Source organism: Arthrobacter sp. NPDC056886 (assembly GCF_042788715.1).
Taxonomy (GTDB): domain Bacteria; phylum Actinomycetota; class Actinomycetes; order Actinomycetales; family Micrococcaceae; genus Arthrobacter.
Genome location: NZ_JBHUBT010000013.1, coordinates 115,343 through 158,632, shown reverse-complemented (window position 1 = coordinate 158,632; position 43,290 = coordinate 115,343). Strand labels below are relative to the sequence as shown.

The 43,290-nt window shown below is 67.0% G+C and carries 41 protein-coding genes and 1 tRNA gene (1 of these 42 running past the window's edge); 18 read left to right on the top strand and 24 right to left on the bottom strand.

Features of this window, described 5'->3' with window-relative positions; translation table 11 throughout:
- Positions 1 to 61 precede the first annotated feature (61 nt).
- From ACFRJ8_RS20620 to ACFRJ8_RS20605, 4 genes are read right to left on the bottom strand one after another with little or no spacing between them, the layout of a single operon-like run.
- Complete coding sequence (locus ACFRJ8_RS20620) at positions 62 to 1,201, bottom strand: bifunctional 2-methylcitrate synthase/citrate synthase (RefSeq protein WP_377988223.1); 1,140 nt, start codon at positions 1,199 to 1,201, stop codon at positions 62 to 64.
- A gap of 59 nt (positions 1,202 to 1,260) precedes the next feature.
- The gene (prpB, locus tag ACFRJ8_RS20615) at positions 1,261 to 2,163 is read right to left on the bottom strand and encodes a methylisocitrate lyase (protein ID WP_377988222.1); all 903 of its coding nucleotides are present in this window, start codon (positions 2,161 to 2,163) and stop codon (positions 1,261 to 1,263) included.
- Positions 2,163 to 3,683 (bottom strand): MmgE/PrpD family protein, encoded by a 1,521-nt coding sequence (locus ACFRJ8_RS20610; RefSeq protein ID WP_377988221.1) that lies wholly within the window; start codon positions 3,681 to 3,683, stop codon positions 2,163 to 2,165. Before ACFRJ8_RS20610 ends, prpB begins: the two co-directional genes overlap by 1 nt.
- Positions 3,676 to 4,332, bottom strand: coding sequence for a GntR family transcriptional regulator (locus ACFRJ8_RS20605; RefSeq protein ID WP_377988220.1), 657 nt, complete (start codon positions 4,330 to 4,332; stop codon positions 3,676 to 3,678). The genes ACFRJ8_RS20610 and ACFRJ8_RS20605 overlap by 8 nt, the downstream gene beginning before the upstream one ends.
- A gap of 198 nt (positions 4,333 to 4,530) precedes the next feature.
- On the opposite strand from ACFRJ8_RS20605, the gene ACFRJ8_RS20600 reads away from it, so the two are divergent.
- The gene (locus tag ACFRJ8_RS20600) at positions 4,531 to 6,441 is read left to right on the top strand and encodes an AMP-binding protein (protein ID WP_377988219.1); all 1,911 of its coding nucleotides are present in this window, start codon (positions 4,531 to 4,533) and stop codon (positions 6,439 to 6,441) included.
- Positions 6,442 to 6,630: 189 nt separating this feature from the next.
- Here ACFRJ8_RS20600 and ACFRJ8_RS20595 read toward each other — a convergent pair whose 3' ends face one another.
- On the bottom strand, positions 6,631 to 7,356 hold the full coding sequence (locus tag ACFRJ8_RS20595; protein ID WP_377988218.1) for a response regulator: 726 nt from the start codon (positions 7,354 to 7,356) through the stop codon (positions 6,631 to 6,633).
- Positions 7,353 to 9,092: an ATP-binding protein gene (locus ACFRJ8_RS20590; RefSeq protein WP_377988217.1), complete on the bottom strand. Its 1,740-nt coding sequence runs from the start codon at positions 9,090 to 9,092 to the stop codon at positions 7,353 to 7,355. The genes ACFRJ8_RS20595 and ACFRJ8_RS20590 overlap by 4 nt, the downstream gene beginning before the upstream one ends.
- A 139-nt stretch (positions 9,093 to 9,231) precedes the next feature.
- On the opposite strand from ACFRJ8_RS20590, the gene ACFRJ8_RS20585 reads away from it, so the two are divergent.
- Positions 9,232 to 10,590 (top strand): cation:dicarboxylate symporter family transporter, encoded by a 1,359-nt coding sequence (locus ACFRJ8_RS20585; RefSeq protein ID WP_377988216.1) that lies wholly within the window; start codon positions 9,232 to 9,234, stop codon positions 10,588 to 10,590.
- A gap of 114 nt (positions 10,591 to 10,704) precedes the next feature.
- Here ACFRJ8_RS20585 and ACFRJ8_RS20580 read toward each other — a convergent pair whose 3' ends face one another.
- The 3 genes from ACFRJ8_RS20580 to ACFRJ8_RS20570 are packed head-to-tail and all read right to left on the bottom strand — an operon-like array spanning position 10,705 to position 13,679.
- A complete protein-coding gene (locus tag ACFRJ8_RS20580) occupies positions 10,705 to 11,454 on the bottom strand; it encodes an ABC transporter ATP-binding protein (RefSeq protein ID WP_377988215.1) in 750 nt (249 codons plus the stop codon).
- Positions 11,447 to 12,523, bottom strand: a complete 1,077-nt coding sequence (locus ACFRJ8_RS20575; protein WP_377988214.1) for a FecCD family ABC transporter permease — start codon at positions 12,521 to 12,523, stop codon at positions 11,447 to 11,449. Before ACFRJ8_RS20575 ends, ACFRJ8_RS20580 begins: the two co-directional genes overlap by 8 nt.
- A complete protein-coding gene (locus ACFRJ8_RS20570) occupies positions 12,513 to 13,679 on the bottom strand; it encodes an ABC transporter substrate-binding protein (protein WP_377988213.1) in 1,167 nt (388 codons plus the stop codon). The genes ACFRJ8_RS20575 and ACFRJ8_RS20570 overlap by 11 nt, the downstream gene beginning before the upstream one ends.
- A 195-nt stretch (positions 13,680 to 13,874) precedes the next feature.
- On the opposite strand from ACFRJ8_RS20570, the gene ACFRJ8_RS20565 reads away from it, so the two are divergent.
- Positions 13,875 to 14,645 carry a DUF6390 family protein gene (locus ACFRJ8_RS20565; protein WP_377988212.1) on the top strand — a complete coding sequence of 257 codons (771 nt, stop codon included), beginning with the start codon at positions 13,875 to 13,877 and terminating at the stop codon, positions 14,643 to 14,645.
- 99 nt (positions 14,646 to 14,744) lie between these two features.
- Here the strand turns inward: ACFRJ8_RS20565 and ACFRJ8_RS20560 are convergent, their stop codons facing one another.
- The 11 genes from ACFRJ8_RS20560 to ACFRJ8_RS20510 all read right to left on the bottom strand — a co-directional run bounded on the left by ACFRJ8_RS20560 (position 14,745) and on the right by ACFRJ8_RS20510 (position 23,768).
- Positions 14,745 to 15,005 (bottom strand): HypC/HybG/HupF family hydrogenase formation chaperone, encoded by a 261-nt coding sequence (locus ACFRJ8_RS20560; protein ID WP_377988211.1) that lies wholly within the window; start codon positions 15,003 to 15,005, stop codon positions 14,745 to 14,747.
- 27 nt (positions 15,006 to 15,032) lie between these two features.
- Positions 15,033 to 15,605, bottom strand: coding sequence for a hydrogenase maturation protease (locus tag ACFRJ8_RS20555; protein WP_377988210.1), 573 nt, complete (start codon positions 15,603 to 15,605; stop codon positions 15,033 to 15,035).
- Between the two features lie 8 nt (positions 15,606 to 15,613).
- Complete coding sequence (locus tag ACFRJ8_RS20550) at positions 15,614 to 15,733, bottom strand: DUF6893 family small protein (protein ID WP_377988209.1); 120 nt, start codon at positions 15,731 to 15,733, stop codon at positions 15,614 to 15,616.
- On the bottom strand, positions 15,730 to 17,301 hold the full coding sequence (locus ACFRJ8_RS20545; RefSeq protein ID WP_377988208.1) for a hypothetical protein: 1,572 nt from the start codon (positions 17,299 to 17,301) through the stop codon (positions 15,730 to 15,732). The genes ACFRJ8_RS20550 and ACFRJ8_RS20545 overlap by 4 nt, the downstream gene beginning before the upstream one ends.
- Complete coding sequence (locus tag ACFRJ8_RS20540) at positions 17,298 to 17,939, bottom strand: DUF6084 family protein (RefSeq protein ID WP_377988207.1); 642 nt, start codon at positions 17,937 to 17,939, stop codon at positions 17,298 to 17,300. Before ACFRJ8_RS20540 ends, ACFRJ8_RS20545 begins: the two co-directional genes overlap by 4 nt.
- On the bottom strand, positions 17,932 to 18,648 hold the full coding sequence (locus ACFRJ8_RS20535) for a DUF5947 family protein (protein WP_377988206.1): 717 nt from the start codon (positions 18,646 to 18,648) through the stop codon (positions 17,932 to 17,934). Before ACFRJ8_RS20535 ends, ACFRJ8_RS20540 begins: the two co-directional genes overlap by 8 nt.
- Entirely contained in the window at positions 18,645 to 19,616 is a 972-nt protein-coding gene (locus tag ACFRJ8_RS20530) for a NifU family protein (RefSeq protein ID WP_377988205.1), read from the bottom strand. Before ACFRJ8_RS20530 ends, ACFRJ8_RS20535 begins: the two co-directional genes overlap by 4 nt.
- 6 nt (positions 19,617 to 19,622) lie before the next feature.
- On the bottom strand, positions 19,623 to 21,416 hold the full coding sequence (locus ACFRJ8_RS20525; protein WP_377988204.1) for a nickel-dependent hydrogenase large subunit: 1,794 nt from the start codon (positions 21,414 to 21,416) through the stop codon (positions 19,623 to 19,625).
- 25 nt (positions 21,417 to 21,441) lie between these two features.
- Positions 21,442 to 22,500 (bottom strand): hydrogenase expression protein HypE, encoded by a 1,059-nt coding sequence (locus ACFRJ8_RS20520; RefSeq protein WP_377988203.1) that lies wholly within the window; start codon positions 22,498 to 22,500, stop codon positions 21,442 to 21,444.
- Between the two features lie 57 nt (positions 22,501 to 22,557).
- On the bottom strand, positions 22,558 to 23,241 hold the full coding sequence (hypB, locus tag ACFRJ8_RS20515) for a hydrogenase nickel incorporation protein HypB (RefSeq protein ID WP_377988202.1): 684 nt from the start codon (positions 23,239 to 23,241) through the stop codon (positions 22,558 to 22,560).
- 197 nt (positions 23,242 to 23,438) lie between these two features.
- Complete coding sequence (locus tag ACFRJ8_RS20510; RefSeq protein WP_277526857.1) at positions 23,439 to 23,768, bottom strand: hydrogenase maturation nickel metallochaperone HypA; 330 nt, start codon at positions 23,766 to 23,768, stop codon at positions 23,439 to 23,441.
- Between the two features lie 345 nt (positions 23,769 to 24,113).
- Between ACFRJ8_RS20510 and ACFRJ8_RS20505 the strand changes: the two genes are divergently transcribed.
- From ACFRJ8_RS20505 to ACFRJ8_RS20465, 9 genes are all read left to right on the top strand, one after another.
- Positions 24,114 to 25,013 (top strand): ParA family protein, encoded by a 900-nt coding sequence (locus tag ACFRJ8_RS20505; RefSeq protein WP_377988201.1) that lies wholly within the window; start codon positions 24,114 to 24,116, stop codon positions 25,011 to 25,013.
- A 59-nt stretch (positions 25,014 to 25,072) separates the two neighbouring features.
- Positions 25,073 to 26,080 carry a segregation/condensation protein A gene (locus ACFRJ8_RS20500; protein ID WP_377988231.1) on the top strand — a complete coding sequence of 336 codons (1,008 nt, stop codon included), beginning with the start codon at positions 25,073 to 25,075 and terminating at the stop codon, positions 26,078 to 26,080.
- A 101-nt stretch (positions 26,081 to 26,181) separates the two neighbouring features.
- Complete coding sequence (locus ACFRJ8_RS20495; protein WP_377988230.1) at positions 26,182 to 26,763, top strand: SMC-Scp complex subunit ScpB; 582 nt, start codon at positions 26,182 to 26,184, stop codon at positions 26,761 to 26,763.
- Positions 26,764 to 26,873: 110 nt separating this feature from the next.
- A complete protein-coding gene (locus ACFRJ8_RS20490; RefSeq protein WP_377988200.1) occupies positions 26,874 to 28,178 on the top strand; it encodes a pseudouridine synthase in 1,305 nt (434 codons plus the stop codon).
- Between the two features lie 2 nt (positions 28,179 to 28,180).
- A complete protein-coding gene (locus ACFRJ8_RS20485; protein ID WP_377988199.1) occupies positions 28,181 to 29,305 on the top strand; it encodes a prephenate dehydrogenase in 1,125 nt (374 codons plus the stop codon).
- On the top strand, positions 29,305 to 30,048 hold the full coding sequence (gene cmk / locus ACFRJ8_RS20480) for a (d)CMP kinase (RefSeq protein ID WP_377988198.1): 744 nt from the start codon (positions 29,305 to 29,307) through the stop codon (positions 30,046 to 30,048). The genes ACFRJ8_RS20485 and cmk overlap by 1 nt, the downstream gene beginning before the upstream one ends.
- Before the next feature lie 73 nt (positions 30,049 to 30,121).
- Positions 30,122 to 30,802, top strand: coding sequence for a lysophospholipid acyltransferase family protein (locus tag ACFRJ8_RS20475; RefSeq protein WP_377988229.1), 681 nt, complete (start codon positions 30,122 to 30,124; stop codon positions 30,800 to 30,802).
- On the top strand, positions 30,799 to 32,349 hold the full coding sequence (der, locus tag ACFRJ8_RS20470; RefSeq protein WP_377988197.1) for a ribosome biogenesis GTPase Der: 1,551 nt from the start codon (positions 30,799 to 30,801) through the stop codon (positions 32,347 to 32,349). The genes ACFRJ8_RS20475 and der overlap by 4 nt, the downstream gene beginning before the upstream one ends.
- Positions 32,350 to 32,498: 149 nt before the next feature.
- Positions 32,499 to 32,575: transfer RNA gene (locus ACFRJ8_RS20465), tRNA-Pro, on the top strand.
- Between the two features lie 52 nt (positions 32,576 to 32,627).
- Here the strand turns inward: ACFRJ8_RS20465 and ACFRJ8_RS20460 are convergent.
- On the bottom strand, positions 32,628 to 33,203 hold the full coding sequence (locus tag ACFRJ8_RS20460; protein WP_377988228.1) for an adenylate kinase: 576 nt from the start codon (positions 33,201 to 33,203) through the stop codon (positions 32,628 to 32,630).
- 145 nt (positions 33,204 to 33,348) lie between these two features.
- On the bottom strand, positions 33,349 to 34,218 hold the full coding sequence (locus tag ACFRJ8_RS20455; RefSeq protein WP_377988196.1) for an Fpg/Nei family DNA glycosylase: 870 nt from the start codon (positions 34,216 to 34,218) through the stop codon (positions 33,349 to 33,351).
- A 211-nt stretch (positions 34,219 to 34,429) separates the two neighbouring features.
- Here ACFRJ8_RS20455 and gcvH point away from each other — a divergent pair, with 211 nt between their 5' ends.
- The 5 genes from gcvH (at position 34,430) to ACFRJ8_RS20430 (ending at position 37,656) form a co-directional block, all read left to right on the top strand.
- Positions 34,430 to 34,816 (top strand): glycine cleavage system protein GcvH, encoded by a 387-nt coding sequence (gcvH, locus tag ACFRJ8_RS20450; RefSeq protein ID WP_377988195.1) that lies wholly within the window; start codon positions 34,430 to 34,432, stop codon positions 34,814 to 34,816.
- Between the two features lie 159 nt (positions 34,817 to 34,975).
- The gene (locus ACFRJ8_RS20445) at positions 34,976 to 35,452 is read left to right on the top strand and encodes an FHA domain-containing protein (RefSeq protein ID WP_377988194.1); all 477 of its coding nucleotides are present in this window, start codon (positions 34,976 to 34,978) and stop codon (positions 35,450 to 35,452) included.
- A 104-nt stretch (positions 35,453 to 35,556) separates the two neighbouring features.
- A complete protein-coding gene (locus ACFRJ8_RS20440) occupies positions 35,557 to 36,192 on the top strand; it encodes a MerR family transcriptional regulator (protein WP_377988193.1) in 636 nt (211 codons plus the stop codon).
- Positions 36,192 to 36,695 (top strand): bifunctional nuclease family protein, encoded by a 504-nt coding sequence (locus ACFRJ8_RS20435; RefSeq protein ID WP_091255089.1) that lies wholly within the window; start codon positions 36,192 to 36,194, stop codon positions 36,693 to 36,695. Before ACFRJ8_RS20440 ends, ACFRJ8_RS20435 begins: the two co-directional genes overlap by 1 nt.
- Positions 36,696 to 37,059: 364 nt before the next feature.
- Positions 37,060 to 37,656 (top strand): MerR family transcriptional regulator, encoded by a 597-nt coding sequence (locus ACFRJ8_RS20430; protein WP_277526868.1) that lies wholly within the window; start codon positions 37,060 to 37,062, stop codon positions 37,654 to 37,656.
- Positions 37,657 to 37,764: 108 nt separating this feature from the next.
- Here the strand turns inward: ACFRJ8_RS20430 and ACFRJ8_RS20425 are convergent, their stop codons facing one another.
- The gene (locus ACFRJ8_RS20425; RefSeq protein WP_377988192.1) at positions 37,765 to 38,640 is read right to left on the bottom strand and encodes a ParA family protein; all 876 of its coding nucleotides are present in this window, start codon (positions 38,638 to 38,640) and stop codon (positions 37,765 to 37,767) included.
- A 318-nt stretch (positions 38,641 to 38,958) separates the two neighbouring features.
- Here ACFRJ8_RS20425 and ACFRJ8_RS20420 point away from each other — a divergent pair, with 318 nt between their 5' ends.
- Positions 38,959 to 42,354 carry a pyruvate carboxylase gene (locus ACFRJ8_RS20420; protein ID WP_377988191.1) on the top strand — a complete coding sequence of 1,132 codons (3,396 nt, stop codon included), beginning with the start codon at positions 38,959 to 38,961 and terminating at the stop codon, positions 42,352 to 42,354.
- Positions 42,355 to 42,504: 150 nt separating this feature from the next.
- Here the strand turns inward: ACFRJ8_RS20420 and ACFRJ8_RS20415 are convergent, their stop codons facing one another.
- On the bottom strand, positions 42,505 to 43,290 hold the final stretch of the coding sequence (locus tag ACFRJ8_RS20415) for an AMP-dependent synthetase/ligase (protein WP_377988190.1). Its footprint extends 1,038 nt past the window's final position; only the last 786 of its 1,824 coding nucleotides appear in the window; its start codon lies beyond the right edge, outside the window — the gene reads right to left on this strand; it ends in the stop codon at positions 42,505 to 42,507.

Genomic DNA, 43,290 nt, shown 5'->3' with positions numbered 1-43,290 from the left:
CCTTTCAAAGGTGGCCGGCCCGCGCTTTTGCTTGCTGGCGTATCTGCCGCAGAGGTCGGTCTTAGGCCAGGTGCCGTTCCTCGACGCCGTTGTACTCGCTCAACGGACGGATCAGGGAGTTCGAATCCAGCTGCTCCATGATGTGCGCCGTCCAGCCGGTGATGCGGCTGGCGACGAACAGGGGAGTGAACGTCGCGGTGTCGAAGCCCATGAGGTGGTAGGTGGGTCCGGTCGGATAGTCGAGGTTCGGTTTGATCCCCTTCGCCTCGTCCATCGCCGTCTCGAGCCCGTTGTAGAGGCCCAGCAGCTCGGGCCGGCCGTAGTGCGCGATCATCTTGTCCAGGGCCGACTTCATAGTGGGGACGCGGGAATCGCCGTGCTTGTAGACGCGGTGGCCGAAGCCCATGACCTTCTTCTTGTGGGCCAGGGCGTTTTCCATCCAGGCCTTGGCCCGGACGTGAGCGTCCTCCAGTGACTCTTCCGGCCTGATGCCGATCTCGTCAAAGGTGTGCATGACGGCCTCGTTCGCGCCGCCGTGGAGCGGGCCTTTGAGGGCGCCGATGGCGCCGGTCACGGCCGAGTGCAGGTCCGAGAGCGTGGAGGTGATCACCCGGGCCGTAAAGGTGGAGGCATTGAAGGAGTGCTCGGCGTACAAAATCATGGAGACGTTGAACGCGTCCACCACTTCGGGGACGGCCTCCTCACCGAAGGTCATCCAGAGGAAGTTGGCGTCGTAGCCCAGATCCTCGCGGGGCTCCACCACATCCTGGCCGTGGCGGCGGCGCTGGTCGTAGGCCACGACGGCGGGCATCGCGGCGAACAGGTCAACGGCCTTGGCCAGGTTGGCTTCGCGCGAGGAATCCTCCGCCAAGGGGTGCCGGGCACCCATGACCGAGGTGGCGGTGCGGCAGACATCCATGGGGTGCGCGGTGATGGGCAGCGCGTCGATCACCTGTTTGACCACGGGATCCAGGGCGCGGCCGGCACGTTCCCGGGCCGTGAACTCCGCTAACTGGTCCGTGGTGGGCAGCTCGCCGTTCCAGAGCAGGTAGGCGACCTCCTCGAAGCTGCACTTGGCGGCCAGTTCCTGCACAGGGTACCCGCGATACAGCAGCGAGTTGGTGTCCGGGTTGACCTTGGAGACCGCGGTGTAGTCAACCACGACGCCGGCGAGGCCCTTTTTGATGTCCTGTTCAGCCATGCTGAAACTCCTTTGTCTCTGACGCCTGTACCGGCACGAGCCGGTGGTTCTGTGTGGGCTTACTTACCGGGAATTTGGAAATTAAACACCCCGGTGTCGAAACGGTTGTAAGCCTCATAGTCAACAAGATCGTACAAACGCGCACGGGTCAGCATGCTCCCAACCTGTGCCTCCTGGGTTCCGTCGGCCTTAATCGATTCCAGAGTACGCTCCGCAGCGCCCATGGCACTACGGAGCAGCGTCACCGGATAGATCACCATATTGACGCCGACGCCGGCCAGTTCCTCCACGGTGAACAGGGCACTTTGGCCGAATTCGGTCATGTTGGCCAGGATCGGGACGTCGACGGCGTCGCGGATGGCCTGGAACTCGCTCAGGTCCTTCATTGCCTCGGGGAAGATCGCGTCCGCACCGGCCTCGACCAGGGCCCGGGCACGCTCCTGGGTGGCCTGCAGGCCGTCTGTGGCGCGGATGTCGGTGCGGGCCATGATCAGGAAGTTCGGGTCGCGCCTGGCATCGGCCGCGGCCCGGATCCGCTTGGTGGCCGTGTCCAGGTCCACCACGTTCTTGCCGTCGAGGTGGCCGCAGCGCTTGGGGTTGAACTGGTCCTCGATGTGGCAGCCGGCCAGGCCGGCGTTCTCGAGCTCCTGGACCGAACGGGCCACGTTCATGGGCTCGCCGAAGCCGGTGTCGGCGTCGACGATTGCCGGGAGGTCCGTCATCCGGGCGATCTGCCCGGCGCGGGTGGCCACCTCGGTGAGGGTGGTCAGGCCTATGTCCGGCAGGCCGAGGTCGTTGGCGAGGACGGCGCCGGAAATGTACACCCCGGCGAAGCCCTTCTCCTCGATCAGCCGCGCCGAGAGCGGGTTGAACGCGCCGGGGAACTGGGCGATGGTGCCGGAGGCGAGGATTTCGCGGAACCGGATCCGCTTCTGCTCCGGCGTGACCTTCGAATACAACATTAGAAGAGTCCCTTCGGGGCGGCGGCGAGGTCGATCACGCCGTCGGCCGCCTGGATGTTCAGCTGGTCCAGCTCGCCGGCGGCGAGCTTGGGGAGCCGGGCGGCAGCGGCGAGGAAGCGCTCGATCTCCTCGTCGGCCACGAGGCCGGCGGCGAGGGTGCGGAACTTGTTGACGTACTGCTCCCGCGCGAACGGGCGGGCGCCCAGCGGGTGGGCATCGGCCACCGCGATGTCGTCGGTGATCACGGTGCCGTCCTTGAGCGTGATCTCCACAGTGCCGCCGAAGGCCTTCTCGGCGATGTCCAGGGAGTGGTAGCGCCGGGTCCATTCCGGGTCCTCGACCGTGCTGACCTTGTGCCAGAGTTCCACAGTGTCGGGGCGGGCGGCGCGTTCCGGGGCGTAGGAGTCCACGTGGTGCCAGCGGCCGTCCTGCAGGGCGACGGTGAAGATATACGGGATCGAGTGGTCCAGCGTCTCGCGGCTGGCCGTGGGATCGTACTTCTGCGGGTCGTTGGCGCCGGAGCCGATCACGTAGTGGGTGTGGTGGCTGGTCTTGATCAGCACGGAATCGACGTTGGCCGGATCCGTGACCTCGGGGTGTTCGCCGTTGAGCTTGCGGGCGAGGTCGATCCACGCCTGGGCCTGGTATTCGGCCGAGTGCTCCTTGGTGTACGTGTCCATGATGGCCCGCTTAGCCTCGCCAGCTTCGGGCAGCGGCACGGTGTAGGAGGCGTCCGGACCGTCCAGCATCCAGGCGATCACGCCGTCTTCGCCTTCGTAGATCGGCACCGGGGAGGTCTGGCCGCGCATCGCACGGTCCGCTGATTCGACGGCCATCTTGCCGGCGAACGCGGGGGCGTGGGCCTTCCAAGTGGAGATTTCGCCCTTGCGGGATTGCCGGGTGGCGGTGGTGGTGTGCAGGGCCTGGCCGACGGACTGGAAGATGGTCTCGACGTCGAGCCCCAGCAAGGTGCCGATGCCGGCGGCGGCGGACGGGCCGAGGTGCGCCACGTGATCGATCTTGTGCTTGTGCAGGCAGATGGCCTTGACCAGGTTGACCTGGATCTCGTAGCCGGTGGCGATGCCGCGGATCAGGTCCTGGCCGCTGGAACCGACGTGCTGGCCGACGGCCAGGATCGGGGGGATGTTGTCGCCCGGGTGCGAGTAGTCCGCGGCCAGGAAGGTGTCGTGGTAGTCGAGTTCGCGGACCGCGACGCCGTTGGCCCAGGCGGCCCATTCGGGGGAGACTCGTTCCTCGATGCCGAAGACCTTGGAGCCCTTGCCGCCGGTGCTGGGGCCGTGGGTGAGGGACTGGGCCCGGGCCGCGACGATCGGGGCACGGTTCAGCGACGCGATTGCCACCGAGGCGTTGTCGATGATCCGGTTGATCACCATGTCGGTGACCTCATCGGTGACATCCACGGGATCCGCGGCCACTTTGGCGATCTTGTAGGCGAGCTGGTCCTCGCGGCCCAGGTTTTCCTCGCTCTTGTAAACGCGGACGTGGTGTTCCTTAACCATGGTGCTCCCTTTGCTGAGGTGTATGGGTGGCTTTGACGTGCGAAAGACTGCGGTGCAGGTGAAGCGTGGTGGCGGCCTCGGCCAGCCGCGGGTTGCCGGCGGCGATCGCCTCGGCGATGGCGGCGTGCTCGGCGGCAGCGGCGGTGAGCCGTGCGGCGTCGTCCGCTGCCAGGCGCCGGACGCGCACCAGGTGGACGCGGAGGCTGCGCATGGCCTGGACGAGGTAGGCGTTGGAGATTGCGGCGTCAATGGCCGTGTCCAGCCGTCCAACCAGGGCGTAGTAGTCGTGCAGGGCCGGATCCGGGCCGCCGATCAGGTCCGGGGCCTTGAGCAGTTCCCGCCGGAGTTGTTCGAACGTAGCGGGTTCTCCGCGCTCGGCGGCCAGGGCGGCTGCCCTGCCTTCGAGGGTTTCGCGCAGTTCAAACAGTTCGTCGATGTCGTCCAGGGAAATGTCGGTCACGACGACGCCGCGGCCCCCCGTCGTCGTCAGGCCCTCTGCGGTGAGCCGGCTCAGGGCCTCCCGCAGCGGCGTGCGGGAGATGCCGAGGCGCTCCGACTGTTCGACTTCCGCGAGCACGGTTCCGGGCAGGAGGCGCCATTCGATGATGTCGTCGCGCAGGGCCGCGTAGGCCTTGTCGCTGGCGCGCATCCTGCCTCCTTCGGTGGTGGCTCTGTAACGATGGAACAGCAACAGTGTATACACGCGCGGCTGATTTGCCCAGCAATTTAGGCCATTAGTGCTGAAACGGAGGGGCTGTGTATACAGAATCTCTTGAAACGCCGGTCCGCCCCGGTCTACTCTGTCTATCATCGGTTGCATCACAACGTCGTGGACAGGATGTACGTCATGGTCACCAAGAGCTACCAGGCCGCCTACGAGCGGAGCCTGGATCATCCCGCAGAGTTCTGGCTGGAGGCCGCGGACGGGATCTCCTGGCAGACGCCACCGCGGCGGGCCCTTGATTCCGGCCGTGCACCGCTCTACGACTGGTTTCCGGACGGAGTCCTGAACACGTCCTATAACGCCCTCGACCGGCACGTCGCCCAGGGCAGGGGTGCGCAGGACGCCCTGGTCTACGACTCCGCGATGTTGGGCACGCAGCAGAGCTACACGTATGCAGAACTGACAGACCTGGTGGCCCGGTTCGCCGGAGTCCTGCGCCGCAGCGGCGTCGGCAAGGGCGACCGCGTGGTGATTTACATGCCGATGATCCCCGAGGCCGTGGTCGCGATGCTGGCCACCGCACGGCTCGGCGCCGTGCACTCGGTAGTCTTTGGCGGGTTCGCCCCCAAGGAGCTCGCCGCCCGCATCCGCGACGCCGCCCCCGCCGCGGTGGTGACGGCGTCCGGCGGCATCGAGCCATCGCGCCGGATTGAATACCTGCCGGCCGTCGCCGAGGCGCTGGGCCTCGCCGGCGCCCCGGACACCCCAGTGCTGGTCAAGGCCAGGGAAGGCTTCGGCACCACCGTGGCGTCCATGGCGGCCGAACAGCCCGGCTGGCTCGACTGGGACGCCGAGATGGCCTCCGCCGAGTCTGCCGCGCCGGTGGATGTCACAGCCACGGATCCGCTGTATATCCTCTACACCTCCGGCACCACCGGGGCGCCGAAGGGCGTGGTGCGGGACAACGGCGGCCATGCCGTGGCCCTGAAGTGGACCATGGAAAATATCTACGACGTCGGCCCCGGGGACGTCATGTGGACCGCCTCGGATGTCGGCTGGGTGGTGGGCCACTCCTACATTGTGTACGGGCCGCTGCTGGCCGGCGCCACCACGGTGCTGTACGAAGGCAAACCGGTGGGGACGCCCGACGCCGGGGCGTTCTGGCGGGTCATCCAGGACCACAAGGTCAATGTGCTGTTCACCGCGCCCACCGCGCTGCGTGCCATCCGGAAAGCCGACCCCGAGGGCCAGTTCCTGGACAAGTACGAAATTTCCAGCCTGCGCACCCTGTTCGCGGCCGGCGAGCGGCTGGATACCGACACCTTCCACTGGGCCTCCCGGGTCCTCGGCGTTCCGGTGGTCGATCACTGGTGGCAGACGGAGACAGGCTGGGCCATCTGCGCCAACCCCCGCGGCCTCGACGGGCTGCCGATCAAGGCCGGCTCGCCGAGCGTCCCGATGCCCGGCTTCCGGCTCAACATCGTCGACGGCGCGGGCGGGGACGTCGAGGCGGGCACGGAAGGCAACATCGTCCTGGGCCTGCCCCTGCCGCCCGGCACCCTGACCACGCTGTGGCGCAACGACGAACGCTACATTTCCTCTTACCTGCAGGCATTTGAGGGTTACTACGCCACGGGCGACTCCGGCTACCGGGACAAGGACGGCTATGTCTTTGTCATGGGCCGCACCGACGACATCATTAACGTCGCCGGACACCGGCTCTCCACCGGCGCCATGGAACAAGTGATCGGCCAGCACCCGGCAGTGGCCGAATGCGCGGTGATCGGACTCGCCGATCCGCTCAAGGGCCAGCGTCCCAGCGGCTACGTGGTCCTCAAATCCGGGGTGGACATTGAAGAGGACATCCTGGCCAAGGATCTGATCGCCCTGGTCCGGCGCGACATCGGGGCCGTGGCGGATTTCAAGCACGTCACGGTGGTGGAGGCGCTGCCCAAGACCCGGTCCGGAAAGATCCTGCGCAAGACCATGCGCCAGATCGCCGACGGAGACGACTACGTGGTGCCGTCTACGATCGAGGATGCCGGCGTGATCGACCGGCTGCTCGAAACCCTGCGCCCCGCCGCTCCGGAGTAGCCTGCCAACGCCGCGTCGCAGCGCCGCGTCACGCAGGGCAGGCTTTCGGACCCCTCCGCTGGGCCTCCATTGGGCCTCGGGGATGCACGACGGCGGGGATCCGCCGTCGTGCCGGATGGGGCCATCCCGAAACTCGGCGCTGCGTGACGCCCGACGGGGGAGCCACCCACTGCCGGCGCGCGGCTGGGTCTACTGCTGGGGCCGCGGCCGAGTCCAGCGGTATTCGTTCTCCGGCCGGCCCGGGGCGCCATAGCGTGCGGCGCGGGAAACCGTTCCGGCGTCGGCGAGGTATTCGAGGTAGCGCCGGGCGGTGACCCGGGACATCCCGAGCGCCTCCATGACCTCGCTGGCCGAGACCGCCCCGTCCTGCTCCTTGATGTAGTCCTGGACGGACTCCAGCGTGGACACCGCCAGCCCCTTGGGCAGCGACACCTCGGAGGGGGCGCGCAGGCTGGCGAAGGCCTGGTCCACATCGCTTTGGGACGCCCGGGCCCCCGCGACGCCGGTCACCGGCGAAGCCAGTTGCTCGCGGAACTGCCGGTAGCTGGCGAGTTTGTCCGCGAACGTTGCGTAGGTGAACGGCTTGATCAGGTACTGGACCACGCCGGTGGCCACCGCGCTGCGGACGATGTTCAGTTCCCGCACGGCGGTGATGGCGATGATGTCCGCGAAGAGCCCGGCCGCCCGCATCCGGCGGGCGATGTCCAGCCCGTGCAGGTCTGGGAGGTTCATGTCCAGCAGCACCAGCTCCACCGGGTTGCCCGCCGCCGCGAAGTCCGTGAGCAGGCGCAGGGCAGACTGCCCGTCCGGCGCGGATCCTGCCAAAGTGAAACCGTCCAGCCTCTCAATGTAGGCGGCGTGCGCTGCGGCGGCGATGGGCTCGTCTTCGACGACGAGCACCCGGATGTCGCTCATGGCTGTCCCTCTTTTGTGACCGGCAGGGTTGTGGTCGGCAGTGTGACGCGGAACAGCGCCCCGGCCGGGCTGGTGATTGTCATGGTACCGCCCAGCCGCTGCACGGCCTGGCGGACCAGGGCCAGCCCGAGGCCGCGCCCGAAAGGCCCAGGTGCCTTGGTGCTGAAGCCGTGGCGGAAGACGTCGTCCACGGCCGCGGGGTCGATCCCGGGCCCGCTGTCTTCCACGGTGATTTCGAGGGCGGACCCGGTGGTCTCGACAGTCAGCTCCACGAGCCGGGGCGCCGGCGCTTCGGCCGCGGCGTCGATCGCGTTGTCCAGCAGGTTCCCGAGGATGGCCACAAGGTCCTGCACGGCCAGTCCGGTCACCGCCGTCGAGCCGGAAGTGTTCAGGATCAGTTCGACGCCGCGTTCGTGCGCCTCGGCTGCCTTGCCCATGATCAGGGCGCCGAGCACGGGTTCCTCGATGGAACTGACAAGGTCGTCCGTCAGCCGCTGGCTCAGTTCCATGTCCTTCGTGGCGAAGTCCAGCGCCTCGGGCGCCCGGCCCAGTTCCATGAGCGAGACGATCGTGTGGAGGCGGTTGGCGTGCTCGTGGGTCTGGGCCCGAAGGGCGTCCGAGAGCGTGCGCATGGTTTCGAGTTCGCTGCCGAGGGATTCGATTTCGGTGCGGTCGCGGATGGTGGCCACAGTGCCGTAAACAGGAGTGCCGTGGGCAGGTGCTCCTGAGACGGCAGCCCCGGAAGCCGCTCCCCGCTGGCGGCCTGCAGTGGATGCAGGGCCCACCGCAGGGCCCTGGTTGACCACCAGGACCCGGGACCCGGTCAGATGGATCTCGTCGAGCGCCGTCCGCCCGGATTCGAAGAGTTCCTTCAGGCTGGGTGCCAGCGGCAAGTCCGCGAGGGAGGGCGCCGTCTGGCGCCCGCCTGTGGCGCCGTTGGCGGCCGTACTGGCAGCATCCGTCCCGGCAGCGGCAGCGCCGTCGGCCGACTGCTTCGGCAATCCCAGCAGGTCGGCGGCCTGATCGTTGTACATCACCACTTTGCCCTGCGGGTCGATGAGGATCACGCCCTCACGCACAGAATGCAGCACAGATTCGTAGTACGCGAAGAGCTGGCCCAGCTGTTCGGGTCCCCAGCCGCGGGTCACCCGGCGCAGATACCGTCCCAGGAGCCAGGATGCAAGCGAACCACCTACCAGCAGCGCCAGGGCGATCGCCAGCACCGCCGGCAGCCGGCCGGAGACCGCCACATCCACCGTCCGGACCGTCACGCCCGCGGCCACCAGCGCCCGCACCTTGCCGTCCGCACCTTTGACCGGGGCGATGGTGCGCACGGACGGGCCGAGGGTGCCGGCCGTGACCTCCGTGAAAACCCGGCCGTTGAGGGCTGCGTCGATGGAACCGATATACGGCTTGCCCAGTTCCTCATTGCGCGGATGGGTCCACCGCGTCCGGTCCGGGGCCATGATCGTGACGAAATCCGCGCCGGCGTCGTTCATGACCTTCAGGGCGTATGGCTGGAGCAGGGCTGACGGGTCGGCGGCGCTCGCCGCCTGCAGGACGAAGGGAGCGTCGGCCACCGTGGTGGCAATGCCTGCCATCCGGCGTCCGGCCTCGTCATAGGCCTGATCGCGTGCATCGACGAACGTGGCCGTGCCCACGATGGCCGTCAACGCCACGATGAACAGCAGATTGGCCGCAAACAGCCTGCGGGCGATGCTCCAGCGGTGGATCATCAACACCTTCCATGACCAATATGAACGCAAGGGTGATGCGCGTCACCTTGTCATCAATGATGGTGGTACACGCAAGAACGGACCGAGCGGACCACAGAGTGGGCCTCACGAAAGTCCAGCCTATCCAAGGAGAAACACCATGGCCTCTCAACGAGGAGAGTCGGCAGCACCGGCCGCAACGCTGGCCAAGAAGCGCAAGGGACTGGACAAGTCCCACTACCTTTACATTGCAGTCATCGTCGCCGTCATTGCAGGTGCCGTTATCGGTCTGATGTTCCCCGAGGTCGGCAAGTCCCTCAAGCCGCTGGGCGACGGCTTCATAAAACTCATCAAGATGATGATCGCGCCCGTGATCTTCTGCACGATCGTGCTGGGCATCGGCTCCATCGCCAAGGCCGCCACGGTAGGCAAGGTCGGCGGCCTGGCGCTCGGCTACTTCGTCGTCATGTCCACCTTTGCCCTGGCGATCGGCCTTGTGGTGGGCAACCTGATCCACCCGGGCGAGGGCCTCAAGCTCGCCCCCTACGATCCCAACAAGAAGGCGGCGGTCGACAGCACCGTTGACTTCCTGCTCGGCATCATCCCGGGCGACATTCCCGTGCTGCCGACTCTCCTCGCCGCGATCCTGGTCGGCTTCGCCCTGCAGAAGATGGGCCCGCAGGGAGCCCCGATCCTCAAGGCCGTGGGCTACGGACAGGCCCTGGTGTTCCGCATCCTCATCATGATCATGTGGCTGGCCCCCGTCGGAGCCTTCGGTGCGATCGCCGCCGTCGTCGGTGCCACCGGCTTCCAGGCCATCATCAGCATGGCCACTCTGATGGGCGCCTTCTACATCACCTGCGCCCTGTTCATCGTCGTGATCCTCGGCGGCCTGCTCAAGGTGGTCGCCGGCGTCAGCATCTTCAAGCTCATGAAGTACCTGGGCCGCGAATACCTGCTGATCTTCTCCACCTCTTCCTCCGAAGCCGCGCTGCCCCGCCTGATCGCGAAGATGGAACACCTCGGCGTGTCCAAGCCGGTGGTCGGCGTCACCGTCCCCACGGGCTATTCCTTCAACCTGGACGGCACCGCCATCTACCTGACCATGGCCGCGCTCTTCGTCGCCAACGCCATGGGCACGCCGCTGGACCTTGGCGCCCAGGTTTCCCTGCTGGTCTTCATGATCATCGCCTCCAAGGGTGCCGCCGGCGTTACCGGCGCCGGCCTGGCCACGCTGGCCGCCGGACTCCAGGCGCATGCACCTCAGCTGCTGGGCGGCGTGGGCATGATCGTCGGCATCGACCGGTTCATGTCCGAGGCTCGCGCCCTGACCAACTTCACCGGCAATGCCGTCGCCACGGTGCTGATCGGCACCTGGGTCAAGGAGATCGACGGCGGACGCGTGGACCGTGTCCTCGCCGGTGCCGAGCCGTTCGACGAAGAGACCATGCTCGCCGGCCACAGCGGTGTACAGGACGCCGTCGAAGAACCGGCGCAGCCGGTCCTGGCGCACGCCTGAACCCCACCCTTCAACCCAAGCCCGAACTCCGGCCCTAGCCGGACCGGACCCACCACCGCTACATGACGCCCGGAGCGCCCGGCAGCCAAGCTGCCGGGCGTTCCGGCGTTCGGTTCAGCCCTCGTCCGCGCCGAATGGGGTGACCACCGTCCGGCGGGGCGTCCCGGCGTCGTCGTAGTTCAGGGTGCTGACACGGACGCCGTACAGGGCCGAGAGCTGCGCATCGGCGAGGAGCGGGCCGGCAGGACCGGTCACCACACCCTCGGCGCCCATGAGGACCACCGAGTCTGCCAGGAACAGGGCATGGTCCGGGTGATGGGTGCTCACCAGCAGCGACATCCCGGTCCGCACGAGTTCCCTCAGGAGCTGCAGGACCCGGACCTGGTTTTTCAGGTCCAGCCCGGTGGACGGCTCGTCCAGGACAAGGAGCCGCGAACCGCCCGCGACGGCCCGCGCAATGAGGACCAGCTGCTGCTCGCCCCCGCTCAGGGTGGGAAACAGCCGGTCGGCCAGGGCGGCGATCCCCACCCGGTCCATGGCCTGGAGCGCGGCAGCCCTGTCCCGGCTGCCGGGGGAGCGGAAGACGCCGATGTGGCGGGCACGGCCCATGACCACCATGTCCAGGGCCGAGTAGCCGAACGTGCTGCCGCGGGCCTGGGGAACGTAGCCGGCCGTCTCGGACCTGCGCACCGCCCCTTCCTGGACGGCCAGCAGGCCGGCCGCGCAGCGCACCAGTGTCGTTTTGCCGCTGCCGTTGGGTCCCAGGACCGCAGTCACGGTGCCCGGCGGCACCGAGAAGCTCAGATCCTTGAACACCCAGTTCTGCGGTGAATAGCCAAACCCGGCCCCGCGCAGCTCAAGCACCGTCCCAGATCCTCTCCCGGTTCCGGCGCAACAGCACGAAGAAGACCGGTGCCCCGATCAGTGCGGTGAGGACGCCCAGCGGGATTTCGCCGGCCGTGGCGGTGCGGGCGATGGTGTCGATGGCGACGAGGTACGCCCCGCCCAGCAGGAATGAGACCGGCAGCAGGACCCGGTGGTCCGGGCCCACCCACATCCGCGCCAGGTGCGGGATGACCAGCCCCACCCAACTGATGACGCCGCTGACGGCCACAGCCCCGGCCACCATGAGGGCCACGGCGGAGAGGACCGTCCAGCGCAGCGGCCGCGGCCGGAGCCCCAGAGCCGTGGCGTCGTCGTCGCCGAGCGAGAGGATATTGACCCGCCACCGCAGCGCCAGCAGGACGACGCCGCCGGCAGCGATCGGAATGAAAGCCACCAGCACCTTCGCCCAGGTGGCGGTGGCGACACTGCCAAGCAACCAGAAGACGATCGCGGGAAGGGTGGTGAACGGGTCCGCCAGATACGTCACCAGCGCCACCAAGGCGGAGAAGAACGACGCCGTGACGATGCCCCCGAGGACGACCATGAGGATGTGCGCTCCGCCCCGGCCGGAGGTGATGAGGAAGACGATGGCCAGTGCCAGCAACCCGAAGCCGAACGATCCGCCGACGAGGGCCAGGGGACCCAGGCCCAGCAGCAGGGCCAGGGCACCCCCGAAGGAGGCCCCGGATGAAACGCCGATGACCTCCGGGCTGACCAGGGGATTGCGGAACACGGCCTGCAGCGCGGCCCCGCCGATTGCGAGGCCACCACCGACCAGCGTGGCCAGCAGGACCCTGGGCAACCTGACCAGCAGCACCACGTTTTCCTCGGCCGCGGGCAGGTTTGATCCGATCGGAAACACCCGGGAGGCCAGGATTTCCGCGACATGGGGGAGGGACACGTTGTAGCGGCCGCTGGCGAGTGCGAGCGCCGACACGGCCGCCAAGAGGGCCAGGGCGAGCAGGCATGGCCCGAGAACCTGGCGCAGCCCCGGTCCCCGGCGGCCGTCAAGGTAACCCGTGGTCAGAGGCTGGGCCTCACGAAGCATCGAACTGCCGGTAGTTGGCCGAGGCGCCATTGACGTCAGTCCACAGGATCTTGTCCATCTCCGGCGCTGTTGGCCGGTGACGGTACAGGAAATCGAAGTAGTCGCTGGTCTCGTCCCGCAACGCGGACCGGTTGCCGGAGGGGAAACTGATGTCGCTAAGCCAGCGCCACATGAGCGGCGATTCCTGGCTGGGGGGATCCCAGCGGTATCCGCCCAGCGGGACCTTGTAGACACGCTGGGAACGCACGGCGGACACGCTTTGCCACACCGGGTTGCCGTAGAGGTCCCCGGGCATCGCTTCGTCGAAGTTCCCGAGCAGGATGACCTCCGGATTCCAGGCCAGGACCTGTTCGACGTCCACGCCCACCATGCCCTTGCCCTGGAGCCCCTGCGGGCCAGTTGCCGGATTGTGTGCGCCGACGAGCTTGATGTAGTAGTCGTTGTAGCTGCCGTTTCCGGCAACCTTGAGCCCGCCACTGAACCTGTTGAAGTAGATGATGCCCGGGCCGCCGGTGCCGCGGGAGGCGGCCTCGGCCTGAATGGATTTCTGGTGCTCGTCACTGCGCGCCTTCATCTGCACAGCCCGGTCCGGCTGCCCCAGCATCGTCGCGAAGAACGCGGTCCAGGTGTCCACATCCTGCTGCGTCCCGGAATTCGTGATTCCCAGGACTTTCATTCCTGCCTGTTCCAGCGGAGCTGTCAGTTGCGGATCGCTCCACTGGACCACGACGTCGGGGTTCAGCGCCCGGATGCTCTCGACATTGGGGGTGAAATCGGTCGTGGCGATGTCGTGCGGAATATTCAGGGCCTCCGGGTACATGGTGCCCATGATGCCGTCGCGCATGGCGACCCAGGAGGCGTTGTGCATCCCGGCAAGATGGCTTGCGCCCTCGTCGACGGCGACCAGCAGGGAAGCGGCCGGCATGGGGATGGTCACCACACGGGTGACCGGGCGGTCGAAACTCAGCACGGTCCCGCGCTGGTCCGTTACCTGGATCCCGGCCGAACCGGAGGCGGAACCCGGTGGTGAGGTACCTACCGGCGGCGTGGACTGTGGCGACGAGTTTCCCGGGGCACAGGAAGCAACGAACAGCGCCCCTCCACCGTAGAGGGCCGCTGCCAGTACTGATCGTCGGTTGGCTTCGGGGATGTTCATCGGCCTACCTCCCGGGAAGGACCGCACAGGGGCGGCCATTCGCTCCGCGCCGGCAACACCAATGATCCCGGGACGGCATTCCCTCACAGCATCTGCCGAATGCGCAGGGGTGTCAATCCGTGCAATGCGGGCATTGTTAGCGATCCGGCGGCGGTGCTAGCCTCACATTTATCCCCTGTGAAACGAGGCCACGGGATGCAAGTCAACGGCGCTCAACTCTTTGTCCGGTACGCATATCCGCCGAATTCTCGGGGCAGTTGCGGGCCGCCTGACAGCGACGCGCTGCTGCACTACGGCCAGTCCGGGGTGACCGACGCGGGCCTGCGCGAACTTGCCAAGGGGTTCGCCGGTGCGTGGCCGTACCTGGAGCTCATCGCCGGTGCCACAGGCAACCCGGACCCGCTTGATTACGGGGTAGTGGAGGCCTACTGGGTGGGAAACGCTCTGCTGGACTCCGTGGGTGTGCGCAGCATCGGCAATTCCATGGAGGACAGGTTCCGCGCACGGACCGGCCATCAGTTTCCGCACCTGATGGAAGGGGTCATCGCCGGCGGCGTGCCGCACCACAGCTTCCATGTGCTGGAAATCTATCCGTGGCTCGGACTCCTGCGCGATGATCGACGCTCATCCACGGCACTGAACGTCCTGGACCAGTGCCGCATCCGGTGGGGCGAAGTGGTGGCCGTCGAAGGGGACAACGCCCTGGTGCGCTCACGGCCCCTGGTCTGGGACGGAATTGCGCTCTCGCTCGGCGGGCCGGTGGTCGAGACGGCCAGGTACGCCGTGGCCGGGACCGGGTTCATCGCCGACCTCGCGGCGGGCGACATGGTGTCCCTCCATTGGGACTGGGTATGCGACCGCTTGACGCCCGGCCAGCTCCACCGGCTCCAGCACTACTTTGCCCGCCACCTCAAGATCGCCAATTCCGGCGTGGAGCACCGCGGCGCCGCGATTGCCCTGGAATAGTGATTTCCGGACTGTGAATCCCGGACAGTGAATCCCGGACAGTGAGCCCCGGACAGTGATCGGGGTAAGGCTACGGGACGGTGTCAGTAGGATCCGGTGTCAGTAGGGTCCGGGGTCAGTAGGGTCCGGGCCCCGGCCCATGAGCTCCAGTCCGGTCATCGCACTGTCGGCGCCATCCTGGTCCACACGCTCCAGCGCGAAGCCCATGTGGATCAGGACCCACGTGCCGCTCTCCAACGGACCGTCGTCGAGGAGCCCGATGTTGATCTTTCGCTGCACGCCTGCCACATCCACGAGGGCCAGCTGCCCGTTATAGCCGTCGATCACTTCGATGATCCGGCCTGGTATTCCCAAGCACATCCGCGCTTCCTCCTCAGCCCGTTCTTCTCACCCTGCGGCATCTGGGCCCGCGCTCGCGGTCGCTGCGTCCGCGGACGATATGCGGGCCGTGACCAGGGTGCGCACTGCCTCCACGGCCGCGGGGACGGCACGGGACACTTCCTCGGACAGCTCCATGCCGTCGTCTGTTCGGCCCGCGATGCAACCCACGAGGTAGGTCTCCGGCAGCGATCCGCCCAGGATGCGGAGGCGGCGCAGGACGGCCAGGGGGTCCATGCCATGCGGATCGAACCCCGGGTTGACCGGCAGTCCGGCCGGCGTCAACAGGCCGCCGGGTTCCAGATCCTCCGCCCGGATCTTCAGGATCCGGAGCGTACCGGCGCTGGTGCTCCCGTCCGCCGGGGCCGGAAGCACATCCACGAGCACCAGCGCATCCACCCCGTCCAGGAGATCGTAAGCAAGGTGCAGCCCGCGGACCCCGTAGTCCCGCACCTGCACCTGCTCAGGCGCCCAGCCGGGCAGGCCGGACACCTCCTCCGCCAGGCGGCGGGCGACGGCCGGTCCGAATCCGTCGTCGCTCAGGAACACGTTCCCCACGCCGGCCACGAGAACCCCGCTCACATCGGGCCTCACATCCTGGAAATTCGCACGTAGCGCTTGATGTCAGGAATCGAACGGAGTCCGACGACGGCTGCTGCCAGGCCCGCGGCCAGCAGGAGCACGACGGTCATGATGCCCAGACCTTTCATGATGATGGTTCCTTTCCGTTATCCAGGGGCGCCGCCGCGGCGAGCGGCACGAGCTCCTCGGGGGCGAAATACAGGTATCGGCCGTACCATTCCTGCAGTTCGGCCGCCGGGTCGGCCTCGAGGACCACCGCGACGTGTGTTCCGCCGTCGACGTCGAAGTGGACTCCTGTGACGCGCCCCGATTTCCCGGCGAAGAAGAGGTCCTGGGCATCGGCGCGGCGCAGCGGAACAACCCGCACCCGGCTGCCGCGAGAGACCGGGACGCCGTCGATGAAGACGGTGTCCGATTCCGGATCGACGGCGGCGTCCCGGGCCGGATCCCACCACGGCGTGTCGGCGCCGGTAGTCTCGTCGCCAGTCTCGTCAGTGGTCTCGTCGGTGGTCTCATCATCAGCGCCGTCGCCCGGAATGGAGAATTCGGGGACGGAAAATTCCGCATCTGAATACTCCGGGACCGCAAAGCCGGGGAAGTCTCCGTACCCGGACGTTCCGGGTCCACCGGGCGACCCGGCGTGCGGGTTCCGCAGGATGCCGTGCAACTGCTGCAGCTCCTCGGCTGTCATGTTCTCGCAGCGTTCGATGATCGCCGCCGCCCGGGCATCGGTTGACCGGGCCTCCGCCTTTTCCTCATCTGTCAGCGTGAGCACCCGAAGGGTGAGGATTTCATCGATCTCCGTCGCATCGAACAGCTCCACGCTGCTCTCCGGCGCCACCGCGGGATGGTCATAAAGGATGATCGGGGACAGCAACAGGACGTCGCGCTGCCCCTCGGGACCGGCGAGCACGGGCCAGCACCGATGCTGGCGACATGAAGCCGCCGCCGCTGCCGCCCACTCCGGCGGATCGATCACCGACAGGAAGTCGGCATCGTGGACCGCGAGCAGGACATGGGCCCCGATGAACGAGTGTTCGATCGCGGAACGCTTGTCCGCGGTGGCTGCCGCCGTGTTTTCGACCGTGACCTTGAGCCGCCACAGGGGACCGTGGGCCGCCATGTCCGCGCCGCCGGCAGCGGCCGGCACCTGCGCCGCCATCTGCGTCGGCACTTGCGTTGCCACCAGGCGCAGCTCGCCGCGGAGCTGCCGACGCCGCCGCACCAGCCTGCCGGCTGTGCCGCCGTCGGCATCCAGCACGGGCTCGATGGCCTCGGTCGCCGGGACGTTGACCGGCGCGCGCACGCCCGCGGCAAGCTGGCCCAGGCTGTACGGCCCGAGCGTGATCTCCGTATCCGTTGCCTCATCCCAGCTGAGCCACCGGGACGCGCCGACGACCAGTTCTTCGATGGGCGTGAAGCCGCCGTCATCCGCGTGCTCGGCGGACCGTGTCTGCAGGTGGAGGAAGCGCAGATGGACGTCCACCCGGGCTGCGGGTCCCGGCTCGAGGAGGCAGTCCGCTGCCATGTCCGGCTCTTCACCGGCGCCCGCGGCTGCCGCGCCCGGTGGCCCGAGCACCCCAAACTGCCAGCGCACCTGGTTCTTGGCGGACGAGGCGCGGTACGGGTACAGGAGGTAGCCCTCGTAGAGGACGGCGTCGGCGACGGCGCGTGCCAGGCTGAGGCCGGCGTTCACGGTACCGGGTCACCCGCCCCGGCCAGCAGACCTTCGATGGCGGCCTCCCAGGATGTGAGGCCGTGGACCGCCTTGTATTTGGCCAGGGCCGCCAGGACGTCGCGGTCCAGACGGATCCATCCCTGGTTCGGGAAGTACGCGTCCATCAGCGCGCGCCAGGCCGCCACGGGCAGGGCGTACCGCGCTTCCCGGTCCCAAGGGATCTGCTCGACGCCGAAGCCCGCCGCGCCCCGGGTGAAGACTGTCCCGGAGAAGAGGAACTCCAGCGGAACGGTCCCGTCCCGCAGGGAGTTCAGGTACTTCGCTGCGGAGACCTCGAAATCGAAGGTGCAGGGGAGCGGGAGATCAACGTCAACGCTGTCCGCAAATCCCTGGACCAGGACGCCGCTGTGCATCCACATGAAGGGCTTGAGGGTGGTGGGCCACCGTCCGCGGTTGCCGAAGAGTTCCAGCAGCCCGGCTTCCTCATCGGCGTCGTAACGGCGGCGCTGGGCCAGGATCCGCACCTGGCAACGCAGGGCCATGGCGTGGATGGCGGCGCCGCTTCGCTCCTGGATCCGCAGGCGCGCGGTCAGCTGGGGCGCGGCCGCGTAGGGCTCCGGGGCGATGTCCAGCACGCTGAATTCGAGGTCAACCATGCCGTCCCTCCGGGTCTGCCTTGGCAGGAACAGGGGCGGGCCGGCTGCGGCTGCTGATCCGCTCGAAGAAGTCGGCGAGTTCCTGGCGGGACTCCTGGCCGCCGTCAAAGCCCTTCCACACCCGACGCAGGCGGCCCACCAGCTCGTAGCAGGCATCGATGGGGACCAGATGGCAGTCCGCCCGCTCCCGGTCGGGGCCGGGGGAGCGGATCAGCAGGGCCTCCGTATCGGGGGCGAGCACGGTGATGGCCGGGTTGGCGGCCTGGACCGATGCCCAGGCGTCCAGGGGAAGTTCCGACTCCGTGGCGCCCGCCGGGCTCGGATAGAAGGCAGCGGTCCGGCCGAGTGTGGAGTTGAAGAAGAAGAATGCCAGTCCCACCGGGATTTCCAGCTCGTCCCATTGGGCTGGGCCGAGTTCGAAGGGCTCGAAGGAAAAGTAGCGGTCAGGGACGGAACGGTAGCGCAGATGGGCCGACGAGTCCGTGAACAGCAGATAGCAGGGCCTGCACGCGCACAGCAGGGATCGGCTCTCCAGGTCCACCACGTGCTGGTGGGCCTCAGCGATGGGCTCAGCGCACATCTCGCAGCGCTCGCCGACAGGCTGGGCGGGGCGGGTGGAGGCTATCCTGCGCAGCATGGAGAGCGCCGACGCGCTGCTGACCCCGGCGCCGCTGATCCCGGCACTGCCGGGGCCGGACCCGCTGGTCACAGCGGCTCCGCCGTGGTGGGGACGGCCACGGAGGGAACACCGTCGCGGAGCAGCAGTGGAAGGGGATCAAGGTGCAGCGCCTTGTCCTCGAGGCAGGCCCCGGCCTTCCGGACGTCGAAGTGGCTGCGGCAGTGCGGGCAGCGCAAGAGGCCGCCGCCTACCGGGGCGGCCAGCGCCCGCTGCAGCGAGGCGCCGGGCATGGAGTGGGTGCAACGAGGGCAGCGGTCCACAAAGGCGTAGACGTCCGGGCCGATCCTGCACGTGAGCACCTCGACGCCCGCCACCAGGAAGCCCGCGACGCCTCCCGACTCCAGCTCAGCGAGGGCAGGGACCGCCTGCCACGTGCCGGACGCCGGTGTGGCGGCTCCATGGGCCGTCCAGTCCGGCGCGCCGGGTGCGCCGCCGTCGGACGGGCCGCCCAGCCCCTCCAGCCTCGAGCGCAAGGCGCCGACCGGGATCAGGGCAGGAACGGCAGCGGGGGCCGCCTCCTCCACCTCGATGCCGGTCACCTCGGGCGCCGCGGTTTCAATTGCGTCCTCGACGGCGAGTTTGAGGGTGACCGACGACGACGGGCAGCCCTGGCAGCTGCCCAGCAGCCTCAGCCGGACCACGCCTTCTTCGCTGATGCCGAGCAGTTCCACGTCCCCGCCGTGCGAGCCGAGGTAGGGCCGGACGGAGTCGAGGGCTCCCGTGACCCTCCCGGGCAGGTCCACGGGGTGCAACCCGTGGATCAGCAGCAGGCCTGACACCAACGGGTCGGACGTGAGGGCGGACACCGTTCCCGGCCCGAGTACACCCTGCGAATCCAGCACCTGCAGGATTCGTTCCAGCCCCGCACCGTACAGCTCCGTTACGTGCCGGACCAGTTCCTCTGCCCGGTCCCGGGCCACAGGACCGCCGGAACCTAGCGCATCGAGGAGGGAACTGATCCGTTCACCTGCCGAGCCCAACAGATTCTCCCGGTCCATGGCGGGCTACTCACCGGTGAGCGACTGCGTGGGGGAGTGCAGCAGGTCCAGCGTCTGCCCTTCCCCTAGGTACATGTGGACGCCGCACGGCAGGCAGGGGTCGAAGCTCCGGACGGTGCGCATGATGTCGATGCCCTTGAAATGATCGCGGTCGTTCTCCTCGAAGATGGGCTGGCCTTGCACCGCGTCCTCATAGGGTCCCGGTGTTCCCTCGGAGTCGCGCGGACTGGCGTTCCACGGCGTCGGCGGGTAGGGGTGGTAGTTGGCGATCTTGCCGTCGCGGATCACCATGTGGTGTGAGAGCACGCCGCGGACGGCTTCCGTGAAGCCGCAGCTGATGGCTTCGTCCGGCACCTCAAAGGACTCCCAGGTCTTGGTGCGGCCAGCCCGGATCTCCTCGAGGGCCTTTTCGGCGAAGTGCAGTGCCGCGGCGGCCGCGTAGGCCTGGAAATAGGTCCGCGCACGGTTGCGCTCCAGTGTGTTGCTCCACTGCGGGATCTTCCATTCCAGGGTCACCGGGCCCTTCAGCGCGGTCTTGGGCAGCTCGATCTGGACGCTGCTGCCGGTTGACTTCAGGTAGCCGGTGTCGACCAGTCCCGCGAGGGCGGTCGACCAGAGCCGGGCCAGCGGGCCGCCGCCGGTATCGAGCGCCAGGTTGTTTTGGCCGTCAGACCACCGCGGTGACATGACCCAGCTGTACTTGTCCTCCAGGTCGCGTTTCTGCGGCCGAGGGTTGGTGTGCTGGTTCCAGGGGTGCCGGCGGTCCACCGGGTTGCCCAGCGGATCCCGGGTGACGAACATTTCCTGGTCGCCCCAGTCCTCGTAGTACGACGAGCCCAGCATGATCCGGATCCCCAGGTTGATCCGCACCAGGTCCGTGGTCACGAGTTTTCCGTCCACCACGACGCCTGGGGTGACGAACATCTTCCGGCCCCACTCGGTCATGTCCTTGTAGGCGAAATTGCAGAACTCCGGATCCTGGAAGGAGCCCCAGCAGCCCAGCAGGGTGCGCCGCAGCCCCACCTGCTCGTATCCGGGCAGGGCCTCGTAGAAGAAATCGAAGAGGTCATCGTGCATCGGCACGACCTTCTTCATGAACTCCACGTACCGCATGAGCCGGGTGAGGTAGTCCGTCATCAGCTGGATGGTGGCCACGGTGCCCACACCGCCCGGGTAAAGCGTGGAGGGATGGACATGCCGGCCCTCCATCAGGCAGAACATTTCCCGGGTCATCCGGCTGACCTGCAGCGCCTCGCGGTAGAACTCTCCGGTGAACGGGTTCAACGAGCGCATGATGTCAGCGATGGTGCGGTAGCCGTGGTCGCCCGCGTGCGGGGCCGGGGTGTTCTCGGCTTTGGCGAGCACCGACGGGTTGGTTTCGGAGACCATCTTCTCGCAGTAGTCAACGCCGACCAGATTCTCCTGGAAGATGTTGTGGTCGAACATGTACTCGGCGGCCTCGCCCAGGTTCACGATCCATTCGCCGAGGTGCGGCGGCTTCACCCCGTAGGCCATGTTCTGCGCGTAACAGGAGCAGGTGGCGTGGTTGTCGCCGCAGATTCCGCATATCCGGCTTGTGATGAAGTGGGCGTCCCGGGGGTCCTTGCCGCGCATGAAGATGGAATAGCCGCGGAAGATCGATGACGTGCTGTGGCATTCCACCACTTGATTGTTCTTGAAGTCGACCTTGGTATAGATGCCGAGGCTGCCGACGATCCTTGTGATCGGGTCCCAGGCCATCTCCACCAGGTTCTCGCCCGCGGAACCGTCCGCCGGGGGCATCGGAATCGTCGAAGTCATTGCATTGCCTCTCTGCTTAGCAGCCCTACCAGGTCCGCTTGGCGCCGGTCAGCAGATCATTACCGGGTTTGCGCCAGCGTGGTTCCTGGTCCAGCGTGTGCTTCGTGATGTTCCGCAGTGTCCTGATGGTCTTGCCGTAGGGCATGACCGACGCGGTAGACAGTTTGCCGCCAGGAGGTTCGTCCATGAACGGCATGAACTTGTCCGGGAATCCCGGCATCGTGCAGCCGATGCAGATGCCGCCCACGTTCGGGCAGCCGCCGATTCCGTTCATCCAGCCACGCTTGGGCACGTTGCACTTGACCACAGGTCCCCAGCAGCCGAGTTTGACGATGCACTTCGGGGACCCGTATTCGGTGGCAAAGTCGCCCTGTTCGTAATACCCCGCGCGGTCGCATCCCTCGTGCACCGTCTGGCCGAACAGCCACGTTGGCCGGAGCGCCTCGTCAAGGGGAATCATGGGTGCCTGCCCGGTGGCCTGGTACAGCAGATACGTCATGGTCTCTGACAGGTTGTCGGGCTGGATGGGGCAGCCCGGGACGCACACGATCGGGATTCCGGCCTTGGACTTCCAGTCATACCCGAGATAGTCGGGCACGCCCATGGCCCCGGTGGGGTTCCCGGCCATGGCATGGATGCCGCCGTACGTCGCGCAGGTTCCCGCCGCGATGATGGCCGTCGCCTTGGGTGCCAGCCGGTCCAGCCACTCACTGGTGGTGATCGGCTGTCCCGTATCGAGGTTGTTGCCGAAGGCCGCCCAGTAGCCGCCCGCGGCGTGCAGGTTCTCATTCGGGATGGACCCCTCCACCACCAGCACGAACGGTTCCAGCTCGCCGCGGTCCGCCTTGCGGAACCACTCGAGGAAGTCGTCGGCTCCCTGCTGCGGGCCGCATTCGAAGTCGATCAGCGGCCAGTGCATGGCGATTTTGGGAAGTCCGGGAAGTGCCCCGAGGGCTATCTCCTCGACGCTTGGCTGGGTTGCCGCCGTCAGGGCCACGGAGTCACCGTCGCAGCTGAGTCCGGCGTTGATCCACAACACGTGGATCAAAGTTTCTTCCGCTTTCATTGCAGTAGCTGTAGGCATCGTTGCCTCCTTCGGAGCCCCGCCCTGCGGCTGCGGCTCGAATGTTGCGTCAGCAGGTCAAACGCGTAGTCCACCGGAGCGCGGCGCGCCCCCGGCGACGGCCGCCGCCAGGTGGGGATTCTTCCGGATCCACTCCAGCCAGCCGTCCATACCGTCGCCGGTGGTAGCTGACAGGGTCAGGACGTCGACGCCGGGATTCAGCCGGCGCGCCTGGCGCACACAGCGCTCGACGTCGAACTCCACATAGGGGAGCAGGTCTGCCTTGTTGATAATCACCAGGTCGGCAGCCAGGAACATGTGGGGGTATTTCTGCGGTTTGTCATCGCCCTCCGTAACTGAGATCACGACGACCCTGGCCGATTCACCGAGGTCGAACAATGCCGGGCACACCAGGTTGCCCACGTTTTCGATGAAGACTGTGGAGCCGGGTACCGGGTCCAGCGCGTCCAGGGCCCGCTGCAGCATCCCGGCATCCAGGTGGCAGCCTGCTCCGGTGTTGATTTGGATCACCGGCCGACCCGTGGACCGGATCCGGTCGGCGTCCAGGGACGTCTCCTGGTCCCCTTCAATCACACCGATGTCCAGTTCCCCGGCCAGTTCCCGGATGGTCCGCACCAGGAGCGTGGTCTTGCCGGCGCCGGGGGAACTCATGACATTGAAGGCCCGAATGCCGCGTCCTTCCAGCCATCCCCGGTTGCGTGCGGCCAGGAGGTCATTCTTGGCGAGTAGATTCTCCTCCAAGGAAATGATGGTCCGTCCGTCCGGCGCGTGGCTGTGCCCATGCCCGTCAGGCCCGTGGCCGTGATCGTGCGGATGTTCGTGGCCGTGATCGTGGGGATGCGGATGCTCGTGCGGGGCTGCAAGCGGGTGTAACGTTCCCTCGACGTCGGAAACCCTGGTCCCGGCGTCGTCGCCGCATCCGCACGTCGCACACATGTCTACGCAACCTCCACCGAGGTGACCACGAGTTCCCGGCCACTGACGATTTCGACATCGGCACTGCCGCACGGACAGAGCAGAAACATGTCCTCAAGGACGAATTCGTCGCGGCAGCTTCGGCACCTGGCCCGGCCCTCGGACTCATCGATCGTGAGGGCTGCGCCGGCCAGCGGCGTGTCAGCTGAAACGACTTCGAAGCAAAAGCGCACGGCATCCGGCAGGACGCCGCTCAAGGGGCCAATCCGCAGGTTAACGCCCGTGACGGGGCGGTCGCCGGTCCGGTTCAGGACCGCCTCCACAAGACCTTGGGTAATCGCAAGTTCGTGCATGAGCCGTTGCCACCTCGTCGTTTCAATGTAGGCCCGCAGGGTACAAACTTCAATACGCCCCCCTTACGCCCGGGGCACGGTCAAAGCCGCGGGGGCGCCGCGCCTCCCCGCCTCCCGTAGCCGCTCCCGACATGGCTGCCGGCGTGCTCGGCCCACCGTGCCCGGCCGGGGTGCAACCTTCGACTTCAACCAGAACGTCAAGGCACAGCGCACGCCCCGGTGTCAAGGTCCGGCGAATACCGTGTCGGGCGCTGTAACCTTGGGAGGAACGCGCTGGGCTCTGGGAGCCCGGAGGCGGCAATATGAAGCACGACAATCACCGTCATCGAAAGTGTGGATAGATACGTGAGCAGCGAGCAGGGTTCAGCAACTCTGGAAGGCACCGAACTCGACCTGGAAGACGCCGTCATGGGTCCCACCGGGCGGCCCCATCGCGACTTTCCGGAGCCCGCACCGCTGTCTTCCCACGGTCCTGCGCGGGTCATCGCCATGGTGAACCAGAAGGGCGGGGTGGGAAAGACCACGTCCACGATCAACCTCGCAGCGGCTCTGGCCGAATACGGCCGCCGCGTGCTCCTGGTCGACTTCGATCCGCAGGGCGCCCTGTCCGCCGGCCTGGGCACCAACCCGCACGAGCTCGATCTCACTGTGTATAACGTGCTGATGGACCGCAAGGTGGACATCCGCGACGCCATCCAGAAGACCGGCGTGGATAACGTGGATCTGCTCCCTGCCAACATCGACCTCTCCGCCGCCGAGGTGCAGCTGGTCAACGAAGTGGCCCGCGAGCAGGTCCTGGACCGGGCGCTGAAAAAGGTCGAGGACGACTACGACATCGTCCTGATCGACTGCCAGCCCTCACTCGGGCTCCTCACCGTCAACGCGCTGACGGCAGCCCACGGCGTCATCATCCCGCTGATCTGTGAATTCTTCGCCCTGCGCGCCGTGGCGCTGCTCGTGGAAACCATCGACAAGGTCCAGGACCGCCTCAACCCGCGTCTGCAGGTCGACGGCGTGCTCGCCACGATGTACGACGCCAGGACGCTGCACGGGCGCGAAGTGATCGCCCGGCTGGTGGAGGCCTTCGGCGACAAGGTCTTCGAAACCGTCATCAAGCGCTCCATCAAGTTTGCCGACGCCACGGTTGCCGCCGAGCCCATCACCACCTACGCGGGCAACCACGTCGGTGCCGACGCCTACCGCCGCCTGGCCAAAGAGCTGATCTCGCGCGGCGGCGCGCCCTAGCCAGGATCGTGGCAGGCGCCTCCTTTCCGCCAGCGGATCTCCACATGCCCGTGCTCGACATGTCGGTGGAGTTCGACACACGCGCGCAGTCCGCGGGCCTGGCTGTCCCGGCAGGGCCGGCCGTCACCGCAGAATCTGACCTCCCCGCACCTGACGTCCCTGCACCTGACCTCCCCGCACCTGACGTCCCTGCACCTGACCTCCCCGCACCTGACGTCCCTGCACCTGACCTCCCCGCACCTGACCTCCCAGTGCAGTCAGGGAAGAAGCCCGGATTCGAAGTGCGGCTGGCCAACTTCACTGGCCCGTTCGACCTCCTGCTCGGCCTGATCTCCAAGCACCAGCTGGACATCACCGAGGTGGCGCTGTCCACAGTCACGGACGAATTCATCAAGTACATCCGGGGCCTGCAGCAGCTGGGGGAGGAATGGGCGCTGGATGAAGCCAGCGAATTCCTGGTGATTGCGGCCACGCTCCTGGACCTCAAAGCGGCCCGGCTGCTGCCCGCAGGCGAGGTTGAGGACGATGAGGACATCGCGCTGCTGGAAGCCCGTGACCTCCTGTTCGCCCGGTTGCTGCAGTACAAGGCGTTCAAGCACGTGGCCGGCATGATCGGCTCCACGCTTGAGCTTGAAGCCCGGCGGTATCCCCGGCAGGTTGCCCTGGAGGGACACTTCGCTGCCCTGCTTCCGGAGCTCCTGTGGCGCCACACCCCGGAGCAGTTCGCGTCCCTGGCCGAGGCGGCCCTCAAGCCGAAGGAGGCGGCCCCCACGGAAGTTGGCCTCGCGCACCTTCACGGCACGCCCGTGAGCGTCAAGGAACAGGCGGAGCTGCTGGGGAACCGGCTGCGGCTGGGGACGCCGCTGACGTTCCGGGCGCTGATCGCCGACGCCGAATCCACGCTGGTGGTGGTGGCGCGGTTCCTTGCCCTGCTGGAGCTGTTCCGCGACCGTGTGGTGGGCTTTGACCAGTTGCTGCCGCTGGGCGACCTGACGGTGCACTGGACGGCCGATTCCCACGGGTGGAGCAGCGAAAACCTGAGTGAAGAATACGAGGACAAGCCGTGAACGAACGATTGCCGGACACCGAGCCGGACGCTGGGCCGGACACGCGGCCGGACGTCGCGAACCTGCCCGGCGGGGCCCGCGCGGCACTCGAAGCCGTCCTGATGGTGATCGACGAACCGGCCACAGCCACGGCCCTCGCCGCCGGACTGGACCTGACGGTCGACGTCGTCGAGGGTCTGCTGGAGGAACTGCAGCGGGAGTATAACGGTTATACTGTTAATGCCCCGGATGTGGACGATGCCAGCCATAGCAGCAGAAATGGCGGCTTCAGCGCCATCGCCCGGGGTTTTGAATTGCGGAATATCGCCGGAGGCTGGCGGATCTATTCCCGCGCTGATTTCGCCGAGATCGTCGGCGGATTCGTGCTGGAAGGACAGACAGCCAGGCTGACGCAGGCGGCGCTCGAAACGCTCGCCGTCATCGCTTACCGCCAGCCCGTATCAAGGGCGCGGGTGTCTGCAATTCGAGGAGTCAATGTTGACTCTGTCGTGCGGACGCTGACGCAGCGGGGGCTGATCGAGGACTCGGGAACAGATCCCGAATCCGGAGCAATCCTGTACCGCACGACGTCGTATTTCCTGGAGCGAATGGGAATCGGCTCGGTGGCGGAATTGCCGCAGCTTTCACCCCATCTTCCGGGGCTTGAAGGCATCGAAGAGTTTTACGACGCTGGAAGAATGTAGGCAGGAACAACTGCCTGCGCACGAGTATCCACCAGGGCAGAATCATTTTGCCCCGTCGGCGGGTGTTGTCGGGAGACAGCGGCCGTCGGCCAACAAACGAAGGACGGGTCATGACACAGGCGGGACGCCAGGGTTCACCACGTAACAGTTCGGGACGTAACAGTGCCGGGCAAAACGGTGCCGGACAAAACAGTGCCGGACAAAACAGTGCCGGACAAAATTCAGCGCAGGGCTCAGGCCGCGGCGCACAAGGCGGTTCGGGCCGCAGCGGCGGAGCCGGCTACAAGGGCGGCGGAAGCCGCACCGGCGGAGCCGGATTCAAGGGCGGCGGAGACCGCCCCTTCAAGCACCCCAAGCCTCGCGAAGAGGCCTTCATCGATCCGGACCTGCAGGGTCCCGACGGCGCGCCGTCGGCTGCCCGCCCGGCTTCCGCTGACTGGAAGTCCAAGGCGCCCTCCGGCAAGGAGGCAGCCCGCAAGGCGGCCGCCCGCAAGCCCGGCTTCGGCAAGGCCCCCGGCACCCCCGGTGCCCTCAAGCCCAAGCCGCGCATCGGCGCCGGAGCGGCCAAGGCCACCGGTTCCCGCGCCTTCGGCGGCGAACGCTTCGGCCAGAGCCTCGGCCCGGTCCGCAAGCCGGCCCGCAAGCGCGGCCCACGCGCCGCGGTACCGCAGTCTGAGCTGCACGACGCCGACGGCACCCGCCTCCAGAAGGTCATGGCCTCCGCCGGGGTCGCCTCACGGCGGGTCTGCGAGGAAATGATCGCCGAGGGCCGCGTCGAGGTCGACGGCCAGGTTGTCACCGAGCTCGGCGTGCGCGTCGACCCGAAGTCGGCAGTAATCCACGTCGATGGTCTGCGCATCCAGCTGGACGAGAACATGGTCTACATGGTCTTCAACAAGCCCAAGGGCGTTGTCTCCACCATGGAGGACCCGGACGGCCGCCCGTGCATCAGCGACTTCGTCCGCAACCACCACGGCGAACGCCTGTTCCACGTGGGCCGGCTCGACGTCGCCACGGAGGGGCTGCTGCTCCTGACGAACGACGGCGAACTCGCCAACCGCCTGACGCACCCCTCCTATGAAGTGCCCAAGACCTACCTCGTGCAGGTCCGCGGGCCGTTCCCGCAGGGGATCGGCGCCGAACTCAAGGCCGGCGTCGAGCTCGAGGACGGAATCGCCTCGGTGGATTCCTTCAAGCTTGTCGACTCGACCCCCGGCCACGTGCTGATTGAGGTCGTGCTGCACTCGGGCAAGAACCGGATCGTCCGGCGCATGTTCGACGCCGTCGGGTTCCCCGTACTGCGCCTGGTCCGCGTCAAGGTTGGCCCCATCGGGCTGGGCGACCAGCGCCAGGGCAGCATCCGCAACCTCGGCAAGCAGGAAGTCGGCCACCTGCTGGCATCCGTGGGGCTGTAAGCGTGTCCGCCTTCCGCACGCACGGCCGCGGCCACCTGAACGGCCCGGTGGTCGTCTTGGGCTCCGGGCTTCTGGGCACCAGCATCGGGCTGGGGCTGCGGGGGCGCGGTGTGGTTGTGTTCCTCTCGGATCCCTCGCCGACCAACCAGGCCGTCGCCGTAGACATCGGCGCCGGCCTGCCCTTGGCGTGCCTGAACACGACACAGCCTGACGACGACCAGCCGGAGCTCGTCGTAGTGGCGGCGCCGCCGGATGTCACGGCGGACGTCGTTGCCAACGCGCTCCGGGACTACCCGCACGCCGTCGTGGTGGACATTGCGAGTGTGAAGGCGGGCATCCTGGCCGATCTCCGCAGCCGCGGCGCTGACTTGGGCCGCTACGTGGGGACTCACCCCATGGCCGGCCGGGAGAAATCCGGTCCCGTCGCTGCCCGCGGCGAGCTGTTCACGTCCATGCCGTGGGTCGTGTGCCCGGCGGAAGAGACTCTGCCGGAGTCACTGCAGGTGGCGCGTGCGCTGGCCGGCGACCTCGGCGCCGTCGTATCCGAATTCGCCGCTGCCGAACACGACGAAGCCGTCGCGCTCGTCTCACACCTGCCGCAGGTGATGTCCTCGCTCGTGGCCAGCCGCCTGCAGGGCACCCCCCTGCATGCCCTGTCCCTGGCGGGAAACGGGCTGCGGGACGTCACCCGGATCGCCGCCAGCGATCCCACGCTCTGGGTCCAGATCCTGGGCGCGAACGCGGACAAGGTGGTGGAGATCCTGCACGGAGTCCGCGAGGACCTCAACCGGCTGATCGGCACCCTGGAGGCCCCCACGGCTCCCGGGGCCCGGCTGGACCTTGCCCAGCTCTTCAGCGAAGGCAACGCCGGCCAGTCCCGGATCCCGGGCAAGCACGGTGGACCCCCGCAGGCCTACGCCTGGCTGACGGTCCTGGTGGACGACACGCCCGGACAGATCGCGAAGCTGCTGACCGAGATCGGCGAGATCGGCGTCAACGTCGAGGACCTCCGCCTGGACCACTCCTCGGGACAGAATGTGGGCATGGTGGAAATTTCCGTCCTGCCCAACAAACACGACCTTTTGATCGAAGCCCTCAACGACCGCGGATGGCAGGTACTCCAGTAATGACCCAGGAACTTATCGAAACCGTGGACGTGCTCCGGCCCGGAAAAAGCCTAGTGGTCGCCATCGACGGCCCCTCCGGATCCGGCAAATCCAGCGTCAGCAAAGAGGTGGCCCGCCGGCTCAAACTGGCCTACCTCGACACCGGGGCGATGTACCGCGCCCTGACGTGGTTCTGCCTGGAGAACGGCACGGACCTGGACGACGCCTCGGCCGTCGAGGTCGCGGCCGAGACCCTGCCGCTGGACATCAGCACGAGCCCGCAGGAAGAGTACGTCCGCGTCGGCGGGCACGATGTCACGTTGGCCATCCGTGAACCCGCTATTTCCGCGGCGGTCAGTGCCGTTGCCACTACCCTGGGCGCGCGTACGGAACTGATCCGCCGGCAGCGTGAGCTGATCGAAAAGCACCACCGCCGCATGGTGGTCGAGGGCCGGGACATCACCACCGTCGTCGCGCCCCATGCCGAGGTGCGGATGCTCCTGACCGCGAGCGAGGAAGCACGGCTGCGCCGCCGCGGCATCCAGCTCGGCGGCAGCCAAAATGCCGAGCAGCTGGCAGCCCAGGTCACGCACCGCGATGCCAAGGACTCCACCGTTGTGAACTTCACTACGGCCGCCGACGGCGTCGTCACCCTGGACTCCTCGGAGCTGGACTTTGACGAGACGGTTCAGGCCGCCCTCGACATCGTCGAAACCGTGGTCAACCACACTGCCGTTCCACGCCGGGCCATCCACGGTGACTGAGGGGCGCACCGGACGGCTGGCGGGCGTGCACGCCTCCGTGCCCGGCCACTGGACGACGGCGTGGAGCCGGCCTGTGGGCTGGATCCTGGACCACCTCGTCTACCGCACCTCGGTCACCGGACGGTCCAACGTCCCGGCGGCCGGCCCCGTCATCTTCGCGGGCAACCACATCAGTTTCCTCGACGGGCCCGTCATGTTCGGCGCCTCGCCACGGCCCATGCACATCCTCGTCAAACAGGAGATGTTCACCGGGCTCCTCGGCCGCATACTGGCGGCGTCGGGCCAACTGCCCGTCGATCGCCGCGGCGGCCGTGCGGCGCTGGCCACGGCCCGGAGCCTGCTCGCCGCCGGACGGTGCGTCGGGATTTTGCCGGAAGGCACCCGGGGGAGCGGTGAGGCCGCCGCGATCAGCAACGGCGTCGCCTGGCTGGCGCTCAACTCCGGCGCCACCGTGGTTCCCGTAGCCATCCTGGGCACCAGAATCGACGGCGAACACCTGGACACGGTTCCCGCACCCCGCCGGAGGCTGCACGTCAGCTTTGGCGGGGCCATCAACGTCAGCCGCAGGCCCGGTGAGACCGGCCGTGTTTCAATGGACAGGGCGGGAACCGAAATTCGGGCCGCGTTAGCGCGCCATGTCCAGGACTCAGTACTAAGAACCGGGCAGTCCCTGCCCCACGCGGAATCCCCGCATGAACGTCACGAAGAAGTAGCCGGGACGCCGGCAGATCACCACCTAAGGAAAGTGCAATGAGCGATACGACTCAAACCTCCGGCAATTTTGGCGCCGGCGAAGACGAATACACGCCCACCGGCACGGACCAGGTGGCTGAACACCTTGCCGCCCTGGACGATGACGAGGCGGAGCTCCGCGCGGCCTCCCTCCGGGCCGGGCTGGACGACTACGAGCTGGACGAGGACGACGCAGCGCTGCTGAGCGGCCGGTTCGACGACGAGGACTTTGACGGTCCGGTCAAACTGGATCCGGTCCTGGCCATCATCGGCCGGCCCAACGTGGGCAAGTCCACCCTGGTCAACAGGATCCTGGGCCGCCGCGAGGCAGTGGTCGAGGACACCCCCGGTGTCACCCGCGACCGCGTCATGTACTCGGCGAACTGGAACGGCCGCAACTTCACAGTGGTGGACACCGGCGGCTGGGAACACGATGCCCGCGGCATTCACGCCCGTGTGGCGGAGCAGGCCGAGATGGCCGTGGAACTCGCGGACGCCGTCCTGTTCGTCGTTGACTCCGCCGTGGGCGCAACCGCGACCGACGAAGGCGTCATGAAGATGCTGCGGAAGTCGAAGAAGCCGGTCATCATGGTGGCCAACAAGGTGGACGACTTCGCACAGGAAGCCGATTCGGCAACCCTCTGGGGCCTGGGCTTCGGCGAACCGTACCCGGTCTCGGCCCTGCACGGCCGCGGCGTGGCCGACCTCCTGGACCACGTCATGGATACTCTCCCGGAGTACTCCCTGATTGAAGGCCTTGAGCGCTCCGGCGGACCCCGCCGTGTGGCCCTGATCGGCCGCCCGAACGTCGGCAAGTCCTCGCTGCTGAACAAACTGGCCGGCTCCGAGCGTGTGGTGGTGGACAACACCGCCGGCACCACCCGTGACCCGGTCGATGAATTCATCGAACTCGGCGGACGCACGTGGCGCTTCGTGGACACGGCCGGCATCCGCCGCCGTCAGCACATGGCCCAGGGTGCGGACTTCTACGCGTCCCTGCGCACGCAGAGCGCGCTCGAAAAGGCTGAGGTCGCCGTCGTGCTCCTGGCTGTGGACGAAGTCCTCAGCGAGCAGGATGTCCGCATCCTGCAGCTCGCCGTCGAATCCGGCCGCGCCCTGGTGCTCGCCTTCAACAAGTGGGACCTCCTGGACGACGAGCGCCGCCGCTACCTGGAGCGCGAAATCGAGCAGGACCTGGCGCACGTCGCCTGGGCCCCGCGCGTGAACATCTCGGCCTTGACCGGCTGGCACAAGGACCGGCTGGTCCCGGCCCTCGACGTTGCCCTGGAAAACTGGGACAAGCGCATCCCCACCGGACGTCTCAACGCGTTCCTGGGCGAACTTGTGGCGGCGCACCCGCACCCGGTCCGCGGCGGCAAGCAGCCCCGCATCCTGTTCGGTACCCAGGCGTCTAGCCGGCCGCCGAAGTTCGTGCTGTTCACCACCGGATTCCTGGACCCGGGCTACCGCCGCTTCATCACCCGGCGCCTCCGCGAGACCTTCGGTTTCGAGGGCACGCCGATCGAGGTCAACATGCGTGTACGTGAAAAGCGCGGCAAGAAACGTTAATTCCGACACACCATGGCTGTGACAGCATGAAATTGTCACAGGCACCCTCCGGGATCGTGTAAGCTTTTGGAGGTGGTTCGGCCGGACTGCTTGGAAGAAAACCTGGAGAGAATCCGGGACGATATCCGAGCGGAGAACGGTGGAACCAGCGGGCTGTAGCGCAGCTTGGTAGCGCACTTGACTGGGGGTCAAGGGGTCGCAGGTTCAAATCCTGTCAGCCCGACCAACAGACGAAACCCCGCCATTCCTGACAAGGGAATGGCGGGGTTTTCTGTTGCTCAGACTTCCGCGGGGAAGGACGCACGGAGTGCCGCAAGCAGCCTGCCGAAGATCTCATCCTCGCTTCCCGTGCCGTCGACGCTGAGCAGGATCCCACGCTCTGAGTATGCTGAGGCCACCGGCTCAGTCTCGTGGTGGTAGAGCTCCAAGCGGTGCCGGATCACGTCCTCGGTATCGTCGCTGCGTCCGGTTATGGTGGCGCGGTGGAGCATTCGGCGGACGAGTTCCGCGTCGTCAACCGTTAGTTGGACTGCGACATCCAGCCCGTGCCCGTCGGCGGCAAGAATGACGTCGAGTTCAGCCTGCTGCGCCGTGTTCCGGGGATATCCGTCCAAGAGGAACCCGACCCTGACGTCATCCTGGACCAGGCGGTCACGCACCACCCGGTTCGTCAGGGTGTCGGGCACCAGATCGCCCGCGTCCAGATGCACAATGACTTCCTGGCCCAGCGGCGTCAGGTTCTTCACATGGTCGCGGAAAACCTCCCCAGTGGACACCACGGTGATGCCGAGGCGCCGGGACAAGCGTTCGGCCTGGGTGCCCTTGCCGCACCCCGGGGGACCCATGATCAGCATTCGCATCGTTGAGACATCTCCCTCAGGCGCCGTTGAAAGGCGTACTTGTATCGTGTTCGCTGGGAGGCGCCAGCGCAAGGGATCCGGACGCCGGCGCCCGTTTCAAGACGCGCCTATGTGGGGAGGCGCCCGTTTCACGAAGCGTCTATTTGAGGAAGCGTGACGTCCGCCGGTCGGCCAGGATCTTTCCCTTCGTCTGGCACGTCGGGCAGTACTGCAGGGCGGTGTCCGCAAAGGAGACCTCCCGGACTGTGTCGCCGCACACCGGACATGCTTCGCCGGTCCGGCCGTGGACCCTCATATGGCTCCGCTTGGTGTCTTTGAGTTCGTTGGGCGGCTTGCCCTGGGCTTCCGTCACGGCCGTTCCCAAGATGGTGTGGATGGCGTCGTAGAGGCGCTGGACGTCCGTCGGGTCCAGGGACTTGGCGAGGGCGAATGGCGAGATCCTGGCGGCGTGCAGGATTTCGTCGCTGTAGGCATTCCCAATCCCGGCGATGATGCTCTGGCTCCGCAGGACGCCCTTGATCTGCTGGGAGCTGGAACCGAGAATCCCGGCAAAAGCGTCGACGTCGAAGTCCGGACTGAACGGATCCGGTCCGAGCGCCGCGATGCCGGGAACGTCAAGCGGATCGCGGACGACATAGACCGCCAGGCTCTTTTTCGTGCCCGCCTCGGTCAGGTCCATGCCCGCCGGGCCGGCAGCGCCGGTGAATGCCAGCCGCAGAGCGATGTGCCCCTTACCCATTTTCAGCTGGGCGTCGGTGGGAGTGTCAGTGAAGCGGACCCAGCCGGCCCGCGCCAGGTGGAAGACAAAATGCAGCCCGTCGGTTTCCATGCTGACGAACTTGCCGAACCGGCGCACCCCGGTGATGGCCCTGCCCTCAAGGTCGGAGTAGAGGGGGTCTGCCGTCTTGAGCACGGCGAAGGAGACCAGCTGGATTTTCGTCACCACTGCTCCGCGCAGGTGCTCGTCCAAAAAGTCCGTCAGGGCCGCAACTTCAGGAAGCTCAGGCATGGCCTAGCCCCGGCCGGTCCGGAGGGTCCCGGCACCCCTGTTGTTCACATTCCGGCTGTTCACATTCCTGACATTCGGCGGCGCATGTTCTGCCATCGCACCATCATGACAGAACCCTCCCCGGCCCCTGCCCGATATGCCTATACTTTCAGCGGCGGCTAGAACAAACGACTGCCGCCGCATAGGTGATTGACCCGATGAAAGGCCCGTCATGAGCATCATTCCCGAAGACCTGTCCTACACCGCAGAACACGAATGGGTTTCAGCCCCCAATGCCGACGGGATTGTGCGCGTCGGCATCACCGATTTTGCCCAGGACGCCCTCGGGGATGTCGTTTATGCCCAGATGCCCGAAGTGGGGACAACCATCAAGGCCAACGACGTGGTCGGAGAAGTCGAATCCACCAAGAGCGTCAGCGACATTTACGCCCCTGTTACGGGCGAAGTCGTGGCCCGGAACGAGGCCTTGGACACCGATTCTGCCCTTATAAACTCAGATCCGTACGGTGAGGGCTGGCTGATCGAAATCAAGCTTGCGGAAGCCGACGCCGTCGAGTCCCTACTCAGTGCATCCGAGTATGAACAGCAGGTAGGCTAAAGACAGAGGTCGTTCGGGCCGGGGCCGCCGGAGAGTGTTGTTGGGATAACAAAACAAGCCGCGCCCCGCCGAAAGGCCTCAATACCGGGACTGCGAGGCTTTTCCGGACGGCATGCGTTGTTTGCAGGGGGGACACCTGCAACGAATGAGGAGGACTCAATGTTTGGGCACGAACGGAACGACACCGGTGATGGTTACGGCACGGGTGGAGTGAAAGCTTCGGAGACCACGTCGATCAACCTCACTCCGGTGCGCGATGAACCAAACTTCACGCCGAAGCTCTCGACCGAGGAGCGGACAGCGGTCGAGGCCCTTCCCTTCGGATCGGCCCTGCTCGTGGCGCACAGCGGCCCCAACGCCGGCGCCCGGTTCCTGCTGGACTCGGACGTCACGACGGCGGGCCGCCACCCGGACGCCGACATCTTCCTCGACGACGTCACCGTGTCCCGCAGGCATGTGGAATTCCGGCGCACAGCACGCAGCTTTGAGGTAGTGGATACCGGGAGCCTGAACGGCACCTACGTCAACCACGACCGCGTGGACTCCGTGGAGCTGAAATCCGGCAATGAGGTCCAGATCGGCAAGTTCCGCCTCACCTTCTACCTCAGCCCTGCCCGCGCAGCAGGCAACGTCTGATTCCGGGGTAGCTGCCTGTGGCCACGGCACATGCGGATCGGCGCGGACCCCAGGTTCTGAACATCGGGGAAGTCCTGGCTCAACTGAGCGACGACTTTCCCAGCATGACGGCGTCAAAAATCCGGTTCCTTGAGGAAAAGGGACTTATTAACCCGCAGCGGACCCCTGCCGGCTACCGGCAGTATTCCGAGAACGACGTCGAACGGCTGCGCTTCGTCCTGTCCCTCCAGCGTGACCAGTACCTGCCGCTAAAGGTCATCAAGGACTACCTTGACGCGATCGACCGTGGCGAACGGCCGGAAAACCTGCCGGCAGGCATCACGCTCTCCCCGCGCATCGTCTCCGAGGAGCTCGCCACCGAGCTGCAGAGCCGTGCGCGCCGGCTCAGCGAGGAGCAGCTCCGTGCGGAATCCGGGGCGAGCGTCCCGCTGCTGGAATCGCTCTTGAGCTACGGCCTGATTGGGCACGTCAACGGCAAGTTCGACGAACACGCCCTGCAGGTGGCGCGGGCTTGCGTCCAGCTGGAGAGCCATGGCCTGGAACCCCGCCACCTGCGGCCGTTCCAGGCGGCTGCCGACCGCGAATTCGGCCTCGTGGAACGCGCCGTGGCCACGCTGACATCCCGCAAGGACGCAGCCTCCCACGCCCGCGCCGCCGAGGCGGCCCGGGAAATCAGCGACCTCTGCCTGTCCCTGCACCAGGCGCTGGTCCACGACCGCATCTCAAGGATGGACATCTGATGATTGAGGTGGAGATTGTCGGCGTGCGGATTGAGTTGCCGTCCAACCAGCCGCTTGTCCTGCTCAAGGAAATCCATGGTGAGCGCCACGTGCCGATCTGGATCGGCACTCCGGAAGCCAGCGCCATCGCCCTGGCCCAGCAGGGAGTCGTCCCGCCCCGGCCGATGACCCACGACCTCCTCGTGGACGTTGTCGAGGCCCTGGGCCACACGATCGTCAGCGTCAACATCGTCGCGGTCGAAGACAACATCTTTTACGGGCAGCTGCAGTTCGAGAACGGCACCACGGTCAGCTCCCGGGCCTCGGATGCCCTGGCGCTTGCCCTGCGCGCCAAGTGCCGGATCTGGTGTGCCGACGCCGTCATGGACGAGGCCGGCGTCCGGATCACCGAACACGATGAGGGCGAGGACACGCATCCCGGACCTGCCGTCGACGAGGAAGGCGAACTGCGGCGCTTCCGCGAGTTCCTCGACGACGTCGAACCCGAAGACTTCGGCGGCTGAACAGCACTGAACAGCACTGCACGGCAACCGGGGCCAGGGAGGCTGCTGGGGTTGCTGGTGTGCCTGTGACGGCAGGGGTTTCTGAAACGCCCGGGACAGCTGTGGCGGCACAAACGTTAAAGTCGAGGATGAAACTTTCGACACGCCCGCCAAATAGCCCCAACGTCTTTGACCTTGGGCCCGAGCAGGCCTAACGTCGGAGGTACAAGTTCCCATTGCATACGGTAGCCGCGCAAGTCACACTGGAAAGTGCAGCCCCGGCTGAATTACACGGATGAAGTCCTCATCCAGTGTTATGCAGCTGTTCACATATATTGCTGCCGATGCAACTTACCCAGGGGAACCCACGACAAGGAGGGTCCACGTGAGTCCGAAAGGCGAAGCAGGCGAGCTGAAGCAGGCCGCAACGGCCGGCATTGCTGTGCCCGCCAGCGGTGCCCAAGGCCTGCTGTTCACCGAGGATCTTCCCGTTCTGGACGAAGACGCGGGCTACCGCGGCCCCACCGCCTGCAAGGCGGCCGGCATCACCTACCGCCAACTCGACTACTGGGCACGCACCGGGCTCGTTGAGCCCGCCGTCCGCGGCGCGGCCGGCTCCGGCTCCCAGCGGCTCTACGGCTTCCGCGACATCCTTGTCCTCAAGGTGGTCAAGCGGCTCCTGGACACCGGCGTCTCCCTGCAGCAGATCCGCACGGCTGTGGAGCACCTGCGGGAGCGCGGCGTCGAAGACCTCGCCCAGATCACGCTCATGAGCGATGGTGCGAGCGTCTATGAGTGCACGTCGGCCGATGAAGTGATTGATCTCGTCCAGGGCGGCCAGGGGGTGTTCGGCATCGCCGTCGGCCGTGTGTGGCGCGAAGTTGAAGGTAGCCTCGCAGCCCTTCCCAGCGAACACGCCACGGACCAGTCCTTTCCCGACGACGAACTGAGCAAGCGCCGCGCGGCCCGCAAGATCGGCTAACGCATACCGTTTCAGACACGACTGAGGCCGCCTCCCGGACAGGGAAGGCGGCCTCAGTTCGTAGAGCCGTGTGGGTCGGGAATCCGGCCGGTGCGCCCGTGGGCGCGGTTAACGCTGGCTGCGGTTGCGGACGGTCCCGGCCGGGGCCACACCGTTGGGATGCAGCAGGTTCTGCAGCAGGGTATCGAAGAGCCCGGCGGCATTCTTGGCCGAGTCTCCGGGCCAGTGGTGGATGGAGTGGGCCGCGCCCTGGATCTGCTGCCAGTTGGCCTGCTCCGGGATGTGCGGGCTCAGCAGCAGCTCGCCGAACATGGACTCCATCTCCGAGAGCCGGAACGTGTGCTCCGCCGAACCGCTGCGCACCCGGTTGGCCACAATGCCGGCGGGGGACAGTTTGGGGGCGAATTCCTGCCGGAACAGCTGGATGGCGCGCATTGTGCGCTCCGTGCCGGCCACCGAGAAGAGCCCCGGTTCGGCCACCAGGGTCACCTTGTCGCTGGCGGACCACGCCATCCGGGTCAGGCCGTTCAGCGACGGAGGGCAATCCACCAGGACGAGTTCATAGTTTGTGGCACCCGCGAGGACAGCGGAGAGCCGGCGGAGGTCACGGCGGCCCAAGTCAGGCCGGTCGTAGATGCCGGTGTAGGCAGAGCCCACGGCCACGTCGAGGACGGAAGGTGCTGTGCCGGACTGGGCTCTACCGTTGGTGCGACCGTTGCCGCTGCCGTTGATCCTGGCGTGTTCCACCCAGCCGCTGGGCACCACGTTGTCCGCCAGGTGCGCCCGCCGGGGCGACCTTAGCATCCTGCCGATGTCGAGCTGATCGTCCGGGCTCACGCCAAGGGCGGTGCTGGCGTCAGCGTGCGGGTCAAGGTCGACGACGAGGGTGGGAATGCCGGCGGCCAATGCCGCCGACGCCAGTCCGGTGGTCACGGATGTCTTGCCGACACCGCCTTTGAGGCTGCTGATGCTCACTACTTGCACTTGAAAAACCAATACCTAACGCCGGTTGCCGAGACGGGGTCGTGCCGGCTCCTGCGTTCTCCGGAGCCGGGGCGTGCATGCGCCACCCACCAACTCATCATATGTTGATGCTCCGGCGAAACCCGTTTCATCCGGCGTGGGGGCGCCAGAACGTCCCGAACCGGACAGGCCGGGAAAGCTCCATGGCCGGGGCCCTGCCCATTGCGGCGTCCGTGACGGATAATGCTGTGACAGTCGCCACAATGATTTGTGTTTGCCCGCACAGGTCCTAGACACTGTGAGCACTTACCGATACGCCCGCGATGATGCAGGAGAAGTATGTTTTCTAAGATTCTGGTGGCCAACCGCGGCGAGATCGCGATTCGCGCTTTCCGCGCGAGCTACGAGCTGGGTGCCAAGACTGTCGCTGTGTTTCCCCACGAGGACCGCAACTCTATTCACCGCCAGAAGGCCGATGAGGCGTATCTGATCGGCGAGGAGGGACACCCGGTCCGGGCGTACCTCGACGTAGACGAGGTGGTGCGCGTAGCCAAGGAGTCCGGGGCGGATGCCATCTACCCCGGCTACGGCTTCCTTTCCGAGAACCCGCGCCTGGCGCGCGCCGCGAAGGAGGCGGGCATTACGTTCGTCGGCCCGCCGGCTGCGGTCTTGGAACTGGCAGGGAACAAGGTTGCCGCGCTTGAGGCCGCCCGCAAGGCCGGTGTCCCGGTGCTCAAGTCCAGCCAGCCGTCGAAGGACTTGGACGAGCTGATCGCGGCCGCGGATGAAATCGGCTTCCCGATCTTCGCCAAGGCCGTCGCCGGCGGCGGTGGCCGCGGCATGCGCCGCGTTGACACCCGCGAAGCGCTGCCGGAGGCCCTGCAGGCCGCCATGCGCGAAGCCGACGCGGCGTTCGGGGATCCCACCATGTTCCTGGAGCAGGCCGTCCTGCGCCCGCGCCACATCGAAGTCCAGATCCTGGCCGACGCCGAGGGCAACGTCATGCACCTCTTCGAGCGGGACTGTTCCATCCAGCGCCGCCACCAGAAAGTCATCGAGATCGCGCCCGCCCCGAACCTCGACGAGGGCATCCGGCAGGCGCTGTACCGCGACGCCGTGAAGTTCGCGAAGGCGCTGAACTACGTCAACGCCGGTACGGTCGAATTCCTTGTCGACACGGTGGGGGAGCGCGCCGGCCAGCACGTGTTCATCGAAATGAACCCGCGCATCCAGGTGGAGCACACTGTCACCGAGGAAGTCACCGACGTCGACCTCGTCCAGGCGCAGCTGCGCATCGCCGCCGGTGAGACCCTCGCGGACCTGGGCCTGTCGCAGGAGAGCGTCCAGCTCAAGGGCGCTGCCCTGCAGTGCCGCATCACCACCGAGGACCCGGCCAACGGCTTCCGGCCCGACGTCGGCAAGATCACCGGCTACCGCTCGGCCGGCGGCGCCGGTGTCCGGCTCGACGGCGGCACCGTCTACTCGGGCGCGGAGATCAGCCCGCACTTCGACTCCATGCTGGTCAAGCTGACCTGCCGCGGCCGGAACTACCCGGCGGCCGTTGCCCGGGCCCGCCGCGCCCTCGCCGAGTTCCGCATCCGCGGCGTGTCCACCAACATCTCCTTCCTGCAGGCCGTCCTGGACGATGCCGACTTCGTGGCCGGGGATGTGGCCACCTCATTCATCGACGAACGGCCCCAGCTGCTGAAGGCGCGGGTCTCCGCGGACCGCGGCACCAAGCTGCTGACCTGGCTTGCCGAGGTCACCGTCAACAAGCCCAACGGTGAACTCAAGGTCCACACGGACCCGGCGGACAAGCTTCCTGCCCTCGATGACAAAGAGGCCCGGCCGGGATCCCGCCAGCGGCTCCTGGAGCTCGGTCCGGAAGGCTTTGCGCGGGCCCTGCGCGCCCAGGATGCCGTGGCCGTCACGGATACCACCTTCCGCGACGCGCACCAGTCCCTGCTCGCCACCCGCGTGCGCACCCGTGACCTCGTGGCGGCCGGTCCGGCCGAGTCCAAGCTGCTCCCGGAGCTGCTGTCGGTCGAGGCCTGGGGCGGGGCCACCTACGACGTCGCCCTGCGCTTCCTCGGCGAAGACCCGTGGGAGCGGCTTGCCGCCCTGCGCAAGGCAATGCCGAACCTGTGCCTGCAGATGCTGCTCCGCGGCCGCAACACCGTCGGCTACACGCCCTACCCGGAAGAGGTTACGGTGGCGTTCGTCAACGAAGCCGCCGCCACGGGCATCGACATCTTCCGCATCTTCGATGCCCTCAACGACGTCAACCAGATGGCCCCTGCCATCCGGGCCGTCCGCGAGACCGGTACCGCCGTCGCCGAGGTCGCCCTCTGCTACACCGCGGACATGCTGGATCCGGAGGAAACCCTTTACACCCTGGACTACTACCTGGGGCTGGCGCAGAAGATCGTCGACGCCGGGGCGCACATCCTCGCCATCAAGGACATGGCCGGGCTGCTGCGTCCGGCGGCCGCGGCACGCCTCGTCTCGGCGCTGCGGGAGCGGTTCGACCTTCCTGTCCACCTGCACACGCACGACACCGCAGGCGGCCAGCTGGCCACGCTCCTCGCGGCCGTGGATGCCGGCGTGGATGCCGTGGACGTGGCGTCGGCCTCCCTGGCCGGCACCACCAGCCAGGTCTCGGCCTCGGCCCTCGTCGCAGCGCTGGCCCACACGCCGCGCGACACCGGCCTCAGCCTCGCGAACGTCTGCGCCCTTGAGCCCTACTGGGAAGCCGTCCGCCGGGTCTACGCGCCGTTCGAGTCCGGACTGCCGGGGCCCACGGGCCGGGTCTACCAGCACGAGATTCCGGGCGGGCAGCTGTCCAACCTGCGCCAGCAGGCGATGGCGCTGGGCCTGGGCGAGCGTTTTGAGGCGATCGAGGACATGTACACCGCGGCGGACCGGATCCTCGGCCGCCTGGTGAAGGTGACGCCGTCGTCCAAGGTGGTGGGCGACCTCGCTCTGCACCTGGTGGGCCTCAACGCCGATCCCGCGGACTTCAACGAGAACCCGCAGAAGTACGACGTTCCGGATTCCGTGATCGGCTTCCTCTCCGGCGAACTGGGCGACCCGCCCGGCGGCTGGCCCGAGCCCTTCCGGACAAAGGCGCTTCAGGGCCGCAAGATCAAGGTCCGCGACGTCGAGCTCAGCACCGAGGACAGCGCTGCGCTCAACGGCGATTCCAAGACCCGCCGGCACACCCTCAACCGCCTGCTCTTCGCCGGTCCCACCAAGGACTACCAGAAGAGCGTCGAGTCCTACGGCAACCTCTCGGTGCTGGACACCCGCGACTACCTCTTCGGGCTGCAGCGCGGCGCGGAGCACGAGATCGAGCTCGAGAAGGGCGTCTACCTGATCGCTTCGCTCGAGGCCGTCTCCGAGCCGGACGAGAAGGGCATGCGCACCGTCATGTGCACGCTCAACGGCCAGTCCCGGCCCGTAGTGGTCCGCGACCGTTCAGTGGTGAGCAATGTCAAGGCCGCCGAACGCGCCGATGCCTCCCAGCCGGGCCAGGTGGCCTCACCGTTCGCCGGCGCCGTCACGCTGACCGTCAAGGCCGGCGACACGGTCAAGGCCGGCGACACGGTGGCCACGATCGAGGCCATGAAGATGGAAGCGTCCATCACGACGCCGGTGGCCGGCACCGTAGCGCGCCTCGCCGTCGGCGCGATCGAGCAGGTCCAGGGCGGGGACCTGCTGCTCGTCATTGAATAGCAGTCGAATAGCGGCAGGCAACAGCCCGTAACACAAAGGAAGGGTCCTTCCGGCGGAAGCTGGAAGGACCCTTCTGTTGGTGCTGTGTTTCTGGTGCTGTGTTTTCTTGCGCTGCTTTGTGGTGCTCCGGTGGTGCGCGGAGTCCGCTACCTATGCCAGGGTGGCACGCTTGGCGCTGTACATTTCCTCGATCACGTTCTCGAAGTCTTTGAGCACCTGGGCCCGCTTGACCTTCATGGAGGGGGTCAGGTGGCCGGAGGCCTCGGTGAAGTCGGCCGGCACGATCCGGAAGGACTTGATTGCCTCGGCCTGGGACACGGACTGGTTGGCGTGGTTGATGAGCTCCTGGACGGCGGCCTTGACTGTCGGATGCTCTGCGGCCTCGGCGAGCGGGGTTGAGGCCGGGAGCCCGTGGCGGCCCAGCCAGCCGGGGAGCGCCTCTTCGTCCAGGGTCACGAGGGCGCCGATGAACGGGCGGTTGTCGCCCACCACCAGCACCTGCGAGACCAGCGCGTCCGCCCGGATCTGGTCTTCCAGCAGGGCCGGGACCACGTTCTTGCCGCCGGCCGTGACGATGATTTCCTTCTTGCGTCCGGTGATGGTCAGGAACCCCGCCTCGTCCAGCTGGCCGATGTCTCCGGTGCGGAACCAGCCGTCGTCGTCGAAGGTCGCGGCGGACAGGTCATCGCGCTTGTAGTAGCCGTGCATGACGCACACGCCCTTGGCGAGGATCTCGCCGTCGTCCGCGATCCTGACGGAGTTGCCGGGAATCGGGGCGCCCACGGTGCCGATCCTGATCAGCTGCGGTGTGTTCACAGTGACGGGGGCCGTGGTTTCGGTCAGTCCGTAGCCTTCCAGGATCTGCATGCCGATGCCTTGGAAGAAGTGGCCCAGCCGTTCACCGAGCGGGCCGCCGCCGGAAACGGCATGGGCGAC

Bases quoted from the DNA above. Each gene is read 5' to 3' on its own strand.
- ACFRJ8_RS20510 (WP_277526857.1), bottom strand. From the start codon at position 23,768: ATGCACGAACTTGCGATTACCCAAGGTCTTGTGGAGGCGGTCCTGAAC.
- ACFRJ8_RS20520 (WP_377988203.1), bottom strand. From the start codon at position 22,500: ATGCCTACAGCTACTGCAATGAAAGCGGAAGAAACTTTGATCCACGTG.
- ACFRJ8_RS20440 (WP_377988193.1), top strand. From the start codon at position 35,557: ATGACGGCGTCAAAAATCCGGTTCCTTGAGGAAAAGGGACTTATTAAC.
- gcvH (WP_377988195.1), top strand. From the start codon at position 34,430: ATGAGCATCATTCCCGAAGACCTGTCCTACACCGCAGAACACGAATGG.
- der (WP_377988197.1), top strand. From the start codon at position 30,799: ATGAGCGATACGACTCAAACCTCCGGCAATTTTGGCGCCGGCGAAGAC.
- ACFRJ8_RS20420 (WP_377988191.1), top strand. From the start codon at position 38,959: ATGTTTTCTAAGATTCTGGTGGCCAACCGCGGCGAGATCGCGATTCGC.
- ACFRJ8_RS20565 (WP_377988212.1), top strand. From the start codon at position 13,875: ATGCAAGTCAACGGCGCTCAACTCTTTGTCCGGTACGCATATCCGCCG.
- ACFRJ8_RS20490 (WP_377988200.1), top strand. From the start codon at position 26,874: ATGACACAGGCGGGACGCCAGGGTTCACCACGTAACAGTTCGGGACGT.
- ACFRJ8_RS20525 (WP_377988204.1), bottom strand. From the start codon at position 21,416: ATGACTTCGACGATTCCGATGCCCCCGGCGGACGGTTCCGCGGGCGAG.
- ACFRJ8_RS20610 (WP_377988221.1), bottom strand. From the start codon at position 3,683: ATGGTTAAGGAACACCACGTCCGCGTTTACAAGAGCGAGGAAAACCTG.
- ACFRJ8_RS20575 (WP_377988214.1), bottom strand. From the start codon at position 12,523: ATGCTTCGTGAGGCCCAGCCTCTGACCACGGGTTACCTTGACGGCCGC.
- ACFRJ8_RS20435 (WP_091255089.1), top strand. From the start codon at position 36,192: ATGATTGAGGTGGAGATTGTCGGCGTGCGGATTGAGTTGCCGTCCAAC.
- ACFRJ8_RS20495 (WP_377988230.1), top strand. From the start codon at position 26,182: ATGGTGATCGACGAACCGGCCACAGCCACGGCCCTCGCCGCCGGACTG.
- ACFRJ8_RS20570 (WP_377988213.1), bottom strand. From the start codon at position 13,679: ATGAACATCCCCGAAGCCAACCGACGATCAGTACTGGCAGCGGCCCTC.
- ACFRJ8_RS20560 (WP_377988211.1), bottom strand. From the start codon at position 15,005: ATGTGCTTGGGAATACCAGGCCGGATCATCGAAGTGATCGACGGCTAT.
- ACFRJ8_RS20595 (WP_377988218.1), bottom strand. From the start codon at position 7,356: ATGAGCGACATCCGGGTGCTCGTCGTCGAAGACGAGCCCATCGCCGCC.
- ACFRJ8_RS20600 (WP_377988219.1), top strand. From the start codon at position 4,531: ATGGTCACCAAGAGCTACCAGGCCGCCTACGAGCGGAGCCTGGATCAT.
- ACFRJ8_RS20540 (WP_377988207.1), bottom strand. From the start codon at position 17,939: ATGGTTGACCTCGAATTCAGCGTGCTGGACATCGCCCCGGAGCCCTAC.
- ACFRJ8_RS20550 (WP_377988209.1), bottom strand. From the start codon at position 15,733: ATGAAAGGTCTGGGCATCATGACCGTCGTGCTCCTGCTGGCCGCGGGC.
- ACFRJ8_RS20500 (WP_377988231.1), top strand. From the start codon at position 25,073: ATGTCGGTGGAGTTCGACACACGCGCGCAGTCCGCGGGCCTGGCTGTC.
- ACFRJ8_RS20455 (WP_377988196.1), bottom strand. From the start codon at position 34,218: ATGCCTGAGCTTCCTGAAGTTGCGGCCCTGACGGACTTTTTGGACGAG.
- cmk (WP_377988198.1), top strand. From the start codon at position 29,305: ATGACCCAGGAACTTATCGAAACCGTGGACGTGCTCCGGCCCGGAAAA.
- ACFRJ8_RS20445 (WP_377988194.1), top strand. From the start codon at position 34,976: ATGTTTGGGCACGAACGGAACGACACCGGTGATGGTTACGGCACGGGT.
- ACFRJ8_RS20590 (WP_377988217.1), bottom strand. From the start codon at position 9,092: ATGATCCACCGCTGGAGCATCGCCCGCAGGCTGTTTGCGGCCAATCTG.
- ACFRJ8_RS20605 (WP_377988220.1), bottom strand. From the start codon at position 4,332: ATGCGCGCCAGCGACAAGGCCTACGCGGCCCTGCGCGACGACATCATC.
- prpB (WP_377988222.1), bottom strand. From the start codon at position 2,163: ATGTTGTATTCGAAGGTCACGCCGGAGCAGAAGCGGATCCGGTTCCGC.
- ACFRJ8_RS20530 (WP_377988205.1), bottom strand. From the start codon at position 19,616: ATGGACCGGGAGAATCTGTTGGGCTCGGCAGGTGAACGGATCAGTTCC.
- ACFRJ8_RS20460 (WP_377988228.1), bottom strand. From the start codon at position 33,203: ATGCTGATCATGGGTCCCCCGGGGTGCGGCAAGGGCACCCAGGCCGAA.
- ACFRJ8_RS20585 (WP_377988216.1), top strand. From the start codon at position 9,232: ATGGCCTCTCAACGAGGAGAGTCGGCAGCACCGGCCGCAACGCTGGCC.
- ACFRJ8_RS20620 (WP_377988223.1), bottom strand. From the start codon at position 1,201: ATGGCTGAACAGGACATCAAAAAGGGCCTCGCCGGCGTCGTGGTTGAC.